This is a genomic window from Gemmatimonadota bacterium (genome assembly GCA_040882465.1).
Classification (GTDB): Bacteria; Gemmatimonadota; Gemmatimonadetes; order Longimicrobiales; family Gaopeijiaceae; genus JBBEBG01.
The window spans coordinates 1-57,671 of the sequence record JBBEBG010000029.1; the positions used below are offsets into that span (position 1 = coordinate 1).

Here is a 57,671-nt window from a genome sequence, read left to right on the forward strand (position 1 = left end):
CGCTCTTCTTCCGCGTGCTTCGTTTCACCACCGTCGGGGGGTTATGTCAAAAAGCTGGACCACCGCTGCGCACGAAGCGTGCGGTAGAGCCTACAAATATAGCGACCGTTCCCGGTCCGTCAACGAATCCCCGAGTCCTACATGCCCCCGGCTTCGAGAAACCGGGAAACCTCGGAGGCATGCACGCGGAACTCGCCCAGCGGCCCCCCCTCGGGACCGTGCCAATCGGAGCCGCCCGTGACCAGGAGGCCCGCGCTCCGGGCCGCGGCTTCGATCCGGAGCATCCGGTCGCGCCCGAGGAAGGGCCGGTAAACTTCGAGACCATCGAGCCCCCACTGCCGAAGCTCCGGCAGGAGGGTTTCGAGGCGGTGGGCCGGCGGGTGTGCCCAGACGGCGATCCCTCCGGCACCATGGATGAGCCGAATCGCCTCACCGGGATCGAGGAGGAGGGTCGGGATATAGGCGGGATGGTTGTTCCCGATGTACCGGTCGAAGGCCTCGGGAACAGAGGTCACGACGCCCGCCTCGACCATCGCCCGCGCCAGGTGGGGCCGGCCGGGAGCCCCTTCTCCGGCCGCCTCGGCCACCCTTTCGAAGGCGACGTCCACGCCCTGGTCCCTGAGACGGGAGACCATCTCGCGGAGCCGGGCCTCGCGGCGCCCCACGGCGCGTTCGCAGTGCTCCTGGATCCGCGGATCCATGGGGTCCACGAAATAGCCGAGGATGTGGAGATCGGCGTCGTCCCAGGTCGTGCTGATCTCGAGCGCGGGGATCACGGCGAGCGCCTGCCCCCGTGCGGCCTCGACGGCCGCGAAGACTCCGGCGAGGGTGTCGTGATCGGTGAGCGCGATTACGTCGAGGCGCGCGGCGATCGCGGCAGAGACAACCTCAGCGGACGGGAGCGTGCCGTCCGAAGCGGCGGAATGGAGGTGTAAGTCGAGGTCCATGAGAACTCGACGAACCCCGCGGGGCCAGCGAGGATCCCCGGGTCGGCCTCTACCGCACGGATTTTCCGCGGAAGGGGGGGAGGATATGGACCGGGAAAGAGTCTCCCGGCGAGGCCCGCGTGGGTTCGCCGGAGGCCCCAGGCTTCCTCGAGGCAGGAACCGAACGACCGGAGACTATACCGTCGGCTGCACGTTCGCGTTCAGGCGGAACAGATTCCGCGGGTCGTACTCGTTTTTCACCGCGACGAGCCGCTCGTGGTTCTGCCGGTAGTTTTCGCGAATGGTCGCGGCCGTCATGTCGGCATCGAGGTCATTCACGTAGAAGCCATGGGTGAAGGGCTCGAGACCGATCCAGAACTCCCGAATCCAGGCGACGTGGTCCGCGGGGTCCTCTCCGTTCGGCCAGTTCACGAAGCAGAGCAAGTTGGCCATGGCGTCCCGCTGCGCAAAGGCCGTGGCCCCCGGCGCCACTCGTGCGATGGCTCCGCCCCCCTGCTGGAAGGCGAGGATGGTATCACGCCGCGGGTCGCCTTCGAAGCGATCCGCGATCGCGGAGACGAGCCCCGCCGGGAGATTGGGGATGAATCCGCTCTTGATGTACTGCCCGACCGCGCGCGGGTCAGAAATGTCCCCCGACCGCTGGACCGCAACGTAGTCCATGGAGGCGAGCGTATCCGCGATCGGCGTGCCGAGCGCGCGAATCGGGGCGATGACACGCTCGAGGGAGTTCGGGTCACCCGACCAGCAAAGATTAAATCCCGCGAGCCCCGGAGCGCCGCCCGCCGGCTGCACGACCACGGCTCCAAGCGCCAGCTGATCCGGTGCGCCGGGACCGTATTCCCCATAAAGGCCCAAGACGTCGCGAGCGCGCGCGAGGGGGAAGAGGATGTCTCCAAAGACCACCTCGCGCTGCATCGAATGCAGGCGGAACTCGAAAGATGTAACCACCCCGAAATTGCCGCCCCCACCTCTCACGCCCCAGAAGAGGTCGGCGTTCTCGTCCTCGGTCGCGTGCCGGAGGCGGCCGTCGGCGCCCACGACGTCCACCGACAAGAGATTGTCCACCGAGAGGCCGAATCTCCGCCCCAGCCGACCGAATCCACCGCCCGTGACGAGCCCGCCGACCCCGGTGTGGGAGACCGTGCCCATCGTCGTTACCAAGCCGTGCGCCATCGCCTCGTGGTCGAGCGCACCCAACAGGGTTCCCCCAGTCACACGTGCCGTGCGCGCGAAGGGATCGACGCGAACACCCCGGAACGGGGAGAGGTCGATCATCATCCCGCCGTCGCATGAGGACTGCCCCGATGCGCTGTGGCCACCGCACTTCACCGCGAGGAGGAGGCCTCCGTTGTCCCTGGCGAAATCCACGGCGGTTGCAACGTCCGCGGCCCCCGTGACCTGGGCGATCAACGCAGGATATTTGTCGAAGGACGGATTTAGAATCCTGCGGGCGTCGTCGTACCCGTCTTCTCCCCGAAGTAGGACACGTCCGCGTAGCGCCTGTGCGAACTCCGCGACCACGTTGTTCGCCAGGGTGACGGTGCGCCCGTCGCCGGTGACGACGTCGAGGTCGCGTCGCACCCTTGATACAGGACGGAACAGGCCGGCGTGAAGAGGTCGGTACGGGAGCGCCAGCCCCGCTGCCGCGGCGAGGGCGGAGCGGCGGAGGAAGGAACGGCGGTTCATGAGGCCCTCGAAGTCACGATGGAATTCGTTGGGGGAACGAACCCATCCTATGCCGTTTCGGAGGGCGGGACAACAAAAAAATCGTCGCCTCGTGCCCCGGCCACAAGATCAGTGGCCCGGATTTCCCGTCGAGGTGTCCTCGAACTCCTGGGGGTCGAGCCATGCCTGGCGCGGGTCGTATCCCGCCGGGGGCTCGGTGCCCGCGTACTCCGAGAGGACGGTGACCCTGTCCCCCTCGACCTTCACCACGCCGCGGACAACGAAAAACTGCCGGCTCCCTCCGCCCGGGAGGTCCACTTCCAAGGTTCCGCCTCCGAGGAGGGCGAGGAAAGGGGCGTGACCGGGCAGGATCCCGACTTTGCCGTCCCAGGCGGGAAGGACGGCCGAAGTGATTTCTCCTTCGAAGACGGTCGCGACCGGGGAGACCAGGCGGAGCGTAAGAGTCTTGCCTTCCATCTCACCCGGCCTTGGCCAGCCGCTCGCCTTCGGCCAGCACGTCTTCGATTCCGCCCTGCATGTAGAAGGCCTGCTCCGGCAAGTGATCGAATTCGCCCGCCGCCACCCTCTCGAATGACTCGATCGTGTTGTCGAGCTTGACGTATTTCCCGGGACGCCCCGTGAACTGCTCCGCCACGAAGAAGGGCTGCGAGAGGAAGCGCTGGATCCGGCGCGCCCGGTTCACCACGATCTTGTCCTCCTCCGAAAGCTCGTCCATCCCGAGGATCGCGATGATGTCCTGGAGGTCCTTGTAGCGCTGGAGGATGCGCTGGACGTCGCGCACGACCCGGTAGTGGCGTTCCCCGAGGAATTGGGGATCGAGAATTCGCGAAGAGGAGTCGAGAGGGTCCACCGCCGGATAGATCCCGAGCTCCGAGATGCTCCGCGAGAGCACCGTCGTCGCGTCCAGGTGGGCAAAGGCGGTCGCGGGTGCCGGGTCGGTGAGGTCGTCCGCCGGGACGTAGATCGCCTGAACTGAGGTGATCGATCCGTTCCGCGTGGAGGTGATCCGCTCCTGGAGCTCGCCCATCTCGGTGCCGAGCGTCGGCTGGTATCCGACGGCGGAGGGCATCCGGCCGAGGAGAGCGGACACCTCCGATCCCGCCTGGGTGAATCGGAAGATGTTGTCAATGAAGAGGAGCACGTCCTGCTTCTCCACATCGCGGAAGTACTCGGCGATCGTGAGGCCGCTGAGTCCCACCCGCAAGCGCGCCCCCGGCGGTTCGTTCATCTGCCCGTAAACGAGCGCCGTGGAGCTCAAGACGCCTGCTTCCTTGAACTCGAGCCAGAGGTCGTTCCCCTCGCGGGTCCGCTCCCCCACTCCACAGAAGACGGAGCGTCCGCCGTGCTCCATCGCGATGTTGTTGATGAGCTCCTGGATGATGACCGTCTTCCCTACACCAGCGCCGCCGAAGAGCCCGGTCTTTCCCCCCTTCACGTAGGGGGCGAGGAGATCGATGACCTTGATCCCGGTTTCGAAGATCTCGGTCTTGGGCTCGAGGTCGCGGAACTTGGGCGGCTCCCGGTGGATCGGCCACCGCTCCACCTCCGTTCCGTCGGCGCTTTCGACGGGGCCACCTTCGTCCACCGGCTCGCCGAGGACGTTGAGAATGCGCCCCAGGGCCGGCTCCCCGACCGGAACCGAGATGGCCGCGCCGGTATCCACGGCATCCATCCCGCGGACGAGTCCATCGGTGGAGGACATCGCCACCGTCCTGACCTGGCCGCGGCCGATATGCTGCTGAACCTCCACGACGAGTCCGATCACCTGGCCGCCTGGTGTCGTACCGTCGATTCTGAGGGCGTTGTGGATCCTCGGGAGGGATTCCGGGGAGAACTCGACGTCCACCACCGGCCCGATGACCTGCACCACCTTCCCGACATTCTTCTCAGCCATGTTCCCCCTGTCTCCCTGTCGCGATCCCGAGCCGGTGATCGCTCATTCGAAGGCTGCCGCGCCGCCCACGATCTCGGCGATCTCTTGCGTGATCTGGCCCTGGCGGGCCCGGTTGTATTTAGTGCGAAGCGCATCCAGCATATCGGAAGCGCTGTCCGTCGCGCTCTTCATCGCCGCCCTTCGGGCACCGTGTTCCGCCGCGGCGTTTTCCACCAGCGCCCGGTAGACGACGTTTCGGACGTAGAGGGGAAGGAGACGCCGGAGGATCTCGTCTCGCGAGGGGGAGAGGAGATACCGGTCGGGCGAAACCCCTCCCTCCTCCGCGCGAATCGGAAGGAGTCGCCGCGTCGTCGGTGGTGTGGAGAGCGCGGACCGGAATTCGGACGCAACGACCCAGACGCCGTCCAACTCCCCTGACTCGAAGCGCGCCTGCAGCTGCCCTACGAGCGTTTCGGCGTCTTCCGGGGTCGGGTTGTCCCCGATCCCCGTCCAGCTCTGGACGAGGGTCTCGCCCTGGAATCGGAAGAATCCGATCCCCTTTTTTCCCGAGACGTGCAGTTCCGCTTCGATCCCCTGGCCACGCAGCTCCCTGAGGAGGTCCCGTGCCCGCCGGATCAAATTCACGTTGTAGGCGCCCGCCAGCCCACGATTCGCCGTGAGAAGGAGGACGGCACCACGCCGGGGTTCGCTGGGATCCCGGAGGAGCGGAAAACGGTCCGCTAGGGAAGGATCGTAGAGACTCCGCACGACCTCTTCCAGCGACTCGCCATAGGGACGTGACGCATGAACACGATCGGTGGCCTTCTTCAGCTTGGAGGTCGCGACCATTTCCATGGTGCGCGTGATCTGCCGCGTGTTCTCGACGGAGCGGATCCGCCGCTTGACCTCGCTCGCTTGCGCCATGTCAGGCCGCCGGGCCGGCCCCGTGCTCTGCCTCGAAGCGGGCGTTGTAGTCGCCAAGCGCTTCTTTCAGCGTCGCCTCGAGCGCTTCGCTCAACACCTTCTCCGTCCGAATCCCGTCGAGCAGCTCGGAGCGCTGTGCTTCTAGAAACTGCATGAAGCCCCTCTCCCACGCCCCCACCCGCTCGACCGGTACCAGGTCCAGGTAGCCGTTGGTCACCGCGTAGATCGAGACGACCTGCTGCTCGACCGCCATGGGGGCGTACTGGGGTTGTTTGAGGAGCTCCACCGTCCGCTGGCCTCGAGCCAACTGGCGCTGTGTCGCCGCGTCCAGGTCGGAGCCGAACTGCGCGAAGGCCTCGAGCTCACGGAACTGCGCCAGGTCGAGGCGAAGCCGCCCGGCCACCTTCTTCATCGCCTTGATCTGCGCGGCGCCGCCGACGCGGGACACCGAAATCCCCACGTTCACCGCGGGGCGGACCCCGGCGTAGAAGAGATCGGGCTCGAGAAAGATCTGGCCGTCCGTGATCGAGATCACGTTCGTCGGGATGTACGCCGATACGTCGCCGGCCTGCGTCTCGATGATCGGTAGCGCGGTGAGCGATCCGCCGCCGTGGGCCTCGGAGAGCTTCGCGGCGCGCTCCAGGAGGCGGGAGTGCAGGTAGAAGACGTCCCCGGGGTAGGCCTCGCGCCCCGGAGGCCGCCGTAGGATCAGGGAGAGCTGGCGATACGCCTGGGCCTGCTTCGTGAGGTCGTCGTAAACGACGAGGGTGTGTTTCCCCTGCCACATGAAGTGCTCGGCGAGCGCCGTGGCGGTATACGGGGCGATGTACTGCATCGGCGCGGGATCGGAGGCGTTCGCCGCGACGACGATCGTGTAATCCATCGCGCCCGCTTCGCGGAGCGTTTCCACGACGGCCGCGACTTTTCCGGCGCGCTGCCCGATCGCGCAGTACACGCAGATGACGTCCTGCCCCTTCTGGTTGATGATCGTGTCCACGGTGATCGCCGTCTTCCCCGTGGAGCGGTCACCGATGATCAGCTCGCGCTGGCCGCGTCCGATCGGCGTCATGGCGTCGATGGCCTTGATCCCGGTTTGGAGCGGCTCCGCCACAGGCTTCCGCGACACGATCCCGGGAGCGACGATGTCGATCATCCGGGAGCCCTCGATGGGCTCGATGGCACCCTTCCCGTCCACCGGGTCGCCCAGCGCGTCCACCGTCCGACCGAGATACCCCTTTCCCACCGGCACTTCGAGCACACGCCCCGTACAGCGGACCTCGTTCCCCTCGTGGAGGCTCGTCCAATCGCCCAGGACGACGGCACCGATGTTGTCCTCTTCGAGGTTCAGCGCGAGCGCGGTGATCGGCGCCCCCCCGCCCGAGGGAGTGATCTCGAGCATCTCGCTGGCCATCGCGTTCTTGAGGCCGTAGATGCGGGCGATCCCGTCCTTGACTTCGAGGACCTCTCCCACCTCGTCCGCGTGGAGCTCCTCTTCGTAATGCTCGATCGCCTGAAGGAGGACGCCCTTGATTTCGCTCGCTCGGAGCCCTGATTCGCTCGCCACTGGCTAATCCCCTGAGTCGTTCATCGAGGCCGGACTACACCGGCCGATTCTTTCGATCATGCCCCGCCCTCCGGATGGAGGTGGGTCGTCAACAAGCTGCGGCGCATTCCGTCCAGCCGACGCCGCAAGGATCCGTCATAGATGGTGTTCCCCGCCCGAATGACGACGCCCCCCAGGATCGCCGGCTTGACCCTCACGCTCGGGATGGCCTCGCGACCCAGGAGCTCCGTGAGCCGCTGCTGGAGCTCTTCGATCGCAGCGCTGTCGAGCGGACGGGCCACAGCAACCTCCACCCGCTCGCGGTTCATCCGTACGTCGAGAAGGAGGTGATACTCCCTCGCGATCTCCCGGAGGAGCCGTTGCCGCCGGCGGTCGAGCGTCACGAGCAGGAAGTTGACCAGTGTCGGCGGGAGTGTTTCCCCGAAGGCCTTGCGAATGACCGCTTTTTTTTCGCCTAGCGCGATTCTCGGAGTCACGAGGAAGGTGCGAAAGTCCGGATTCTCGTCGAGCAGGCGCGCCACGACCTCGATACCCTCGCCGAACGCCTCGAGACCCTCCTGCCTTTCCGCCACCTCGAAGAGTGTCTTGGCGTAGTTTCTGGCGACGGTCTCGTCTCTCACGCCTGCGCACCTTCGTCGCGCCGGCCCAGCTCTTCGATGTATCCCATGACGAGCTCGCGGTCCTTCGGACCGTCGAGCTTCTCCTCCATCAGTCTCCCGGCAGCGGCGATAGCCAGGTCCACGGCCTCCCGGCGCAACGCCTCGATCGCGGACTCCTTCTCCTGCTCGATCGCTTCACGTGCCCGCTCGATGAGGGCCTGCCCCTCCACCCGTGCCTTGTCCTCGATGTCCTGACGGACCTTCTCTCCCCCCTCGCGCCCCTCTGCGATCAGCTGCTGGGCTTTCCTGCGGGCGTCGGCCATCTGCTCCCGATGTTCGGCCAGGAGCTTCGCGGCCTCTTCCCGCTCGGCGGCGGCCCGATCCAGGGCCGCCTGAATCTTCTGCTCGCGCGCATCCACGGCGGCGAGAACGGGACCCCAGGCGAACTTCCAGAGGATACCGAGCAGCGCGAGAAAAACGATGCTCGTCCAAACGAAGAGCCCGAAGTTTAGGTCGAACATCCGGCCTCCTTAACAGGTCGCTGGTGATGCCGCTGTCGGGGCGTCAGGCGAACACCAGAAAAACGAGACCCAGACCAAAGAGGGCGGCGCCTTCCACGAGGGCCGCGAAAATGATGGCCGCCGTCTGAATCTGAGCGGTGGCCTCCGGCTGGCGGGCGATTCCCGACGCGGCCGCGAATCCGATCGGGCCGATTCCAAGACCGGCACCGATCACGGCACCAGCGATACCGAGCCCCGCGCCGATGAGACCCGAGCCTCCTCCAGCCGCAACCTCTTGAAGTGCCGTTGGCAAGAGCATCTTTCTTCCCTTGTGAGAAGTGACTAGTGGGCGTGACGAATGAGACCGATGAATACGGACGTGAGCATGGCGAAGATATAAGCCTGCAGAAAGGCCACGAAGAGCTCCAGGATCATGAGAGTGCTTGCGATCACCACGGAGCCGACGCCCATGAGGTAGCTCTGGAGCACGAAGATCATCCCCAGGATGGCCAGGATCAACGTGTGCCCCGCTGTCATGTTGGCCAGGAGCCGGACCGCCAGCGCGAAGGGCTTGGTCAGCTTGCCCAGCAATTCGACCGGGGTAAGGATGACGAGCATCAGGGGCTTCATCAGGGTCGGAAGCCCCGGCGGGAGGAAGAAGATCGTCTTCGCGTACCCGGCCGGACCCAGCGCCCGGAATCCGGAGATCTCGGTCACGACGAAGCTGATCACCGCGAGCGCGGCCGTCACGGATAAATTCGCGGTCGGCGTGATCCCGAGCGGGGTCAGCCCGACCAGATTCATCCCCAGGATGAAGAAAAAAAGCGTCAGGATGAACGGGGTGTAACCATCCGCCCCATGACCGATGTTTGGCCGGACGACCTCGTCCCGGAAGTAGAGGATCATCGCCTCCATCGAGTTCGTAAAGCCTCGGGGCGCCTTCTCGATTCCCTTGGAGCGGATCGTGCGCGCCACGGGGATGAAGATCAGGATGAGGAGGATCGCCACCAGCAGCATCACGACGAGCTGCCTCGTCGGGGAGAAATCCACGGTGATGGGACCCAACTGGAATGGCTCGATCGCGAGGCCGTGCAGGTCGAGATGTAGCCCGGCGAACTCGATGACCTGATCGTCTCCGATGTGATGCGAGATCCAATCCGGGAGCCCCTCCATAAGGAGAGGTTCGCCGGCTTCCGGACCGTGTGCGGCTTCCTGGGCCGCGACCGCCGATTCCTCCTGTAAAGCCCCGATCGGATTCATGCCGTCGTCTTCACGCCCTTGTGTTCACCCTTGAGGAACAGCGGCTCCAGGAGCAGCAACACGAAAAAAAATCCTGCCAGCGACAGGACCAGGGACGTGCGACCAACCGGGGCGATTCCGGCCGACGCGATCCCCGTCACCGCGAACACGACGACCCGGAGGGCGATGCCCGCGCCCCACCAGGCGAAAAACCGCGTCACATCATCTCGGGCGCGGGCCAGCAGGCCAAAGGCCAGGACCTGCACCGGCAGAGCGATCCCCGCGGCAAGGAGCACTCCGCTTCGCGCGGCGGGCTCGAGCAAGGCGAGAAGGACCGCGGATCCCACTCCCACAACGAGAAAAGAGATCAGGGTATACCGAACGACGGCGCTCAATCCTCTTCGCTCCCCCCCGAATCCCGCTTTTTCTCTTCTCTGGGCCGCACCACGAGCTGCGCATACATGCTGTAGAAACCCGCCGCGCCCCCGAACAGGATGCCGAGGAGCGTGAGAATCGCCTCGGCTCCGAGCCACTCACCCACCTTCGAGCCGATCCATCCGAAAAGAGCGACGGACGCGGCCAACCCCATCCCATGACCCAGATACCGGGAAGAGGTTCGGATCAGCTCCTCACGCGAATCTGGTCCCGGATCCCGCGAGTCCGACATCGTCTGGAACACCTCCCGGCGCGCCCTCAGCCGAAAAAAATTAGGCGCTTGTGAAAAAATGCGCAAGCGTAACTCCCCCACCCTGAAGCGGTGTCCCGCACCCCCATGGCGGGGGGCCGGAGCGGGGCGTATCCTTCGTCCGGACGACGGCTCGGAATGGGCGCCGAATGACCCTCCGCGGGGGTGCCGCGGCCCCCTTCGGGACCCCGCTCCCCGGGGAGCGGGTAGCCCCGCTTGTTCCGGGACGGCCCCCCGCGAGGCTGGCCCGGATGTATCTTCGAATCATGGAGGGTCGAGCCTTGGCGGATGGGGTGGCGGTCCGGGACCGGGATCTGGAGCTTCTCGAGGAAGTGGCGCAGATGGCCGAGCGCCTTCGCGCCGAGGTCGCGAAGCGGATCATCGGTCAAAGGGATGTGGTGGAAGGGCTCCTACTCGCCCTCCTCGCGAACGGGCATGTCCTCCTTGTCGGGGTCCCGGGGCTGGCAAAGACTCTCCTCGTCTCGACGCTGGCCGACGCGCTCGACCTCGAGTTCCAGCGGATCCAGTTTACTCCCGACCTCATGCCCACGGACATCACGGGCACCGAGGTCATCGAGGAAGACCGGACCACGGGGCGGCGCGTCTTTCGCTTCGTACGGGGACCCGTTTTCGCGAACTTCGTGCTCGCCGACGAGATAAATCGCACCCCGCCCAAGACCCAGGCCGCGCTCCTCCAGGCCATGCAGGAGAAGGCGGTTACCATTGGCGGAGAGACCTTCCCTCTCCCCTCGCCCTTTTTCGTCCTCGCGACCCAAAATCCGATCGAACAGGAAGGAACGTACCCCCTTCCGGAAGCCCAGCTCGACCGCTTCATGCTCGAGCTCCGGATCACCTATCCGTCGCGTCAGGAGGAAGAGGACGTCGCCCTCCAGACGACCGGCGAGGAGCTCATCGAGGTCCACCGCGTCGTTTCCGCGGAGCGGCTGATCGAACTCCAACACCTGGTCCGCAGGGTTCCGGTGGCGCCCTCGGTCGTCGCCTACGCGGTCCATCTCGCACGTGCGACGCGGCCGGGCGCCGAAGAGGCACCCGCCGTGATCCGGAAATACGTGGGGTGGGGCGCCGGCCCCAGGGCGTCCCAATACCTCGTCCTCGGGGCCAAGGCGCGAGCCGCCCTTCGCGGGGATCCGGTGCCGAATCTCGAAGACGTGAGAGCCGTGGCCCGCGCGGTCCTCGCACACCGCATCGTCCCCAGCTTCGAGGCGGAAGCAGACGGAGTCTCGGCCCGAAAGATCATTGACGAGCTTCTCCGGGAAAGCCGTGCATGGACGTAGGCCTCGATGGACCTGGGACACGATGGACGTAGACCGAGGTAGTCCCCCCGGAGGGGACGATCCTCTTCCTCCGGCCGGCGCACACCTGTGACCGGAGTCCTCCTCCTCGGGACCGGTCTCCTCCTCGCATTTTCCGCGCTTCTCTCCGCGATGGAGTCGGCCGTCTTTGGAGTCGGCGCATCGCGACTCCGCACCCTCATCGCGGAGGGGTTCACCGGAGCGGACGGACTGGATCGCGTACGGGCGCGCGCACGACAGGTGCGCGCCACCGTCTTCGTCGTCAACACCCTGACGAACCTCATTGCCGCCGGCCTCTTGGTGGGATTGGCGGTGATGCGCCGGGGCGCTCCGGGGATGATCTGGGCGATCCCGGGTGCGGCCGTCGGCGTCCTGCTCGTCTCGGAGGGAGTGCCCCGTCTTGTGGCCTCCTTTCAGCCGATTCGGCTCGCCCTTCTCACCGCGCCGGCCCTCCTTTTCCTGGAGCGTGCCCTTCGACCCCTGCTCGCCCCGTTCGTCCTTCTCGATGGACTCTTCAAGCGGAGAACCGCGGAAGAGGTCGGGACTCCGGAGGCACGCGAGCTGCGGGAGCTCACCGAGCTCGGCCGAAAAGAAGGCGTGCTCGAGGAAGAAGAACACCTACTCGTCGAACGCGCGTTCAGGATGGACGAGCTGACCGCCTGGGACATCATGACACCGCGGGTGGACATCTTTTCCTGGCGCGACGCCCTCACGATCGAGGAGATCGTGCCGAAGCTGAAGACCGTCCCCTACTCCCGAGTCCCCGTTTTCGGCGCAAGCATCGACGACATCACGGGCATCCTTTACGTGCGCGAGGCCTACGAGGCTTATGCAGGCGGCCGCGGAGGGCTGAAGCTTTCGGAGCTCTCCCGCGAGCCCTTCTTCGTCCCGGGTTCTCTCTCCCTCCCGCGGCTCCTCCGTGACTTCCAGCTTCGCAGGATCCACATGGGAATCGTCGCCGACGAGTTTGGTGGAACGGACGGACTGGTGACATTGGAAGACGTGATCGAGGAGCTCGTGGGAGAGATCGAGGATGAGAGGGACGTGGCGGAGGAGTCCATTCACCGGATCTCGAAGAACGAGTTGGAGGCCGCGGGCACCGTGGAGCTGCGGGAGGTGAATTACGCCTTCAACGTGTCCCTGCCACAGCTCGAGTATCGCTCACTCAACGGCTTCATCCTCGAGGAGATGGGGCGGGTGCCGGAGGCGGGGGAGCGGATCGAGCTTCCAGGTCTCGAAATCGAGATTCTCGACGCCACGGACACCCAGGTGATGCGGGCCCGCATCCGAAAGCTGCACACGACGCCGGCGGACGAAGTCTGAGATGGCGCTGCTCCTTCCCTTCCGAGGGAAGTCCCCCCAGGTCGCGGAGGATGCCTTTCTCGCTCCGAATGCGGTTCTGATCGGCGATGTCCGGGTCGAATCTCGCGCGAGCATCTGGTTCGGGGCGGTCCTGCGCGGGGATGATCCCACGAACCCGATCGTCGTCGGGACCGATGCGAACGTGCAGGACGGCGCGATCGTACACGTCGGGATCTGGGGGCCCACGATCGTGGGTCCCCGGGTCACGGTGGGACACGGTGCCGTGTTCGAATGCTGCGAAATCGGCGAAGGAACTCTCGTGGGGATGAACGCAGTCATCCTCCAGGAGGCGGTGATCGGCCGCGAGTGCCTCATCGCGGCGGGGAGCGTCGTCCTCGAGAAGGCGGTGGTCCCGGACCGGAGCCTGGTCGCGGGAATCCCCGCCAAGATCCGCAAGTCGCTCGACGGCTCGTCGGCCGGGTGGGTCGCACGAAGCTGGCGTCATTATGTCGAGCTGTCGCGGAGTTACCTCGAGCAGGGGCTCGACGGGCCGCCCACCGAGGACCGAGAGTGACGGGGCGGGAACCACGCGCGAACGGAATGCGACGGGTTTTCACACGAGCGGGTGCCCGTCGTGACGTAAGGCGCTAACCGCCGAACGCCCACTCGGTATACCAGTCCACCAGTGCCTCGCCCCACCCGTAGGTCACCGCGGCCCCGACGGCGAGAAAAACTCCGAAGGGGACGAGTCTCTTGGTCTTCACGGAGATCGGCCCGAAGATCAGGGTGCCGAGGAGGGACCCGAGGAAGAGGGTGAGGAAAACGCCCTGGAGCCCGAGGAAGGCGCCGATCATCGCCATCATCTTGATGTCTCCTCCCCCCATCGCCTCCTTCTTGAAGACCTTCTCTCCTGCCCACGCGACGAACCAGAGGAGCGCGAATCCCGCCGCGGCACCGGTCAGCGCCGGCAGGATTCCCATTGTGGGCACGAGGGGGGCCAGCGCCAGCCCGATGACGAGACCGCCCAAGCTGAATTGGTCCGGGATGATGTAGAAGCGGGCGTCGCTCACGGCGATTCCCAGCAGGATCGTGAGGAAAATCGCGCCCCGGACGGCCTCCGGCTCGAGCCCGTGAAGGAGGACCATCCCACCCCAAATCGCTCCCGTCGCGAGCTCGACCGCGGGATACTGGATCGAGATCCCTTTCCCGCAGTCGCGGCAGCGTCCGCCGAGGAAGAGCCAGCTCAGCACGGGGAAGTTGTCGAACCACCGGATCGCCTTCCCACACCCCGGGCACCGAGAGCTGGGCCGGACGACAGATTCGTTCTCCGGCCATCGAAGGGTGCAAACGTTCAGGAAGGAACCCAGGGCCAGCCCGAAAAGCGTGGCGGCGAGAGCGGCGAAGTGAGTGTCGCTCATGCGCCCTTCCCGCCCGACGAGGGCGCGGATTCACGTCCCGGCCCGAGCGCCCAGAGGAGGATCGCCCCCGCGATGGAGACGTTCAGGGAATCCACGCTGGCCGCCAGGGGAATCGCGATTTGCGCGGCCGCCCGCGCCCTGGCCGCGGCACGCGGACCCTGCCCCTCGTTTCCGAGGAGGAGCGCCCACCCGAGACCCCCTTCGCCCCGGCCCATGGAGCCCGACGCCGACAGACCGGAGATCCGCGGCCCCGCTCTCGAAGCGAGCCAGGAACGGATGTCCTCGCCCCCACGTTCGGCGACGAGGAGGGGAAGTCCCGCCGACTCACGCCAGGCGTCGGCCTCCTCCCACGGGAACGCCAGGACCGGGAGGGCGAAGCAGAGTCCCGCGGAGGCCCGCACCGCTTTGGCGCTCCAGGGGTCGGCGGTCCCGTCCAGGGCGAGAACGCGCGTGATTCCCAGGGCGGCGGCCGTGCGGATCAGCGTCCCGACGTTTCCCGGATCCTGGACTCCGTCGAGCAGGAGGCACCGCTCGGCGCCGGCGGACTTCGGATCGGGGAGGGTCGCTCGCGGCTCGGCGGCGATCCCGAGAATCCCCTGCGGCGAGTCCGTCTGCGCGAGCTCCGCGAAGGCGGTCGCCGGTACTTCGACGACCTCGGCGCCGGCGCGCGCAAGATTCTCCGTCAGGACGTCCAGGTCGTGTGAGCTCTCCCGCCCCCCCCGCACCAGAAAGGACGGGACCACGCCGTGCGCCAACGCCGCTTCGAGGACCCTCGGACCCTCGAGGAGGACGACCCCCTCGGCCTCGCGCCCCCGCCGCGAGGCGATCCTTCGAAGGAGCCGTTCCCGACTCCGGCTCAGCTCCACCGCGAGTGCCTCCGGGGAGGCGATTCCCGTATCTTCCCGGGCGTCCAAACCTTTCCACTCTTCGAGCCCACGCCACTCATGACTTCATCGAAGCGGCGGATCGCGCTGACGATCGCGGGGAGCGACAGCGGCGGCGGTGCCGGAATCCAGGCGGACATCAAGACCTTCCAGGCGTTCGGAGTGTTCGGGACGACCGCGGTGACCGCGATCACGGCGCAAAATACCACCGGCGTCTTCGCGGTGCATCCGGTCCCGCTCGACATCGTGCGGGCCCAGATCGCGCGGGTGGCGGAGGACCTCCCACCTTCGGCCACAAAGACCGGGATGCTCGCCACAGCCCCCCTCGTGGCATCGGTCGCGGAAGCCATCGAAGCGCACGGGCTCACGCCCTACGTGCTCGATCCCGTCATGGCATCCACCTCGGGAGATTCACTTCTCGACCCGGACGCGGTGGAGGCGGTGACCCTTCGCCTCCTCCCCCTCGCGACCCTGGTGACCCCGAATCTGGACGAAGCCCGCATCCTGACAGGGCTTCCGGTCGAGGACGCGGAGGGAGCGCGCGCGGCCGCGCGTGCCCTCGTGGAGTTGGGCGCCCGGGCCGCGCTGATCAAAGGAGGGCACGGCGAAGGGGACGAAGTCTTGGACCTCCTCTGGGACGGAGAACGCGAAAGGGAATGGAGGCACCCGCGCATCCGAACGCGCAGCACGCATGGGACGGGATGCACCCTCTCCGCCGGGATTGCGGCCGGACTCGCGCTAGGCGATCCGCTGGAGCTCGCCGTGGACCGCGCGCTCGCCTTCGTGGCGGCGGCGATCCGCGAAGCGCCCGGGCTCGGTTCGGGACACGGACCGCTCAATCACTTCGTCGAAGTTCCCCCGGGAGCCCGCTGGGTTGACGGCACCATGAGCGATCCTTGACCCCGCAAATGCCCGCATCCACCTTCTTTTTCCCTTTCACCGCGAGCCCATGGCCCCCCGTCCCCGCACACCCTCCGGCCGGTCCCGAACAGCCCCACTACTCCTTGGGATAGCCCTGGCCTGCGCACCCGCGAGCCTGATCGCACAAGGCGTCCCCGCGGAGGGAGGAGCGGCGGCGCCCACTCAACATGCCGGGGCGGGCTACGATCACACCTTCGCGCCGGGAGCGCGGGCAGCTCGACTGACGGGCTCGATTTCGGTGGACGGGATCCTGGACGAGCCGGTCTGGGACACCGTTCCTCCCATCACCGACCTTCGCCAGACGGTCCCCGTCGAAGGGGCGCCCGTGAGCGAGCGCACCGAGGTGCGGGTCGCCTACGACGACGATGCTCTCTACGTGGCGGCCCGGCTCGACGATCGGAGTCCCGTGGTCACGCGCCTCGCTCGCCGCGACGCCGGCCTCGGGGACTCCGACTCCTTCGCCATCCTCTTCGACAGCTACCACGACCACGAGACCGCTCACCGGTTTTGGACCAATCCGTCGGGGGTGAAGGGGGACGCCATCGTCACAGGGAACAGCACGGGGGGCGGAGACTCCTCCTGGGATCCGGTCTGGGAGCTCGCGACCGGGATCGGCGCGCACGGATGGACCCTGGAGATGCGCATTCCCTTCAGCCAGCTCCGCTTCTCGCGACAGGAAGTGCAGCGCTGGGGGATCCAGGTCGAACGCCGCATCAACCGAAATCAGGAGGACGCGACCTTCCCCTTCACTCCGACGCTCGAGCGGGGTGGCGTCTCCCGGTTCGCACATCTCGAGGGGCTCGAAGGAATCGAGCCGGGAAGGCGCCTCGAGCTCCTTCCTTACGTCGTGGCGCGCGGAGAATGCCTGCAACTCGAGACCCCGGCCGGGGTCGGCCTCGCCAACCCCTACCGGAGCGGATCGGACCACTTCGGCGACGCGGGATTGGACCTGAAGTACAGGCTCACTTCGAACATGACGCTCGACGCCACGGTGAATCCCGACTTCGGACAGGTCGAGCTCGATCCCAGCGTCATCAATCTCACGGCCTTCGAGACACAGTTCAGCGAACGGCGTCCTTTTTTCGTGGAAGGGGCCGACATCTTCGTTTTCGGCGAAGGAGGACCGACGGGGTCGGTGGGCCGTGGGCCGGAAATCGTTTACTCACGCCGGATCGGGGCGGCGCCCCGCGGATCGGTCCCCTCCGAGGCCGTGTTCTCCGACCTGCCCAACTGGACGACGATTCTGGGAGCGGCGAAGGTCACCGGACGCCTCGAAGGCGGCTGGTCGCTCGGCGTGCTCGAGGCGGTGACGGCGCGGGAGAGCGCACCCTGGGTCGGCGAGGGCGGAACGGAGGAGAAACTCGTGGTGGAGCCGGCCGCGAACTATTTCGTCGCGAGAGCCCGCCGGCAGATCAGCGGAGGACAGACGCGCTTCGGCGCGATCGCCTCGGCAGTGAATCGAAGCCCCGAGGGGACCCCGCTCGCGGGCCAGCTCCATGCCGCAGCCTACTCCGCCGGGCTCGACTTCGCGCACGAATCTCAGGACCGCGCCTGGCTCTTCAGCGGCCTCGTCTCGGCGAGCACCGTGCGCGGGGACTCACTCGCGATCGCCAGGACTGAACGCGCGTCTCGCCGCTACTTCCAGCGCCCCGACGCGCAGCATATCGATCTCGACACATCGGCGCGCTCGATGTCGGGTTTTTACGCGATGGGCTTCGTCGGGAAGCAGGCCGGAAACTTCACGATGCGAAACGCGGTGGCCGTGATCGGTCCCGGCTACGAGGTGAACGACCTCGGATTCCACACGAACGCCGACCGCATCCTCCTGGATACGCACTACCAGTGGACGGACCGGGAACCCGGCCGCTACTTCCGTACGTGGAACGTTTCCGGAAGCCCGGACGCGGTTTGGAACCTGGCCGGGAACCGCACTTTCGCGAACTTCAACACCCAACTCTCCGTCGAATTGCTGAATTACTGGCGGGGCTCCGTCCGGCTCCAGTGGGACCCGTGGACGGACGACGACCGTCTCACCCGCGGTGGACCGATGGCGCGCTCGCCGCGCCGCTCCGACGCGCGCTTCACGGTGAATTCGGACGGACGCCGCGCGGCGGTGTTCGGCGCAAACGGGGGGTAGAACAACGACGTGGCCGGGGCGCGGGGGCGAAGCGCTTCCGCGAACCTCAGCGTCCGCTTCGCCGAGACACTCCAGTTCCGGGTGGCCCCATCCTACTCGAAGTCCTTCTCGACCGCGCAGTACGTCACGCGGATCTCGGACCCGCTCGCGACCGCGACATGCGGTGCCCGCTACGTCTTCGCGGAGCTGAACCGCACGACCGTTTCCCTCGAAACCACGCTCAACGTCACGTTGTCGCCGGCCTTTTCCCTCCAGCTCTACCTGGAGCCCTTCATCTCGACGGGGGACTACGGGGCGGTGAAGGAGTTCGTGGCGCCAGGCGCGTACGATTTCTCCGTCTACGGGGAAGATGCGGGAACGATCTCTCAGGACGTCGAGGGGCGGTACCTGGTCGACCCGGACGGGGAGGGGCCGGCGGAGGGATTCAGCGTGTCCAACCGCGACTTCAGCTTCCGCAGTCTCTTGGGGAACGCCGTGCTTCGATGGGAGTGGCGCCCCGGCTCCACCGTCTTTCTGGTCTGGCAACAGGAGCGCGTGAACTCGGTCACCGGAGGCGGCGTTTCGGACGATGCAGGCTGGGTCGGAAGCTTCGACTTGGGGCGAGATGCGGGTGACATGTTCTCCGCCGCCCCGAACAACATCTTCATGATCAAGGTGAGTTACTGGCTGAACCCCTGACGCGGTCGCCCGTCACCCCCGAAGTCGAGGTCGGGTGCGCCGAGCTCCTTCTCGGGCAGTCCCCGCACGATCCGGCGCACCAGCTCGAAGAGCGGCCCCGCGGACCGCGCCCCGACCGCCAGCACCTCCTCGTGTGAGAGGGGTCTCGCGGTGAGTCCCGCCGCCGGATTCATCACGACCGAAATCGCCAGGACCGCGAGACCGAGCGCCCGCGCCACGATGGCTTCCGGGACGGTGGACATCCCTACCACGTCGGCGCCGAGGAGTCGGAGCATCCGGATCTCGGCGGGCGTCTCGAAGTTGGGCCCGAGCACCCCGCCATACGTGCCGCGAGCCAGCGCGATACCGAGGTCCGCGGCAGCCCGCTCCGCGAGAAGACCGAGCTGGGGATCGTAAGGGGCGCTCATGTCCGGGAAGCGCTCCTCGCCGGACGCGACGGGTCCGGCGAGTGGAGCCCGCCCCTGAAGATCAATATGGTCCTCGACGAGAACGAAGGAGCCCGGGATCAGATCGGGGCGGATTCCGCCCGAAGCGTTGGTGAGAAGCACACGAGGGATTCCGAGGGCTGCCGCCACGCGGATCGGCGCGCCGACCACCGCGCGGGAGTGTCCCTCGTAGAAGTGGTACCGGCCGCGTTGAAACAGGACGAGCCGTCCCTCCAGGCGCCCCGCGAGGTAACGCCCGGGGTGTCCCATGACTCCCGCCGGGGGAAACCCGGGGAGCGCTTCGAACGGAAGCTCCACCGGATCCTCGACCGCGGCCGCCGGAAGGGCGAGCCCCGATCCGAGAACGACGAGGAGCTCCGGTGCCTCTCTCAGCCGGGTGGCGAGCAGCTCGGCGGCCTTCGCCGGATCGGGGAGGGGTGGGAACGGGGACACCTTTTCACCTCCGCGAGCTGGGGCCGGGGCCACGTGCAAGAGACCAACGGAGCGGTCCCCGAGTCGCGGCGGCGCAGCCGGGATCATCGCTTCCCCGGCAGATTCCTGCCACTCCGGCGGACCGTGGAGCCCAAACCCGCCGATATGGCGGAAGATCACCGCTTTCGGGCGGCACGGAGGTTGCGACTACCGGATGTCCAGGGCAGTCCACGCTGATTTCCGAAAAAAAGGGGAACCACTCATCATGGGGAAGGTCATCGGAATCGATCTGGGAACCACCAACTCCGTCGTCGCGGTGATGGAGGGGGGCGAGCCGGTCGTGATCCCGAACGCGGAAGGCGGGCGAACGACGCCTTCGGTCGTCGGCTTCACCAAGGATCAGGAGCGGCTCGTCGGACAGGTGGCTCGCCGACAGGCGATCACCAATCCCAACAACACGATCTTCTCCATCAAGCGGTTCATGGGGCGGAAGTTCTCCGAGGTCGAAGGCGAGCGAAGGCTCGTCCCTTACGAGGTTGTGCGGGGCTCCGACGACCGCGTGCAGGTCCGCGTTCCGAACGTGGACAAACCTTTCGATCCTCCCGAGATCTCGGCGATCATCCTCCAGAAGATGAAGCAGACGGCCGAGGACTACCTGGGCCAGAAGGTGGACCAGGCGGTGATCACCGTGCCCGCCTACTTCAACGACTCCCAACGCCAAGCGACGAAAGACGCCGGGAAGATCGCGGGACTCGAGGTCCTCCGGATCATCAACGAGCCGACCGCGGCGGCCCTCGCCTACGGTCTCGACAAGAAGAAGGACGAAAAAATCGCGGTCTTCGACCTGGGTGGCGGGACGTACGACATCTCGGTCCTCGAGCTGGGCGACGGCGTCTTCGAAGTGAAGGCGACGAACGGGGACACCCACCTCGGCGGTGACGACTTCGACCAGCGAATCATCGACTGGCTGGTCGAGGAGTTCCGCCGCGACCAGGGGATCGACCTCGCGAAGGACGCCATGGCCCTCCAGCGCCTGAAAGAGGCGGCGGAAAAGGCCAAGATGGAGCTCTCCTCCACGATGCAGACGGACATCAACCTCCCCTTCATCACGGCGACCCAGGAAGGTCCGAAGCACCTGAATATGACGCTCTCGCGGGCGCGCTTCGAGCAGCTCGTAGAGGACCTCATCCAGCGAACGATCCCCCCGATGAAGGCCGCGCTCGAGGATGCGGGGCTCGACCCCTCCGCCATTGACGAGGTGATCCTCGTCGGGGGTTCGACCCGGATCCCGAAGATCCAGGAGATCGTGAAGGGCTTCTTCGGAAAGGAGCCGCACCGCGGCGTGAATCCGGATGAGGTCGTGGCCGTGGGAGCCGCGATCCAGGGCGGCGTCCTCTCCGGCGACGTGAAGGACGTCCTCCTCCTCGACGTGATCCCGCTTTCGCTGGGGATCGAAACGCTCGGCGGGGTCATGACGCCCCTCATCGAGCGGAACACGACGATCCCCACCAAAAAGACCGAGGTCTTCTCGACTGCGGAGGACAACCAGACGACCGTCGAGATCCATGTGCTCCAGGGCGAACGAAAGATGGCCATGGACAACAAGACCATCGGGAAATTCCAGCTCACCGGGCTTCCGCCGGCGCCTCGCGGGATCCCCCAGGTCGAGGTCACCTTCGACATCGACGCGAACGGGATCCTGAACGTGTCGGCGAAGGACCGCGCGACCGGGAAGGAGCAAAAGATTCGGATCGAAGCCTCTTCGGGGCTCTCCGACTCCGAGATCGACCGGATGGTGAAGGACGCCGAGGCGAATGCTTCGGAAGACGAGGAGCGACGTAAGAAGGTCGAGGCGCGCAATACCCTCGATTCACTCGTCTATCAGGTGGAGAAGGACTCCCAGGAGTGGGGCGACAAGGTCGCCGCCGCCGAGAAGAGTCGCCTCGAGACGGCGGTCGAGGCCGCCAAGACCGCGCTCAAGTCGGACGATGCCGAAGCCATGAACAGCGCCCGAGACGCGCTGATGCAGGCCTTCAGTGCGGCCGGGCAGCAGGTCTATCAAGCCCAGGCGGAGCAGGCGAAGTCCTCCTCGGAGGGAACGGGGCCTCAGGCCGGGGAAGAGCCGACGGGCGCGGACGCCGGGGAAGACGTGGTCGAGGCCGACTTCGAGATCGTGGAGGACGAAAAGAACTGACACGGCGGGTGGACGGGGGGTGGGGGGGACCCCGCCCCCCCCGTCCGTGTAAGAAGGTGCAGGGTTCGAAGAAACGCACGACGGGACCAACGGGAAGGAACCGCACTCATGTTCGATCCACTTCAGTCGAAAGCTCGGGTTCTCCTTTACACGCTCATCGCCGTCGCCCTCGGAGTCGGAGGGGCATCCGCCCTCGGCTGGAACAGCCTGACGGCGAGCCCCACGATCACCCTCAGCCCCCAGGTTGCGGACGCGCAGGTGCAACCTGCACTGGACCTGAGCGACGCGTTCGTGAACCTGGCGAAGGTCGTGACCCCCGCCGTGATTCGAATCGAGGCGGAACGGCCGGGGAACGGGCAGGTCATCACCCAGATGCCGGACCAGATTCCCGAGCAGTTCCGCGACTTTTTCGGGCCCTTCGGGTCGCCGCAGGACCCGAACGCCGAGCCGCTCCCGAACATGGCCGGGGGAAGCGGCTTCATCGTGTCGCCCGACGGATACATCCTGACGAACGATCACGTCGTGGCCGACGCGACCCGGATTCGCGTCTTCCTCTCGGATCGCCGGGAATACATCGCCGAGGTCGTCGGAACCGATCCGCTCACCGATGTCGCGGTGATCAAGATCAATGGCGGGGACCTCCCGACGCTCAGCATCGGGAGCTCCGCATCCCTCCGGGTCGGGGAATGGGTTCTGGCGATCGGGAATCCGGGGCTGGGCGGGCCGGGATCTCAGCTCGACTACACGGTGACGGCCGGGATCGTGAGCGCGATGGGACGTCGCCTCCCCGTGATCAGCGACGGGCTCCGCCGCAACGGCGAAGAGGAGGAGACCTTCAGGTTCGCGATCGAGGACTTCATCCAGACGGACGCGGTGATCAATCCCGGCAACTCGGGCGGTCCTCTCGTGAACGTCCGAGGTGAGGTCATCGGGATTAACTCCGCGATCGCGTCGCAGACCGGATACTACCAGGGGTACGGCTTCGCGATTCCCATCGATCTCGCCCAGCGCGTGATGGAGGACCTGATCGAGTTCGGTGAAGTGCACCGCGCCTACCTCGGCGTGCAAATGCGTCCCGCCGACGCGGTGGACGCGGAATATTATGGGCTCCCGCGGACGACCGGCGTTCTGGTCCAGGAAGTCCCAGCGAATGGCCCCGCCTCCGCGGCCGGACTCCAGCCCGAGGACGTGATCGTCGCGGTGGACGGAGAGGATATCGAGCGCTCCGCTCAGCTCCAGTCGCTCATCGCACAAAAGCGGCCGGGCGACGAGGTCAGGGTTCGCTTTTACCGGGGCGGACGCGTACAGGAACTCGATATCCGCCTCGGCGAGGCACCACTCCAGCCGCGCGTGGCGCAGGTTCCGGCCGCGACACCGACTGTGCCGGCCTTGCTCGGTTTGGAATTTCGGCCGCTCGACGCCGCGGCGGCGCAGGAGCTCGGGTACTCCGGCCCGGGAGGCGTCGTCATCGGCTCGGTGAGCCCGGCGGGTCCCGCCGTTCGCCAGGGAATCACGGGCGGGGAGAAGGTCCTCCAGATCGGGCGCGCGCGCGCCGGCGATCGAGAGCCGGTAAACTCGCTGGAAGACGTGAACCGGATCCTCGGAGACCTCGGCCGCGGCGAGATCGTGTCGCTCCAGCTCCAGCGCCCGGACGTCAACCCCTTTGTGGTCAACTTGCGCGTCCCGGAGTAGTCCGGATCGGCAGGCAGTCCCGGAACGTTCTCCCCGCCGGCGCCCGGGGGGGGGGGGCCCCCCCCCCCCCCCCCGCCCCCGCGCCTTTATTCCCCCCCCGGCGCACGGTTATCTTTTTCCCTGGCGCGGCCTTGGCGCTGACCGAAACGCGAAAGTGGCGGAACTGGCAGACGCGCGAGACTTAGGATCTCGTGGCCTTGGGCCGTGGGGGTTCGAGTCCCCCCTTTCGCACTCTTCCGTTCGGCGGCCGTTCACCCCTGATCCGGACCGTGATGGCGATCGACGTGTCGAGGCTTCGGGTGTCTGTGGAGGAAGGGGAGCGCTGGCGGCGCACCCTCCGCATCACCGTGCCCTCGGAGATCGTTCAGGCGGAGCGTCGGGCCGCGATGAAGAAGCTCTCGTCGGGTCTCAAGCTCCCTGGCTTCCGGGCGGGCAAGGTCCCTGAGGCCGTATTGGAGAAACGCTTCGGCCCGGCCGTCGAGCAGGAGCTCCTCGACCGGGTAATCGGCGAAGCGTATCGAAGCGCCCTGCGCGAGCAGGCTCTCCGTCCCATCAGCGACGGCGAAGTCGGCGAGGTGGAATACCAGCCCCAGGCCGACCTCACCTTCCGGATCTCCTTCGACGTGGCCCCGGTGGTGAAGCTCGCGCGACTGGGCGGGTTCAAGGTCGAACGCCCTTCCCTCCCCGTTCCCGACGAAGACGTGGACAAGGTGCTCGAGCGGATCCGAGAGCAGAAGGGAACCTGGGTCCCGGTCGAAGAGGAAGGGACCCCGAGCACGGGCGAGCGTGTGAGCGTCCGGATCGAGAGGCTCGACGCGGAAGGGGAAGAGCCCCGGCGTTACGAATTCGTCCTGGGCCAGGGAGAGGCGATCCCCGAGGTCGAGGGCGCGATCGGCTCTCTCGCCGTGGGGAGTTCGGGTGAGTTTATGATTCACATCCCCGCCGACTCGGGCCCAGAGGCCGCTTCGGCGGAGGAACGCCGCCTCCGGATTAACCTGGACGGACGCCAGCGCCTCGAGCTTCCTCCCCTGGACGACGCCCTCGCGAAGGCCGCGGGCGAGTTTCAAACCCTGGAAGAGCTCCGCTCCCGCGTTCGGGAAGACCTCCTCTCGGAGGCGAAGAGAGAAGAAGAGGCGCGGCTGAGGGCCCTCCTCGTGGAGCAGATCGTCGCCGCGAATCCCTTCGAGGTTCCGGAATCCATGGTGGACCAATTCGTTCGCTCGGCCCTCGGAGATCCCAAGGAGGTCCCGGAAGAGCGCTTCGCCGAGGTGAAGGAACAGCTTCGCCCACGGGCGATCCAGGCGGTGAAGCGCTTCCTCGTCGTGAACGAGGTCTCGGAGAGCCGTGGCCTCCGGGCCACGGAGGAAGAGGTGGACGCGCGAATCGAGGAGCTCGCGAACAAGGGCCGCACAAACCCGTCCGACCTTTACGCCCGCCTCCAGAAAGCCGGGCATCTCGAGCAACTCGAGCGGGAGATCACCGAACGCAAAGTCTTCGACTTCCTCAAGGGGGAGTCCAACCTCGTCGAGGCCGCCTGAGCGGAGGCCGCCGGCCTCCCGGGTTGCCTGAAGAAAACAACGGACACACCGGATGCCGATTTATCCCCCCTATGTGATCGAGCGGACGAGCCGCGGCGAGAGAAGTTATGACATCTTCTCGCGGCTCCTCATGGACCGGATTGTTTTCCTCGGAAGCCCCGTGGACGACACCGTCGCGAATATCATCATCGCCCAGCTCCTTTTCCTCGATGCGGATGATCCCGAGCGCGACATCTACCTATACGTCAACTCCCCCGGGGGGAGCGTCTACGCGGGACTCGCGATTTACGACACGATGCAGCACCTACGCGCCCCCGTCGCCACGTTCTGTGTCGGAATGGCGGCATCCATGGGCGCGGTTCTCCTCGCCGGGGGCGCGGACGGAAAACGAAGCGCCCTCCCGAATTCCCGAATCCTCATTCACCAGCCTTCGTCGGGCTACCAGGGGACCGCCGCGGACATCGAGATCGCCGCGAAAGAGGTCCTCAGCATCCGCGAGCGGCTGAACCAGATCCTCGCGCACCACACCGGCCAGACCACGGCGAAGATCGCCGACGATGTGGACCGCGACTATTTCATGAGCCCGGAGGACGCCAAGGCCTACGGCCTGATCGATCGAGTCCTGGCACACCGGGACGAAGTCGGAAAACCTCGTGACACGGAGGAAGGTGCCGCCGGAGGTTCGTGATCCGGAGCATCCCCAACCGCGCGACCGGAGAACGGAAGGGAGCCCATGTCCACTGACAAGCACCTGCGCTGCAGCTTCTGCGGGAAGTCCAAGGACTCGGTCCGGAAGTTCATCTCGGGCCCCAGCGTCTACATCTGCAACGAGTGCGTCGCGCTCTGCAACGAGATCCTGGCAGAGGAAGAGGAGCGGATCGCGCCCGAAGCGGCAGTCCGGACGCTGACCCCGCGCGAAATCAAGGATACGTTGGACGAGTACGTGATCGGACAGGACGACGCGAAGAAGGCTCTCTCCGTCGCCGTTTACAATCACTACAAGCGGGTGAACCACCAGGGGATGCTGGACGATGTGGAGGTCGAGAAGGCGAATATCCTCCTCCTCGGCGCCACCGGTGTCGGCAAGACCCTCCTCGCTCAGACGCTCGCGCGCACCCTGAATGTCCCCTTCACGATCGCGGACGCAACGACGCTCACCGAAGCCGGATACGTCGGCGAAGATGTGGAAAACATCCTCGTGCGGCTCCTCCAGGCGGCGGACTACAACGTCACCGAGTGCCAGCGAGGGATCATCTACATCGACGAGATCGACAAGATCTCGCGGAAGTCGGAGAACCCCTCGATCACACGGGACGTCTCGGGCGAAGGTGTGCAGCAGGCCCTCCTCAAGATCCTCGAAGGGACCGTCGCTTCCGTTCCCCCGCAGGGCGGACGGAAACATCCCCAGCAGGAATACATCCAGATTGACACGCGGAACATTCTCTTCATCTGCGGCGGCGCCTTCGACGGGCTCGAGAAGATCGTGGAGGGGAGAATTGGACAGCGCCGGATCGGCTTCGGAAAAGTGGTATCGGAGGGCGAGGAAGAGATGCCCGAGGTGGACCGCGAGTTCCTCCTCGCCCACACCGAGCCCGAGGATCTCCAGCGTTTCGGTCTCATTCCCGAGCTCGTAGGCAGGCTCCCGGTGACCGTGGCGCTGGAGGAGCTGGACGAAGAGGCGCTCGTGCGGATCCTTCAGGAGCCTAAGAACGCCCTCATCAAGCAATACACGAAGATGCTCGCGCTCGAGGGAATCGGCCTCACCTTCGACCCCGAGGCCATACGCGCCGTGGCCCGCAAGGCGCTGAAGCGCGGAACGGGGGCACGAGGGCTCCGCGCCGTGATCGAGTCCATCATGCGGGAGGTGATGTTCGACGCCCCCTCGCGCGAGGACATTCGGGAGGTCGTGGTGACACCCGAAGCCGTCGAAAAGGGGATCACTCCCCTCCTCGTCTTCCACAATGAACCGAAAAAGAAGAAGGAGGCGTGACCTCGGCGCCAGGACTGGACAGACGTAGCAAGGAACTCTTCATGAGGCACCGATGGACGACGTGACGTCCACGTCACCCCCTCCGGCGCTCCCCGAGCGCCTTCCCACTCTCGCGCTCCGCGATCTCGTCTTCTTCCCCTCGATGGTCCTCCCCCTCCTCGTGGGGCGCGCTCCGTCCGTGGCGGCTCTGGAAGAGGCGACGAAGGGCGACGGAGACGGTCTACTCTTGCTGCTGGCCCAGCGAGATCCGGGTGCGGAGGATCCGACTCCGTCCGAGCTCTATCGGGTCGGAACGGTGGCGCGCGTCGTGCAATCCACTCCCCTTGCCGACGGGACCTGCCGCGTCGTGTTCGAGGGGCTCCTGCGCGCGCGTGTTCGGGAATTCCAAGCCGGGCCGGGACCACTCCACGCGGAGGTTATACCCCTCACCTATCCGGACGCCGCGGGGTCGGGCGGGCCACAAGGTCAGGCCATCGTCCGCCGGGTCGAACGCATCTTTCGCGAATACGTCCACCTCCACCCCGACCTCCCCTCCGATCTCGCGAGCTTCCTCGCCGACATCGGGGCGCCGCCGCGGGCTGCCCACATGGTCGCGGGACACTTGCTCGTAGGGGCGCCCGAGAAGCAGGCCCTTCTCGAAGAGGAGACGCTCGAAGGACTCTTCGCCCTCCTTCTCCAACTCCTCGAGCGCGAAGTCGAGATCCTCCAGATCGAGAATCAACTCGACCAGGAGATGCGGCGGAAGATGGACGACGACCGTCGCCAGCACTACCTCACGGAACAGCTCAGGGCGATTCAGAAGGAGTTGGGGTCGGGGAGCCCCGAATGGGAGGACCTGGAAGCGACGCTCGCCGCCGCTTCTTTGCCCGAAGCCGCGCGGGAGCGCGCGGAGCGGGAATTCGAGCGGCTCCAGCGGATGAACCCAGTCGCCCCCGAGGCCACCGTGATTCGCTCCTACCTCGAATGGATTCTCTCCCTCCCGTGGAACGAGCGCACCCGCGACAACCCCGACGTGGCCCATGCGCGCGCGGTCCTCGAGGAGGCCCATTTCGGCCTCGACGAAGTCAAGGACCGGATCCTCGATCACATCGCGGTCCTCTCCCTCGTCGGTGAGCTCCAGGGTCCGATCCTCTGCCTCGTCGGACCCCCGGGCGTCGGAAAGACCTCCCTCGGGCGAAGTATCGCCCGGGCGCTGGACCGCCGCTTCGTCCGAGTCGCGTTGGGGGGCGTGCGCGACGAGGCCGAAATCCGTGGGCACCGGCGGACCTATGTGGGAAGCCTTCCCGGGCGGATCCTGCAGGGAATCCGTCGCGCCAAGAGCCGGAATCCGGTTTTCCTCCTCGACGAGGTGGATAAGTTGACCAAAGACGGGCACGGCGACCCGTCCGCCGCTCTCCTCGAAGTCCTCGATCCCGAGCAGAACCGCACCTTCCAAGACCATTATCTGGAGCTCGAGTTCGACCTCTCCGAGGTCTTATTCGTAGCGACCGCGAATACGTTGGTCGGCATCCCGGATCCCCTTCGGGATCGGATGGAGGTCATTCGCATTCCAGGCTACCTGGACACCGAGAAGCGCAGCATCGCGGCCCAGTTCCTGATTCCCGAGCAGCTTCGGCGGCATGGGCTGGAGCCGGAGAGGATCACGATCCCCGGCGACGTGGTGGGTCGCATCGTCGAAGATTACACGCGAGAGGCAGGTGTGAGGGAACTCGACCGCCTTCTCGCGCGGATCGCGCGAAAACAGGCGAGGCGGCTCGCCGAGGGCCACATCTCTCCGGGAGAGGCGGTGCGCATCGAGTCGTCGCACCTCGGCGATCTCCTCGGGCCCCCCAAGCACCTCAAGACCGGCCTGGACGGCGGCATCGAACGGATAGGGATCGCGACGGGGCTCGCCTGGACGACCGCCGGCGGCGAAATCCTGGAAGTCGAAGTCTCGGTCGTCCCCGGGTCGGGCCAGATCCAGCTCACGGGTACCCTCGGAGACGTGATGAAGGAGTCCGCGGTCGCGGCGGTCACCTACGCCCGGTCGCGCGCCCGGGAGCTCGGACTCCGAGCCCAATTCCACCGCGAGGTGGATCTTCACATCCACATCCCGGAGGGAGCGACTCCGAAAGACGGGCCCTCGGCGGGGATCACGATCGCATCCGCCCTCGTGTCGGCTCTCACCGGGACTCCCACCCGCCCGGACGTCGCGATGACCGGAGAGATCACGCTCCGCGGCCGCGTTCTCCCGATCGGGGGCCTCAAGGAAAAGGCAGTGGCGGCACTCAGGAACGGGATGCACACCGTGATCATTCCGGCGGGAAACGCCCCGGAGCTCGAGACCCTCCCCGCGGAAGTCCGGGAGCGCATCACCTTCCACGCCGTTGACCGGATGGACCAGGTCCTCGAACGGATCTTGGAAATCGTGCCCGGAACAGGCTTCGCCACCGGGTCCCTCATGAGCGAGCTGGTCGGCGGCTCGGCGGATCCCGGCGCGCGGCTTTCGCAGTGAAAATCCGGAGTGTCGAGTTTTCGGGGACCGTCATGGATCCCCGGGCAGCCTTTCCCGGCGATCTCCCTCAGGTGGCGTTTTCGGGGCGGTCGAATGTCGGAAAGTCCTCGCTCATCAACGTTCTTCTCGAACGAACGCAGAAGAAGATCGCACACGTCTCGGCCACGCCGGGAAAGACTCAGGGACTCAATTTCTACCGGGTGAACGCCCGGTTTTTCCTGGTGGACCTTCCCGGATTCGGTTTTGCCAAGGCCCCTTTCGCCGTGCGCGAGAGCTGGAAGAAGCTCGTGGAAGGGTACCTCGCACGGCCGGATGGCCCGAAGGCCGTGGTCCATCTGGTTGATATCCGGCGCGATCCGACCGAACATGATCTGGTGATGCTGGACTATCTCGCGGGGGTGGGGATCCCCGCTCTCGTCGTCCTCACCAAGATGGACAAGCTCACCAAGTCCCAGGGGAAGAAGCAGGTGACCGAGCTGACCGAAAAGCTGGGGCTGGATCCCGAGCAGATCGTCCCCTTTTCTTCGGTGACGCGCGAGGGGCGGGAGCCTCTCCTCGACGCGATCGCCTCCCTTCTCGGGCCGGGGAACGAGGCCGAGTGATTCCGGCCCCGCGGCTCCGTTTCCTTCACCGGTGCGCCGCGATGCTGGCGGCCGCCGCGGGAGCGGGGTGTGGACTCCTTTTCCCGGGCAACCCGGACCCCGCGCCCGCTCGATCACCCTCGGCGGCCCTTCCCGCCGACCTGCCCCCCGACGCGGAAATTCCCGTGGGAATGGGGACGCTGCTTCAGGAGGAGATCTCCCTCGCTCTGCGCAGAGGAGAGCTCCAGATCCTCGTGACTCCCCTCGAAGAATCCATCGTCCGGCTTACGGCCCCCGACACCTACGAGCGACTTTCGGCACTCGGGCGGGGTTATCAGGACATCTTCGTCGAACGGACCGGCTCAGCCGTACCCTTCGAGCTCTTCCTGGTCTCGCTATTCTCCGAGGCCGTGGAAGTCGCGTTTGAACCGGAAGCGCTGAACCTTGTCAACCGCGCGCTTCGTTACCGCCCCGTGGACATCCGACCCCTGACCCCGGACTGGGACTCGCGGCGCGTCCTCCCCCGCCAGACCTCGATGGCCGTGTACGCCTTCCCGGGCGACCTCGACTTCCAGCGGCCGACGGAGGTGGAATACCAGGAAGTTAGAAGCCGCGAGTGGGAACGTGTCCTTCCGCTCCTCGAGCGGGAGCGGTCCCGACTGCGGTCGAGGACGCCAGCGCCGAACTGACGGCAAGGCGATCGGGGCACCCTGGAACGACTGAGGGAAGCCCAATCCCCACATCCCCTGCATGTTGCCGTGGCACGGAATTCGCGTGACAAGACGGGGCCGAAGCCCTGGTTACGCAGGAAATTCCGTCCCCATCGCATCCGTGCGACGGAACAGATTCCCTGCTCGGGGTCAGGTCTTTCCGATGTTCACCGGGGGGGTCGGGGGATCATCGGTTGCGGGAGGCTTCCATGCCCGGTCGGCGCCCGTTCTTCTCCTCGTTCGTGGTCCTCGCGACCGCGCTCCTCGCCCTCTCTTGCGACAGCGAGGGCGGGAGTCTTACGGACACGGGCAACGACGTGGCGACGGTGAGCGGCACCGGACTCGTCCTGGCCCTCAACGCTGGTCCTGCCACCATCCGCGCGACGAGCGAGGGAAAATCCGTGACGGCCGATATCACCGTCGTGGACGGCGGCTTCGTCGGACCGAGCGGCGGAACCATCATCGCCGCCGCCGGCACCGTCACTCTCGTCCTTCCTCCGGGCGCATTGGCGCAGGGAGCCGCGCTCACCGTGGCCCCGCTCGCCAATCCTCCGGTGCCCGCGAGCTTGATCCCGGGAACGGCCTTCAGCCTGGGACCGGGCGGAACGAACTTCGCCCAGCCGGTGACGGTGGGAATTCGGTACGAGCCCGGCAATCTTCCGGGGGGCGCGAATCCGGCTCTCTTCGTCGTGCATCGGTGGAATGGGACGACCTGGGCGCCCCTCGGCGGAACAAACGTAGATCAGGGGACACGCCTGGTCTCCGGGCAGACCACCGCCTTCAGCCCCTTCGCCCTGATCCAGGTGGCGGTGCAGAATCCGGTCCCCACGCTCACGGCGCTCAACCCGACCAGCAAGATCGCGGGCGAGGCTGAATTCGTGCTGACGGTGACGGGATCGAACTTCGTGAATGGTGCCGAGATCCATTGGAACGGAGTGGAAAAAGTCACACAATTCGGGTCGGGATCGCAGTTGACGGCAACGATTCCCGCCTCGGGCATCGCCCAGGCCGGGCAGGCGAATGTGACTATCTTCAACCCGGGTCCGGGAGGCGGGACCTCGGCGGCCCTTGATTTCACGATCCTCTCCGGCATGGGCGCGACGGTCACGGTGACGACTTCCTCGGACTCACAGGGTGGAGGCTGTTCCCTGCGCTCGGCGATCGAGGCGGCAAACACGAACGGTCCCGTTGACAGCTGTTCGGGGGGAAGCGGCGCCTTCGAACGATGATCGGCGACGGAGCGGCGACCATGGGTGGCGGAATTCTGAATCGGGGAACGCTCACGCTGACCGACGTGACGATGACGGGACATGGAGCTACGGCCGGATCGGGCGGAGCGATCTTCACGGACGCCGGCTCGACCTTGCACGTCAGCGGCTCGCGCTTCGAGTCGAGTCAGGCCTCGGACAGGGGCGGCGCGATCTGGGTGGATTTGGGAGCGACCCTCACGATGACGAACTCGGTCCTGCTCTCGAACACAGCGACGCAGGGAGGAGGGATCTTCAGCTTTCATGGCATCCTCGGCCTCGAGTACGTCTCGATCCGCAACAACTCCGCGCAGAACGGCAATGGAGGTGGAGTGAACAACTCCGGTGGTTCTCTGGTGCTCAGCGGGTCCGCCATCGCGACGAACGTGGCGCAGGCGCGTGGGGGCGGACTCTACAGCGCGGGTCCCGCCGGGAGCACGATCGTCTCGATCGTGAACAGCACGATTACAGGGAACATCGCTCAGGGGACGGGCGGGGCTCCTCACTTCGGAGGCGGCGTGGCGGGAGAGAGTGGCACGATCTCTTTCTACAACGCGACGATCGTGGACAACACGAGCGCCTCGGGGGGCGGGAGCGGGGTCCACAGGGTGGTGACGGGTCAATGGACCGGAGCCACCTTCGACTTCCGAAACACGATCGTCGTGGGCCACCGGATTCTCGGGCATTCAGCCTGTTCCGGCGGACCGGCGGGATTCGTCTCCAATGGTCATAATCTAGATGAGGACAACACATGTAATTTTATCGTCAACAGCGATTTACCAGGCGGGAACGCTAACCTGTCGCTCGCGGCGACCCTGAACGGCGGAACGACGGAGAGCCACTCCCTCCAGATCCCGGGCGACGCGATCGACGCGGGGGATCAGTCGGCCTGCCAGGCCAATCCCGTGAACGGGGGGGACCAGCGGGGGTTCGGCCGGTCGGACGGAATGTGCGACATCGGCGCCTTCGAGTTCCAGGCGCTGGCGGGATGAAGTCCGCCGCCTGAGGGAGGCCCGGCGTCGCGAGAACCGGCCCTCTCCTTACCCCTCGATCCCATACTTCCGAATCTTCCGGTAGAGGGTTCGCTCGCCGATTCCGAGGCTCTCGGCCGCCTTTCTGCGGTTGCCGCCGACTTCGAGGAGGACGTGGCGAATCGCCTCCGCCTCCATCTCCTCGATGGTCATTCCCGCCTGGTACAGGACGCGGCCGTCGCCGGCCCCGTCGCTCCCCGCCTTCGCACCGATCGGAAGTTCTTCGGACGACGGCACAACACTGGCGTCGCCCACTCGCCCCTCCCAGACTCCGACCTCGATCCCACCATCCGTGCCAGGGAGGGCGAAGCGCGAGCTCTCGGGCGCGACCAGGCGCTCGTCCAGGTCGTCCCGGTAGAGGTCGAACTCGCGGCGGAGCTGGTCCACGTCCATCCGGAGATCCACGAGAGTCCGGAATACAAACTCGAGCTCGGGACGAAAGCGGGGGCGGTCTCCGCCCTCGCCTCCCTCCCCCGCGCGCATCTCTTCCGCGGGGCGCGCCACCGGGACCGGGAGGAGTCGCGAATACTCGCCGGGGTGGCGGATCTCCTTCGGAATGTCCGCGGGGGCGATCTCCTTTCCCGGAGAGAGGACGACCATGCTCTCCACGAGGTTCCGGAGCTCGCGCACGTTTCCCGGCCAATCGTAGCGGACCAAGAGCTCCATCGCGTCGTCCGAAATGCCGGGAAAGGGGCGACCCATTCCCTCGGAGAGCTCGCGTACGAAGTGATGGACGAGCCGGGGGATGTCTTCGCGTCGGTTACGGAGAGGGGGAAGCTCGATCCCCAGGATGTTCAGGCGGTAATAAAGATCTCGCCGGAAGCGTCCAGTGTGCACCAGGTTTCGAAGCTCATGGTTCGTTGCGGCGATGATGCGCACGTCGATCTGGATCGCCTTTTCTCCGCCGACCCGGAGAAATTCCCTCTGCTCGAGCGCCCGGAGGAGCTTCGTCTGCGTGGAGGGGGGCATCTCCCCGATCTCGTCGAGGAAGAGGGTCCCCTTGTGGGCGAGCTCGAAGAAACCCTTTCGCGAGTCTATCGCTCCCGTGAACGCGCCCTTTTCATGGCCAAAGAGCTCGGACTCGAGGAGCGTCTCGGAGAGGGCGGCGACGTTCACGGCAAGAAAGGCGCGGTGCCTCCGCGGGGAGAGGCCATGGATCCCCCGCGCCACCAGCTCCTTCCCCGTCCCGGATTCCCCCGTGATGAGCACGGTCGAATCCACCGGCGCGATCTGCACCATCCGCTCGAGGACTTCGCGGATGGGGTCCGCCTCACCCACGATCCCGGTGACCCGTTGGAGCTCGCGCCGCTGAATCGTTCGATGCCCGAGGAGGACGACTTCGTCCGGGTCCGGGTCGGCGGAGAAGGACTCCTCGGCCCCGCCGCGACGCCCTCGGAGGTCTCCCCCGGCGCCCTGAAGCGCTGTGAACACCGGGATCGAGCGGCCCTCCCTCGCGGCGTGCAGCCAGGCGGCGAGATCCTCGGGACCCCGGTCTCCCGTCAACACCAGCAGGACCGGATCCTCCGCGAGCCCGAGGTGCGCCACGTCGGGGACGAGGTCCACGGCGTATCCCTCGGCCCGAAAGGCGTCGCGAAGTTTTCCCGCGAGGGGAAGACGGTGCGAGCTGATCAGGACGGTGCCGCTCATGATGCGGCGCCCTTGGGATGGGGATCTTCCCGCCCGCGCATGAGGGCCGTCCCGTGCGCGAGGAGAGGGTGGAGCGCCGCGAGCCCGTCGCGAACCCCACCGGGGCTTCCGGGGAGATTCACGATGAGGCATTCGGCGCGCGTCCCCGCCTCCCCTCGTGAAATGACCGCCATCGGCGTCGCTTCGGCCCCGGCGCGCCGAAGGGCTTCCGCGATCCCAGCCGCAGGGCGCTCGAGGACGGCCCGCGTCGCTTCGGGCGTGAGGTCGCGAGGCGTGAGCCCGGTGCCTCCCGTCGTCAGAAGGAGATCCACCTCCCCCGAGTCGCACCACTCCAGGAGGACGGGCACGACGGCCGCGGTTCCGTCGGGAACGATCTGGGCCCGCGCAACGGCGTAGCCGCACTCCACGCACCACTCCCGAATCAGGACGCCGCTCCGATCCTCTCCTTCTCCCTTGGAGAGGCGGTCGCTCACCGTGAGAATTCCGACCCGAAGTGGGGGTTTCGCCTGGCCGTTCACCGTTTCCGCGACCCTTCCGTATAAAAAGGTGGCTTCGTGACTACGCCGGGGACGTCGCGCTCGCGAATTTCAACCGCCACCTCGGTCCCCGGCTCCGCGAGCCCGGCGGGGAGATAGGCGAGCGCGATCCCCGCCCCGAGCGTTGGGCTCACCGTCCCCGAAGTCACGGCTCCGACCGGCTCCCCCTGGGACACGACCGGGTATCCATGGCGGGGAAATCCGGGGACGGTGAGCCGGATCCCGGTGAGGAGGCGCGAGACACCCGCTTCTTTTTGGCGCGCCAGGGCATCCCTTCCCAGGAAGTCGCCCTTGTCGAATCGGACGATCCATCCGAGGCCCGATTCGAGCACGGTGTGCCGTTCGTCGAGGTCGTTCCCGTACAGGGCGTATCCGACTTCCAGTCGAAGTGTGTCGCGAGCCCCAAGCCCGACCGGGGCGATGTCCCGGGAGCCCCCGCCCTCGAGGAGCGCGCGCCAAACGCGTACGGCCCCGTCGGCCGGGAGGTAGAGCTCGAAGCCGTCCTCTCCGGTGTAACCCGTCCGCGCCACGATCGCGGGAACACCCGCCACCGGCGCGCGGAGGAAGCGGTAATAACCGATCCCCCCGAGCCCGGCCTCGACCAACGGCTGGAGGATCGCCTCGGAGTGGGGGCCCTGAATGGCCAGGAGCGCGGAAGCCTCGGTGCGGTCCTCCACCCTCGCGTCGTGGCCGGAGTGATGCGCCTCGATCCACGCCGCATCCTTCGCACGATTCGCGCCATTCACGACGAGAAAGTAGGCCAACTCGTCCAACCGATAGACGAGGAGATCGTCCAGGACCCCACCGTCCGCCTGGCAGAATGCCGAATACTGGGCCTGGCCCACCGCGAGGCGGGCAGCGTCGTTCACCGTGAGGAGCTGCACGAGGCCGAGTGCGCCGGGACCGGCGATCTCGATCTGCCCCATGTGCGAGACGTCGAAGAGCCCCGCGGACTCACGCACCGAGCGGTGCTCCGCCTGGATCCCGGCAGGATACTGAATCGGGAGGGAGTAGCCGGCGAAAGAGACGAGCTTCCCGCCCAGCCGCCGGTGTTCTTCGTGAAGGGCCGTGGTCTTGAGCTCGTCCTGCATGCTCGCCGCCCTCCCTACCCCAAAAGGAATAGGAGAAGCGCCTTCTGCGCGTGAAGACGATTCTCCGCCTCGTCGAACACACGCGAGCGGGGACCGTCCATCACCTCCGCGGTGACCTCCTTCTCGCGGTAAGCCGGAAGACAGTGAAGGAAGATCCCCTCGGGGTGGGCCCGATCCATCAGCGCCTTTGTAACCTGATACGGGGCAAAGACTTTTGCACGGGCATCCGCCTCTTCCTCCTGGCCCATGGATGCCCAAGTATCGGTCGTCACGACATGCACGCCTACGACCGCCTCCGCGGGATCGCGAGTCAGAACGATGCGTCCCTCTCCACGGGCCTTCTCCAGGATACGGGGATGGGGGTCGTACCCTTCGGGAATGGCGAGCCGGAGCTCGAAGCCGAGAAGGGTGGCGGCATTGATCCAGGAGTTCGCCACGTTGTTCCCGTCGCCGACCCACGCCACCGTCAGTTCATCCAGGCCCGACCCGAATTCTTCCCTTACGGTGAGGAGGTCCGCCAGGAGTTGGCAGGGGTGGACGAGATCGGTGAGCCCGTTGATCACCGGGACCGACGCATGCCGTGCAAACTCCTCCACCTCGTCGTGACGAAAGGTTCGGATCATGATCCCGTCCACGTAGCGCGAGAGGACGCGCGCCGTGTCCGCGATCGTCTCCCCCCGCCCCATGTGGGTTTCACGGTCGGAGAGGAAGGTGCTGTGGCCGCCGAGCTGAAACATCCCCACGTCGAAAGAGACGCGGGTTCGCGTGGAGTGCTTCCGGAAGATCATCCCGAGCGTCTTCCCCCGAAGCGGGCGATCCGGGGCCTCAGCACCGCTTTTCAGCCGGTGCGCCGTCTCGAGGAGCCCTCGGAGCTCCTCAGCGGTGAGATCGCGGAGATGAAGGAAGTGCCTGTTCGCGTCGGTCAACCTCGGTCCTCCGAAGTGGCGACGCCGCCCCCGGGTGGCCTCGAATGGCGATCCCACGAGCGGCGCACTACAGGAATCAGAGAATGTATCGCCGGAGGTCTTCGTCTTCCACGATGGCGGCCAGGTTCTTCAAGACATAGGCCCGGTCCACCACGAGCTCCCCGTCGGGCGCCGTTCCGTCCGGAAGCTCGAAGAGGACGGCCTCGAGGAGCGTGGTCATCACCGTCTGGAGCCGGCGAGCGCCGATGTTTTCCATCCGTTCGTTGAGCTGGAAGGCGATCCGGGCGATCTCGTGGATCCCGTCCTCCTCGAACCGGATCTTCGCCGCCTCCGTTTCCACGAGCGCCGTGTACTGGCGGATCAGGGCGTTGCGAGGCTCGGTCAGGATCCGGACGAAGTCCGCCTCCTCGAGGGGGCGGAGCTCCACCCGGATCGGAAACCTTCCCTGAAGCTCGGGGATGAGATCGGAGGGCTTCGAGACGTGGAAGGCTCCGGCCGCGACGAAGAGGACGTGGTCGGTGCGGACCAGGCCGTACTTCGTCTGCACGTTGGATCCCTCGACGATCGGAAGAAGATCGCGCTGGACCCCCTCTCGGCTCACGTCCGGACCGACCCCACCGCGGTCCCCCGCGATCTTGTCGATCTCGTCGAGGAAGACGATCCCGTTCTCTTCTGTCCGGTCGAGGGCCTCGTTGACGACCTCGTCCATGTCCACGAGCCGGTCCAGCTCCTCCTGGAGGAGGATCCTCCGCGCCTCGGAGACCCTCACGGACCGCTTTTTCGTCCTCTTGGGGAGCATGTCCTGGAGCATTTCGGTGAAGTTGTGGTCCATTCCTTCGACGCCCATCGGGATCATCATCCCGTCGAGGTTGGGCGCCTGCTGGACCTCTACCTCGACCATCCGTTCCTCGAGTTTCCCGTCGCGGAGGAGCGCGCGGAGTTTTTCCCGTGTCCGCTGCCGCCGCTCCTCGAGCGCTGCCCCCTCCTCGTCGGTCGTCGGTGCCGCGGCGACGGAGAGGTCCTGGATCTCCCGGTCCACCTCGACGGCGACCGGCGCATGGATCCCGCCCGGACCCGCGACGAAGACAGGAGGGCTCGCCCCGGGGCGCGGTGCCGCCTCTTTCCCCCGGAGAGGGGGGAGAAGGAGGTCGAGAAGGCGTTCCTCGGCCGCTGCGACCGCCAGATCCTCCACGTCGTCCTCCCGTTCCGCCCGGACAAGGTTCACCGCCGTGTCCACGAGGTCGCGGATCATGGACTCGACGTCGCGCCCGACGTAGCCGACTTCGGTGAACTTCGAAGCCTCCACCTTTACGAAGGGAGCCCCCGCGAGGCGGGCGAGGCGCCGGGCGATCTCGGTTTTTCCGACCCCGGTCGGTCCGATGAGGATGAGGTTGTTCGGGAGAATCTCGTCCCGGAGCTCACCCTCCACGCGTTGGCGGCGCCAGCGGTTGCGAAGCGCGATCGCGACCGCCTTTTTCGCCGCGCGCTGCCCGATGATGTACCGATCGAGCTCGGCCACGATCTGGCGAGGCGTGAGCTGGTCGATCCAGACCCCTTCCTCCGGACGATCCTGCGCGGAGGGTTCCCGCTCGACGGGAGGTTTCCCCCCATCGGTGGTGCGGTTGACCGCGCCCCCACTCCCCTCCCGGTCGCTCGAGCTCATCTTTCCTTCTTCCCTTCCTCGGCTTCGGATCGAGGCTCGGACTCGGCGTCCGGATCCACGGTCGAAAGCTCCAGCACCGTGATGTGGTCGTTCGAGTAGATGCAGATGCTCGCGGCGATTTCGAGAGCGTCCTGGACGATCTCACGCGGAGTGAGTTCTGTGCGTAGTCGGAGGGCGCGCGCCGCCGCGAGGGCGTACGATCCGCCCGACCCGATCGCCGCCACCTCTTCATCCGGTTCGAGGACGTTGCCGTCGCCACTGACCATGAAGAGGTGACTTCGGTCCGCCACTAGGAGGAGGGCGTCCAGCCGACGGAGGTAGCGATCCACCCGCCAGTCCTTCGCCAGCTCGACGCAGGCCCGGGTGAGATTTCCCGGATAACGCTCCAGCTTCTCCTCCAGACGCTCGAAGAGAGTGAAGGCGTCCGCAACCCCTCCGGCAAATCCCGCGAGGATTCGTCCCCCTTTGAGGGTGCGGACCTTCACGGCCCGCCCCTTGGCGACGGTGTCGCCCATCGTGACCTGGCCGTCCGCGCCCATCGCGACGGCCCCGTCGCGGCGCACGGCCACCACGGTGGTGGATCGAATTCTTGGACGAGTCATCGCCCTCCTCGGTCTTTGTGGGCTGAACAAACCATTCTTGTCATCTCTATGCGCGCGGGTGCGTTTCCCGGTATACCCGCTGGAGCCGCTCCCGTGACGTGTGGGTGTAAATCTGCGTGGTGGAGAGGGACGCGTGCCCCAGGAGCTCCTTCACGGCCATCAGGTCGGCGCCCGCGTCCAGGAGATGAGTCGCAAACGAGTGCCGGAGTGAGTGAGCGGAAATCCCTTCGCGCTCCCCGGCGCGGTCCAGGAGCGCCCGGACGGCGCGCTGAATCGAGCGCCGGGAGAGCCGTTCGCCGCCCTGGTTCACGACGAGTGGCCCTCCGTCGGAAGGGGCCGCCGTTTCCCGGCGCCGCAACTCGTACTTTCGAAGGGCCCGGGTGGCGGAAGAGGTGAGGGGGACGATTCGTTCCTTCCCTCCCTTCCCCCGGACCTTCACCTGTTCCCCCACGGTGTCCAGCTCCTCCAAGTTCATCCCATGGAGTTCGGACAGGCGGAGCCCGCTCCCATAAAGCAGCTCCAGGATGGCGAGGGTGCGTGTCCCCTCGAGCGCATTTTTCGCCGCGTCCGCCTCCGCGAGCCCGAAGACCGCGTCCACTCCCTTCCGGGCCAGGTGCGGAGGCAATTCCCGTTCCGAACGGAGCGAACGGAGGCCCCGCGCCGGATTCGCCGTGAGCGTCCCCTCCCGGTGGAGAAAACGGAGAAGCGTGCGCACGGCGGAAACCTTTCGGGTGATCGAACGCTTCGCGAGTCCCCGCACCTGGCATGCCCCGAGGAAACTTCGGAGTGCGAGACGGTCCACCTCGGTCCAGCGCCACTCCGGCGTCCCCAGGTAGTCGCCGAGAAAGTCTTCGAGGTCCTGGAGGTCTCGCCGGTACCCGATCAGGGTGTTTTCCGAGAGTTGGCGTTCGTCGGCCAGGTGCCGGAGGAAGAGCTCCGATTCCCCCGTCATGGAGACACCCCGGCCACTTCGGCTGCCTCGGGGGGCCGCACGAATTCCAGCCCCTCGGCGAAGGGCACTCCCGAATCCTCCATCCACGCGAGGAAGTCCCGCTGGGCCCGCTCCGCGAGGAGCTCCCGCTTCCGTTTTTTGTCACGAACATGGACTCCCAGTGGATCCACGAGACCCCAGTTGGAATTCATCGGCTGGAAGTGCCCGGGATCGCTCTCGGCCAGATACCGGAGGAGCCCTCCCAACATCGTCGCCGGTGGAGGGATGGCCGGGTCGAGGCCACGGAGGACGCGGTCGAGATTGACCGCCGCGAGGATCCCCGACGCGGCCGACTCGGTGTACCCTTCCACTCCCGTGATCTGTCCCGCGAAGAGGAGCTCGGGCCGGTCACGCAGCGCCCCATGCCGGCTGAGGGCGCCGGGAAAGTTGAGGTAGGAGTTTCGGTGGATCGAACCGAAGCGCAGGAATTCCGCGTCCTGGAGCCCCGGAATCGTGCGGAAGACCCGCTGTTGCTCCGCGATCCGGAGCCGCGTCTGGAACCCGACCAGGTTCCACATCTGGCCGGCCCGGTCTTCCCGACGCAGTTGTGCGACGGCATACGGGCGTTTTCCAGTGCGCGGATCCGTGAGGCCGAGCGGCTTCATCGGACCGAAGCGGAGTGTGTGCGGCCCGCGCGCCGCCATCACCTCGATGGGAAGACATCCCTCGAAGTAGGGCACCGCGTCCCAGTCGTGGCCGGGCTCATGCACGTCGGCCGCGGCGACCGCCGCGACGAAGGCTTCGTATTCGGATTGGGAGAATGGGGAGTTGAGGTAGTCGGGCGATTGTTCGAAGCGCCCCTGTGCGAAGACCACCGTATGATCCAGGGAATCGCCGTCCACGATCGGTGCGATCGCATCGAAGAAGGCGAGTCCCTCTTCCCCCAGCTCCGCGCGAATCGCCTGGGAGAGGGCGTCCGAGGTGAGGGGGCCGGTCGCAACGATCGCGGGGCCGGGAGGGACTTCCCGTACCTCCGCGCGCTCGACCTCGATCCCGGGGTGCGCCTCGATCGTGCGGGTCATCGCGCGGGCGAATGTTGTCCGGTCCACGGCCAGGGCGGCCCCCGCCGGCACTCGGGCTTCATCTGCCGCGCGGAGGAGGAGCGAGCCGAGCGCCGTCATCTCGCGCTTGAGCTGGCCGTGCGCGTTTGCCGGGTCCTCGCTCTTGAAGGAGTTTGTGCAAACAAGCTCCCCGAGCGCGTCCGTCTGGTGCGCGGGGGTCCGCTGGACCGGACGCATTTCGGCGAGGCGGACGTGGTAACCGCGTTCGGCCAGGTGGAGCGCGGCCTCACAACCAGCCAGCCCACCCCCGACCACCGTCACCTCCCGGTCACTCAACGGATTCGCCTCCCTCCTCTTTCGGAGCTGCCTTTCGGGCACCGCCTCGGGCGGCTCGCTTTTTCACTCCCCCACTCCGGGCCTTGCCGGTGCCGGAGCCCTTCTTCCCCTTCGAGGAGCCCTTCTCCAATCCGGCGCCCCTCTCCTTCGCCGGCGGCCCTCCGCGACCGCGGCGACCGCGGCCTCCCTTTCCCTTTCGAGCGGAAGCGGCAAGGAGCTCGACGGCTTCCTCGACCGTCACCACCTCGGGGTCCCCGCCCTTCGGGATACTCGCGTTCACCGACCCATCCGTGACGTACGGGCCGTAACGCCCATCCAAGATTCTGAGCTGAGCACCAGACTCCGGGTGAGTTCCGAGCTCCTTCAAAACCCGCGCGCCGGACTTGTTCGCGAGAAGCTCGAGCGCTGCTTCCAAGGTCACCGAGAAGATCTCGTCGGCGTTTCGGAGGTTTCTGTAGGTCCCTCCCCGTTCGACATAGGGACCGTAGCGTCCCAGCCCGGCGGTGATGGCCGTACCGCTCTCCGGATCGGTCCCCACGGTCCTCGGGAGGGAGAGGAGCCGCAGAGCGAAGTCGAGTCCGACGGTGGAGGGGTCCGACCCACGAGGGAGGCTCACGCGGCGCGGCTTTTCTCCTTCAGGCGCGGTCTCGCCGAGTTGAACGTACGGACCGTAGGGTCCCTCCTTGAGGAGGACCTGGAGCCCCGTCGCCGAATCGCGCCCGAGGTCGGTCCCCGCCGCGCCGTCTCCCCCGCCGTCGAGAGACCGGGTGTTCCGGCATTCCGGATAGGCGGAGCACCCGAGAAATCGTCCATAGCGGTTCCACCGGACGAGCATCGGGCTCCCGCACTTGTCGCAGACCTCTCCCTCCGCGGCGAGAATCTCCTTCACGATCTGCTCGGAGGAAGCCTTCCCTTCCTCGAGCCGCTTCTTGAAGGACGGATAGAAAGCCTCGAGGACCCCCTTCCAGGGCACTTCCCCCTCTTCGACCCGGTCGAGGTCACCCTCCATGCGAGAGGTGAACTCGGGGTCGAAAAGATCGGGAAAGACACGGACGAGGAGCTTCGCGACGGTGTCGCCGAGCGGGGTCGGGACGAAGCGCCGCTCCTCCATCTCCACGTACCCCCGGTCGCGGATCGTGGAGAGGATCTGCGCGTAGGTGGAAGGGCGCCCGATCCCCTGCCTCTCCAGCTCCTTCACGAGACTGGCCTCGGAGAATCGCGCTGGAGGCTGAGTGAAGTGCTGTTTTGGCTCGAGCCGCTTCAGCGTCCCGTGGTCCCCCTGGGCGAGGGAGGGAAGAGGGGCCAAATCGTCGAGCCGGCGGTGCTCCCCGGCTTCGGTCGCCTCCTGGTAGAGGCGGGCGAATCCGTCGAATCGCACGATGGAACCCGTGGCGCGGAAGAGATAGGTGCGTCCGCTCAGCCCCGCGAGGTTGAAATCCGCGGTGGTGGTGTCGAAGATCGTCGCGTTCATCTGACCCGCCACGAAGCGGAGCCAGATCAATTCGTAGAGGCGGGCCTCGTCCTCGTCGAGGAAGTTACGGGCCTCATCGGGGTGCAGGGACGGATCGGTCGGGCGGATCGCCTCGTGGGCCTCCTGGGCGCCCTTTTGCTGCTTTCCCGACCAGAGCTGGGGGGCCGACGGGAGGTAAACGTCTCCGAACTCTCCCGCGACCCAGCGGCGCGCACCTTCCGCCGCCTCGGCGGAGACACGCGTGGAGTCCGTGCGCATATAGGTGATGAGCCCCGCGGCCCCGCGGGCCCCGATCTCCACACCTTCGTAGAGGCGTTGGGCGGAAGACATCGTGCGGCGCGCCGAAAAGCGGAGCCGCTTCGCCGCTTCCTGTTGAAGGGTCGACGTCGTAAACGGAGCGGGCGGATTTTTCCGCCGCTCCCGCCTCTTCACCTCGGTGACGACAAAAGGAAGCCCGGCAACGTCCGTGAGCACCTCTGTGGCCGACGCTTCGTCGCCCAGAGTGAAGGCCTTCCCGTCCAACTGGTGGAGCTTAGCCTCGAACGGTTGATCGTCTTTTTCGAGATGCGCCGTGATGGACCAGTATTCCTGGGCCACGAACGCCTTGATCTCGTCTTCCCGCTCGCAGATGAGGCGGAGCGCCACCGTCTGCACACGCCCGGCGGAGAGCCCGGGGCGGATCGGTTTCCAGAGGAAGGGAGAGACCTCGTATCCCACGAGCCGGTCGAGGATGCGCCGTGCCTGCTGGGCCTCGACCTTTTTCATGTCGAGCGTCCCGGGCGCGCGGAGCGCCTTCTCGACGGCGACCTTCGTGATCTCTCGGAACTCTACCCGGCGGAAGCGGTCGGGGTTGTCGCCGAAACCGAGGTGATCGGCGACGTGGAAGGCGATAGCCTCGCCCTCTCGATCCGGGTCGGTCGCGAGGATCACCATGTCCACGTCCTTCGCTTTGCGCTTCAGCTCCTGGAGAACCTTCGCCTTGCCGCGAATGGTCACGTAGTGCGGCTCGAAGCCGTTCTCCACGTCCACTCCGAGCTCTTTCGGCGGGAGGTCACGGACGTGCCCGACAGAGGCGGCGACGTCGAATCCGCGGCCGAGGTAGCGACCGATCGTCCGCGCCTTCGCGGGCGACTCGACGATCACGAGATGTCGGGTGGTGTGGCCGTTCCCCTTCGCCATTCCCGTCGTGGAATCCCTGGTTGAAAAAATGGAACGCGGCCCCTCGCCCTCAGGCTCGAAGAGGCCGCTCCGGATCGGTCGCCAAATGGTCCATCACCAACCGAACGATTTCCTCGGGGCGGCGGTTCCCCGTCTCGACCCACCACGCCGCTTTTTTGTAATGGGGCTCCCGCGCCGCGAGGAGCTCCTCGATCCGCTCTCGCGGTCGCGAAACCCGGAGGAGGGGACGCGACCCCGGTTCTCGGCTCACGCGCTCCCATACCTCCGCACCCGGAACCCGAAGCCAGACGGAAAGGGTCCCTTCTCCGACCGACTCCATTCGTCCCTCGTGGCACGGCCACCCGCCCCCCGAGGCGAGGACGACTGCCGTCTCCTCGAGGAATTCGCCGGCCACGCGCGCCTCGGTTTCCCGGAAGGCCGCCTCCCCTTCCTCGCGAAAGATCTCCGGGATCGTGCGCCCGGCCCTCTCCTCGAGGACGGAATCGAGATCCACGAAACTCCACCCGAGCTCCCGCGCGAGGAGAGCACCCACCGTGCTCTTCCCGCTCCCCATGAATCCCACGAGGAGGATGCGCCGAAAGGGAAGCTCGGCGGGGTGTCCCGGCAGGTGCGCATCCGGGGCCGGCGCCACCGTCAGCGTTCGCCCCAACCGCGCTCGGACAGGTACGCGAGGTATCCCTCGAAGTTCCGGCGTGTCTCCTGGATGGAGTCCCCCGCGAATTTTTCCATGAACGCGTCCGCAACGACGAGCGCGACCATCGCCTCGCCCACCACTGCGGCAGCGGGGACCGCGCAGACGTCGCTCCGCTCCGTGGCGGCCTCCTGGGCGCTCCCATCGCGGAGGTCCACCGAAGGGAGGCGCTGCTTCATGAGCGTCGAGATCGGCTTCATCGCGCCGCGAACCACGATCGGCTCGCCCGTAGTGACGCCCCCTTCGAGCCCCCCGGCTCCATTGGAGGAGCGCGCGAATCCCCCCGCGCGGTCGGCCGCGCTGCTCCGTACGATCGGGTCGTGAACGCGGGAGCCCGGACGCCGGGCCCCCTCGAAACCGAGCCCGATCTCGACTCCCTTGATCGCCTGGATGGACATCATCGCACCCGCGAGGCGGCCGTCCAGCTTTCGGTCCCAGCTGACGTGGCTTCCCAGCCCGACGGGAACCCCGGTCGCGACGACCTCGAAGACCCCACCGAGGGTGTCGCCTGCGTCCCTGGCCCGGTCGATCGCCTCCACCATCCGCGCGCTCGCCTCGGGATCGAGAGTGCGAACCGGTGAAATATCTGCCGCCCCATTCAGGTCGTCGGGAAGCGCCTCGGGAGGGCGCGCCTCGACGTCCCCGATGGAGCGAACGTGACTCCCGATCTCGATCCCGAACTCGGAAAGGAGGCGGCGCGCCACGGCGGCACAGGCCACGCGGGCCGCGGTCTCCCGGGCGCTGGCCCGCTCCAGGATGTCGCGAGTGTCCCGTCGGTTGTATTTCAGCACGCCGACCAGGTCGGCATGACCTGGGCGGGGGAGGTACATGGCGCGTAACGCTTTCGGGTTCTCGTCGGCGGGGGGAGGCAGGGGGCTCATCGCCGTGGTCCAGTTTTCCCAGTCCCGATTCCAGATGAGCATGGAGATCGGAGACCCGAGCGTCTCGCCGAGGCGGACCCCGGAGATGATCTCGGCCCGGTCCGACTCGATCTCCATCCGGCGCCCGCGGCCATGTCCGCCCTGGCGCCTCGCCAGATGAGGGTCCACGTCCCGCGCCATTTCCAGAGAAAGACCGGCGGGGATCCCTTCGAGGAAGGCCACGAGTCCCCTCCCGTGGGATTCCCCGGCGGTCCCAAAAGAAATGCTGCGAAGGAGCGTCATCGAGGTAAGCTCACGCCCGGTCTGGAACGTGTCCAGACCGGGCGTGGCGAATACCGGTCAGGAATGACGCGCTCTCCTCAGGAGGGTCCGGCCTGATGGCCGTCACCCCGGAAGCGCGCATCAGGGCCCACGGAGGATGTCCGCCTTGGTGACGTTGATGACGACCACGCCGCCCTGGCTCCCGACCCCGTAAAGCTTCACGGCGACGCATGCGTCGTCGGACCCTGCCAAAATGACAGCCCCAGAACCGTCTGTCCCGCAGGTCAGTCCCGCATTGTCGCCCGGGAACGGAAGGGTCGAGCGCACCGGTCCGACGATGGTGTCTCGGATATGCACATGGCCACTCCGGAAGTAGTTACGGGTGTCGTAGATCTCGACCCGGTTGTTCCCTACCGGAACGAATGCGTACGCCCGATTCGCCGGTGTTGCGAGCCCTTCTCCGGTGTGCGTCGGGTGCAACGCCACGCCGCCGCCTCCGGCGGAAATCGCCGGGCTCCCGATGAGGCGGAGATCCCTGTCGAAGAAGTATACGCCGAACAACCCGCGTCCAACGCCCATCGTCCCGTCCTGATTCATCGCCACGCCCAAGACCCGCTCGGCCGCGTTCCCGACGAGGTCCACTACGGTGATCGCGTCCGTGATGGACTCGTCCGCGGCCCGCCAGAGGAAGATCCGGCCCGTCGTCGCCGTGGCGCCTTCGCCGATCGCCACGACGCTTCCGTCACCCGACCTCGCGATAAAGGTGGTGTCGGTGAGCCCCACGGACTCGATGTCCCACCGGCCCTGGAATCCGACGGGCCAGAAGAGGGGGTCGGCAGGGACGGCGGTGGAGACGTCGCCGAGCAGTTCGGCGAAAGCGCCGCAGGTTCCGTCCGTGGGGCACACGCCCGTGTAGACTGCCGTGGTGAATTCAGTCGCCGGGGTTCCCGGCTGGTGCGTGCGCAAGAAGATGCCGCCGGGCTCGGTGAAGGCCCGATCCACATTCCCCAACGCCCGCCAGCCGTCCGAGGGCGTCGTCCGACCATGCCCCGTGAAGAGCAGAACCTCGGGCGTCGGTCCGACTCCGAAGTCCACGAGCCGAATCGTTCCGTCCGGCGCGGCTCCCGTGGGCCGTGTCGAATACACGAGCCGACCCGCAACGTCTTCGGCCACGAACTGGGGCCGGTCGGAGAAGTCGAAGGGAATCGCCGTGAAGTTCACCTGACCCTGGTTCACCGACTCCTGCACGTCCCAGAGGAGCGTATTCGGCGTGGAGATTCGATTCAGCTCCATGCGCCCGCCCACATCGACCCTCGAGATGTTCGTCCCCCCCGAATTCGCCACGAAGAGGAGGTTTTCGTCAATCAGTCCCGGGGCGAGCCCCCACGGGTCGGACCCAACGAGAATCGGACTCTCATACGTCCGCGTCGCGAGGTCGAAAACCTCGAGATGCCCGAGCGAGATATTCGAGAGAATGAGGAGGCCCTCGGGGGCATGGATCGCCGCGTCGGCGATGGATCCGCCGGCCGGGAGGCGAACCGTTTCGCCTGAGACCAGGGCCAGGACCACGTGCTGTCCAGTCTCTCCCGTCGCGACTGTGAAGTCGTCGCCGCCGTCCGTTACGGTGGCGCAACCGAGTCGCTGGAAGAGGGTGGACGACACCGCCGCCGCGCAGTTCCCCATCGCGTCCATGGACCACCCGAAGAAGTCGAGATCGAGTGTGTCCGGGCGATTGACCGGGTCATAGAACGGGTCACCGAGGGAGTCCACGAAGTCTTCGAGCGCGCGGAGCCTGAAGACCCGCGTGACGGTGCCGCCCACGCCACCGCCCGTCGAGATCGTATCGGCAAGCCAGAGCGTGTCCGCCTGGTTGTCTCGCCGGACCACCCGCACGGTGTATCCGGTCCGCTGGACCCCCGAGCCACCGGCGTTGTCGCGCGCGGTGACGCTCACCCGGATCGAGTCGGTCACCTCGATCCGATTCGGGTCGCCGACCGCTCCCTGGGGCTCGATGAGGATCCGCACTTCGGGGGCGATTCCGTCTACCCCGCCGCCCCCACTGATGACGTTCAGGGTCACGAGCGGCGCGGTTCCGAAGATACCGTTCGTGTTGCGCGCGGTGGCCCGAATCGTCAGCGGACCCGATGCGAGCGCGGGAATCGTGTAGTCGAAAGTCAGGTCTATGGCATTCGGATTCTGGCCGGCCAGCACGAAGTCTTCGAGGGTGGCCGTGTCCGCGCCGCTGATCTCGACACGTACCAGGTTCACCCCGGCCGGGTCCGTGGCCGTCACCCGGATCGGGAGCGCCTGGCCGGCCGAAATGGATTGCCCGTCCACGAGGTCGGGGAGTTGGACCGAGGGTCCACCCATCGTGATCAGGACCGAATCGCGGCCGACGACTCCGAACGCATCCTCCGCCACGACCCGGATATACACGGACTCCGAAACGGTACCGAGCGGCTGGAGGAAACGGGCAATGATCGTGTCCATGGGAAGCGGACTACTGAAGTCCACGACCTTGGGCGCGTAGCGGAGAACCTCCTGGTGTGTTCCCAGGTCACGATCTCCCCGGTGGGCAACCCCCGAAAAGATGACGCGGGCCACCCCGATGGGATGCTGGATCCGGGCCCGCACGAAGATGGAATCCGTGAGAGATGAGCCGGAGTCCACCGTGGGATTCAGGATCTGGATCGAGGGGGCGAGCTCCTCCGTTGCCGTCAGTGTCACCGTGATCGTATCGGCGGCGACGTTCCCACGGGCGTCGGTGGCCGTCACGATGAAGTGGACGGCCTCCTCCGTCGTATCTGGCACCGGGATCATCAGGCGGAGGATCTGCTGCGGGAGGATGCGCGGCGGATCGAGCTGGACCTCCCGCGGCTGGAACCGGACGATCTCCTCCTCCGCGAGGAGATCGGGGTCGCCGCGGAGAGAGATCCCCTGGAATCGCACCGAAACGACGCCGCTCTTCACGAAACCGTTGGGATCGGAGACCGTCGCCAGGAGCGAGATCGAATCCCCGATGTTGAAGATGGCGCCGGTCCCGGGGGCATTGATGACGACCACGGGGGGACTCTCGTCCGCCAGGATCTGGATCGAGACGGTGTCGGCGGAGACATTGTCTTGCCTGTCGGTCGCGGTGACGATCACCTGGACCATTTCCGCGCCGATGAGTGCGTTCGCTTTGAGGAAGCGGGTGAGCGTGGTGTCCGCTGAAGCCTGGACGAGGTTGATGTTCCAAGGATTGTAGCGGTCGATGACCTCGAAGGTCCCGAGATCCGGGTCGCCTCGGAAGGCGACGCCTTCGATCCTCACCAGCGACACCTTGTCGTTGTCGGTGACCCGCACGCGCACCAGAACCGAGTCGGCCTCGGCCACCTGGAGGCCCGGCGCCGGAAGCTGGATGTCCACGACCGGGTCCTCTTCGTCAATGAAGATGACCTCGATCGAGTCGGCTTCCATCCCCATCCCGAAATTCCCCTCGAGGTCCCACGCAAAGGGATTCAGCGCATAGTCGCCAAGGGGGAAATCAATGGGGACATCGAAGGTGAATTGGGCCACGTTCACGAGGCCGCCGATCAGGACGGAGTCCCGCGCCACCTGCTGCTGCGCCGGCGAGAGCATCTGATAGCCGATCGCCCGCAACCCGATGTTATCCTCCCCCTGCACTTCGATGTCGAAGCTCTTTCCCTGTCCGACGACCCCCTGTCCGACCGCGAGTGTCGTGGTCGGCGGCGTCGTATCAATGGCCCGGACCGTGTCCACGCTCGGAAGGCTTCGGTTTCCCTGGGCGTCGTACGCGATCGCGGTGACCACGACGAGGGTGTCCGTAATCGGTTTTGGAATCTCGAAGTCCGTCCCGGCCGAGAAGTCCGTTTCGTTGTTCTGCGACATCTGGACGCGCCGGAAAGCGAACTCGCCTCCGGTCGCGGTCAGGACGATCGAGTCCACCCGCACGAGTGCCACGGCTCGGGTTTCAACGGACAGGAGCCCGCCCGACATCACGGAGGGCGGGAGGAGGAAGTTGATGATCTGCGGACCGATGCCGACGCCCGGCCCGAAGAGGTTCTGGCCTTCGCACCCCCATGCGGCAAGCGCGACAAGAGCGCCCGTTACGGGGGCTCTCCAGCGTCTCCGCCGCCGAGCGGCGCGTGCCAAGGGGCCAATCATCGGAGTCGTCACGTCAGCGACTGATCTCGGGAGTGACCAGGATCAGGAGGTCCCGCTGGATCGTCTGTTCCCGGGACAGTCGGAAAAATCGCCCGATGAGGGGAAGGTCCTGAAGAAGGGGGATCCCTGCCCGCGACTGCGTCAGCTCGGTGACAGTGAGGCCGCCGATGACCACGGTTTCGCCGTCCGGGACCAGAACCTGCGTGTCCACGGACTGTGTGTTGAAGATGAAGCCGATGTCGGCGTTCGGAGAGATCTCTAGGCCCGACCTTTCCGCGCGGACATCCATCCAGATGAGATCTCCGGCCGTCACGTGCGGCGTCACCTCGAGGATGATCCCGGTCTCCTCGATCTGGACCGTGGCCTGCGGGAACTGCGCGCCCGCCTGTTGGCCGCCACCAGCCGCTCCCGCGTCCACGACGCGGATCGGGGTGCGTTCGCCAACCACGATTCGTCCGAGACGATTGTCGAGAACGCGCGTGGACTGCGCGGACTGGACGTCGCTCAGATTGACCGACTGCAGTGCTTCCACGAAGGAGATCAGGGTATGGCGCCCCATGATCAGCGAGGTGAGGAGTTGGAGCGCCGGCCCGGTGACCCGCTGGTTCGCGTTCCCGAGCGCCGCGATCGAATTCCCTCCGAGGGCGACGACGTTCGTCCCGACCCCGACTACCTCTCCATCCTCGGGATCAACGCTGATCTGACCATCTCCGTTTACGTCGATCCCTCCCGGCGTGAGTTGATTGAGCTGGTTCCCCTGCGAGTCCTTGAGATCGTAGGTGATGCCGAACTCCTGCAGGTCCGTCCGGTTCACGAAGAAAATCTTCGCCGAGATCATCACTTCGGGAGTCCGCAGATCGAGCCCGTTCACAAGCTGTTCGACGGAGGCCATGACCCGCGGGATGTCGGTCACCACCAGCTGATTGGTGGATGTGCTGACGGCGACGCTGCCACGCTCGCTCAGGAGAGTCTCGATCGAAGTCTGGAGCTCGGATGCAGTCGCGTAGTTGACGCGGAACGTGCGGGTCACAACCTGCTCGACCTCTTCGCGACTCTGAAGCGCGGAGAGTTGATCCACCAAAATGATCCCCGACGCCAGCTCTTCGGCCGCGAGCCCCTGGGACTCGAGGATCGCCTGGAGCGCGATGTCCCAGGGCTGGCCGCGAATATCCAGGTTGACGGTCCCCGTGACCCCCGCGCCCGGCACGATCGAACGATTCGAGAATTCCGCGAAGTCGAAGAGGACTTCGAGGATGGGAGTGTTCACGTAAGTGACCGAAATCGGGTCCACGAACTGCTGCGGCGCCAGGCCGCTCCAGCGCGGGCGGCTGGCCGTCGCCGCGGCCGCCGCGGGCGTGAGCAATGCAGAGGCGACACCGGTCGAGGCAGGGGACGAAACCGAGGTCGCGGAAGCCCAAGGCTCAAAGTCTCCCCAGGGGTTTTCGAGGGAGATACGGACGTAGCCGTCCCCCGACGAGAGCGAGTACCCGACCGGTCCCAGGACTTCGAGTACGATCCGGACGATGTCGTCCGAATACTGGCTTGCGCGAATCGTCTGCACGCCGCCCCGCCCGAGATTCTCGAAGCTCTCTCGGGGAAGGAGAAAGCGCGCGTTGATGAGGTCCACCACGATTCGATGGGGGCCCTCCATCATGAAGTCGCGCGTCTCCACGCCTCCGGCGACCGCGATGACCACCTCGGTCTTCTGGGCCGACGGAAGGATCTGTAATCCGGTCACGTCTCCGGCGGCGGTGCCGTCCGCTCTGACGCCAGTCGCCATCAGGAGTGCGACGGTCCAAGTTGCCCATACCGAAGTCATGACCACCCTCCGTTACCGTTCAAGGCGGTGTGCGCGTGCGCCCCATCGGGAGCGGCGTTCTCCACGGAGCCACCCGCCGGGGCTTGCTCGGGGGCAGGTCGGTCCTGGGCATCCTGCACGGCCGCGATGGCCGGATCGGGCGTGCTAAAGTTCCGCCTGAGCTCCAACATGCGCGTTTCCCTCAACCCGAACTCCACGACTTCCAGGAGAACCATTTGGTCGCGGATCTCCAGAAGCCTGATGTCGCCGAGGATGTCACCGACCCTGAGGCGATAGGTTCGCTCCGGGGCACCGCCCTGCTGAGTGCCTGGTTGCCGCGCTCCCACGAGGGCGATGGATGAAGCCGGATTCGAAGAGATGATCCGGCCCATGAGCACCAGATCCTCGAAGCGCGGACCCACCGAAGCCGCCCCGGTGAGAGGACGAAATGGATTCCTCCGGTCGTAACCCGGATAGCTGAAGACTTCACGGTCGTACACGAGCTCGATCGTATCCGCGGGGACGTCTAGCGGAGTTCCTCCCGGAGACGTTTGCTGCTGCGCGAAGATCGGGTCCCCGTTCAGGGTCCCGCCTGCCAGGAGCGCCGCGGTTGCCATGGCTTTCAGTCCCCCACTCATTCGTTGACCCTCCCGACGTCCGCGGGGACGGCAGCCACGCCGGCGGCGCCAGGGAGGACGTACGTGAGGACGCGGAAGCGCGCGGTGACGGGAGCCACCATCGTTTCTTGGGGAGGTGTACCGGTGTAAGGCTCCACGTCCAGCCCAATCGGCGTGATGATTCGTGAAAGGGAGGCGATGGAAGCCAGAAACCGGCCGACGGGATGGAAGTCCCCCACCACGGCGACCTCGTAGCTCTGCTCCGTATAGAACTCGCCCGCTTCGCTGGGACCTGGATTCAGCGCCCCCATCTCTACTCCCACGCGCCGCGCCTCGAGCACGATGCTGTTCAGGAGCGCGGGCACTTCGTCATTTTGGGGGATGAGTTCCTCGAGCCGCCGGACGTGCCGCTCGTAGATCACGAGATCGTCTTCGAGATCGGCGCTTCGGGCCTCCACCACACGCGCCTGCCGATTGCGGTTCTCGAGGCCGTCCAGCCGGGCCTGAAGCGAGTCTATCCCGTCGAGCTGGGGCGTGTACCAATACTCGTAGAATCCATAACCGACGGAGATCGCCGCGATGATGATGATCAGCGCGATCTGATGGTTCCTCTCCTTGGGGAGGAGTGACATCGCTCAGTCCCCCTGCACGCCGGGCGGAACCACCGATGGCCCGAAGAGGGGAATGAGCTCGATCACTTCCGGGGGAGGTTCGCGGCTGAACCCTTCGAGAGTAAACGAGTAGACGAACTGGCTGGTCCCGGGTCCGGTCGGAACGGAGACCTGCTCGGAGGAGATGAGCGACACGCGTTCGATGAAGGGCGACGCCTCGAGGTTCTCCATCAGCGTCGTGAGCCCGAAGTAGGTTCCCGACTGTCCTTCCAGTCGGAAGAGGACTTCCGCTCCCCCCCCGGTCACCTCCGTCATGCGGGTAAGCCAGGTGTAGTCCGGGAGCGCTCGCCCGACCTCGTCCATCAGGTGAGGCCAAAGATATCGCGCGTCGTCGATGTCCTGAATCACGGCAACCCGCCGCGCGATCGTGTCGCGGCGAGCTTGAAGCACTCCAGTCCGGCGAATGATCTCGGAAAATCGCGCGGAATCCGCCTGCTGGAGCTCAATCTGAACTTGGAGCTCTTCGGCGACGCCGATGACCCCCAGGAAGAGCCAGGCGGCGCCCCCGAGGACTCCGATCACGGCGATTCCCGCCGCCATGGACCAGCGGCCCATCCTGGGCGCCTTCCCCCCACCCCCGAACTTGGGAAGCGAGAAAGAAAACTTGGGCCCGCGAGAGGATTTCCTCCGGGCGCCGGGCCTGAGGTCTACCTCGATCACCCGATCCTCCGCATCTCGGTCATGGAGCGCGGAGCGCCAGACCCAGGGGGAGAAGGAGCATCGGACCCACCTCGTCGAGGACCAGGTTGGTCGGCGTCCCAGCGCGGACGGGGATCCTCTCGAATGGATTGACGAGGATCGTCTCGACGGCGAGGCGCCCCCCAATCGCTTCGGCGAGCCCGGAGATCCGCGCTCCGCCGCCCGAGAGGTAGATGCGGCCGAGCCCGGCTCCCGAGTCCCGCGTGGTCAAGAAGGCGGCAGCCCGTTCGACACCCACGGCAACTTCGTCGGCGCTGCCGCGGACAAAAGCCATGATGTCCTGTGGGCGCACCTTAGCCTGGAGGAGCTCGTCGGCCGCTTCGGCTGTGAGGCCCCGCTCTCTCTGCAGATCCTCACGCATTTTCCGGGAGCCGAAGGGAATGTCGCGCGTGAGGATCGGACTCCCGTCCTCGAGAATGTTCACGTTCGTCATCTCGTGTCCGACATTCACGAGCGCAACGATCCCCTGCATCCCCTCGGGATAATTTCGCTCGAACGCGTTATGAAGCGCGAAAGCGTCCACGTCGATGAGACGAGGCGACAGCCCCGCCTCGGCGAGGAGCGCGACCTTGTTTTCCACGAGCTCCCTTTTCGCCGCGACCAGCAGAACCTGCATCTGAAGGCCGTCCGAATCCGGATCCAGAATCTCGAAGTCGAGCTCCACGCTGTTGATGTCGAAGGGCACATGCTGCTCGGCTTCCCAACGGATCACCTCGCGTGCGTCCGACTCCTTCATCCGGTCCATCTCGATCTTCTTGATGATCACGTCGTGGCCGCCGACCGCGGTCACGACCTCCTTCTTCTTGAGGCCGGACTCGGCGACGAGCTCCCTTACGGTTTCGGATACCAGTCCAGGATCCATGATTTCCCCCTCCACGATGGCGTCGGGGAGGAGGGGTCTCATTGCGATCCGAACCACTTCCGGATAGTCCCCGGAGTGGTCCACCTCGACGAGCTTCACGAAACCGCTCCCTATGTCGAGGCCGATCGAGGTCTTTTTTTGTCCGAATAGGCCCATCGAAGTCTATGCCGCCTTAGAGTAAACAGATTTTTCCCTTAGGCGATAACAGGTTACCACCCGTCATCGAATGTTGTCAAGCAAGTAATTCCGCAAGCCCTCGGGGTTCCTGTACCTCCGTGAACTGTTTTTGCTCAGAACGATGCCCCCGTGATGTCGACCCACCCGCGTTCCGCGAGCGGGGCCAGCCGATTGAGTGCCGAGTTGTTCATGACCGCCCGCTGGACCGCGCATCGGGAATTGCGAACGATGGAGGACCCGACGAAGGACTGCTCCCCGCCCGCGAGCGTGTCCCCAAGAATGGCCAGGTTGGCGGACATGACACCGCCCGACACGCGCGGGGCGTCCTGCCCCGAGCCCTGGACGCCGAACTCCCCCTGCACGATGATGATTCCGTAGTAGTGGAACGAACCTCTGAGGTCCAAGTCGCCATCGACGAGCAGGATTCCTTGCCCCCGCCCGTTGGACTGGAGATTTGCGTTCCCGTTGATGTAGACGATCGGGAAGTAGCTCCCACAGGCTCCGGACGGGTCGTTGGGATCCCCCCAGTTCATGGGGTCCGCGTAGTTGCATGCCCCTGAACCCGTGAGAGACGGGGTCATCCCGTTGTGGCTTCCGCCCGGAAGGGTGATGGTCGCCATCGCCGCGAGGTCTTCCCAAGTCGTGTCGCCGAACTGCTGGAAGCTCTCCGCGTTCAGATTCGGATCCTCGACGTGTGCCTCCGGGGACCCGCTCACTACCGCGTTTCCCTGGGTCGTCACGGTCCGCGGGGGTGTGGCGACGTCGGTGACCACCGCGGGGAGATCCTCCAGGGGACTCGGGCACAGATCCGCGCCCCAGCCCGCGGGATTTTGATCCTCTCCGCGGATCTGCGCGGATCCGCGAACGGTCACGTCGCCCCGCGTCACGAGCGCCGCCGGGGGCGCGAGATCCACCGAGAGGACTCGCGCGAGAATGCCGAGCGTACGGCTGGCCTCAGCGCCCATGGGAGCCGGAACGGTGCCCGTCGTAATCACGAAGAAGAGCCGATCGTCCACCTTTCGGACCTCCGCCTCCCAAGCACCCTGCGGAGAGGATCCATTGATCGTCTCGGTATTTCCCCAAACGGTAAGCGTGCTCGCTCCAGGGTTGTACGTACCGAGAACGGTGTTCATGCCGTTCTCCGCGACGTAGAAGGCCTGAGAGCCGCGTTCCGTCGCCTGCCCGATGCGTGATTCCTGGGTCGCGAGAACGATCCCCCCGGTCACCAACACACCAACCACGACGAGGGCGAACACGGCCGCGGGCAGTGCGAAGCCCCGCGATGTAGCGCATGGCCGCGCGACACCTGCCACTCCCCTGGACACAAATTCACACCTCAGTGACTCGCTCATCTTGAAGACCTCTTCTCTTGTAAGTTCTTTCACTGTTGTCGTTTTCGTCAGTTTCTGAGCTGCACGGAGGTGGTCAGGCTGTCCCCGATCGCCCCGCCGCTCTCCGTCGTGGCGAGCGAGGCTGTCCTGAGTTCGAGAGTGACGATTCGAACCTGCGCCGGGGTCGCGGCTGGATCTCCGTCCTCATCGAAGTAGTCGAAGCGGAGTCCGTCTTCATCGCGGAGCGGCCCCACCAGCCGTGCGACCGAGCCCCCTGCGACCCGTACGAGGTACAGTTCCCCCGAGAATTCCTCCACCGTGTACTCGATTTCTTCCCAGGATCTCAGCGGCGCCCCCTGACGGATCCAAGTCCAGTCCGTGGCGTCGAAGCCAGTCACGGTGAGGTTCTGGGCCGGATGGTTGTCGGCCCCGCACGTCTGTTCATCCTCGGCATCCTGAATCGTCGTCTCGAGCCAGGCGTCGTCCGCCGCCGTTTCGGGATCGAGATCGGCGAAGACGTAGAGCGATTCGCCCTCCAGGAAGGGACGGGTCATGACCGCCGCTCTCAGGACTGGCGTGGTCACGGATCCGACCACACAGACGAGGCCGTGGGCGCGGAGGGCGCGAAAGGACACCCGGTCTTCCTCGATGACGAGAAGATCTCCACCGGCCGCACTCACTTCCCTCAGCTCCTGCGTGAGCAGGTCGATTCCGGCACGCACCGTCTGGTGTCCCGCGACCTGTTCACTCTGGACGACCGACACCCGCTGGTTCGTCACCAGGACCCGATAAACGGCGCCCATGAGCACGCTTGCGATGAGGGCCGAAACGATGAGTTCCACGATCGTGAACCCAGCCGTCCCGCCCGGTCTTGCCGAGCGACCAGCATTACGGCTGGCTCTGCGAGCCCACAGGCGAGCTAACCCAGCCGTCCCACCCGGTATCGAAGAGCGACCAGAAATGCGGGTGGCTCCGCGAGACGACAGGCGAGCTAATCCAGGCGTCTCATCCGTTCGGAGGGCGGGCACCGCTTCCCGGAACTGACCGCTCGTTACGCTCATGGCCGATT

At 66.2% G+C, this 57,671-nt stretch carries 49 protein-coding genes, 1 tRNA gene and 1 pseudogene (1 of these 51 running past the window's edge); 16 read left to right on the forward strand and 35 right to left on the reverse strand.

What is annotated here, in order from left to right; translation table 11 throughout:
• Positions 1-137 precede the first annotated feature (137 nt).
• The 12 genes from WEG36_10565 to WEG36_10620 all read right to left on the reverse strand — a co-directional run bounded on the left by WEG36_10565 (position 138) and on the right by WEG36_10620 (position 9,999).
• Entirely contained in the window at positions 138-947 is an 810-nt protein-coding gene (locus WEG36_10565; GenBank protein MEX1258048.1) for a PHP domain-containing protein, read from the reverse strand.
• Positions 948-1,121: 174 nt separating this feature from the next.
• Complete coding sequence (locus WEG36_10570; protein ID MEX1258049.1) at positions 1,122-2,633, reverse strand: FAD-binding protein; 1,512 nt, start codon at positions 2,631-2,633, stop codon at positions 1,122-1,124.
• A gap of 108 nt (positions 2,634-2,741) precedes the next feature.
• Positions 2,742-3,089, reverse strand: a complete 348-nt coding sequence (locus WEG36_10575; GenBank protein ID MEX1258050.1) for a F0F1 ATP synthase subunit epsilon — start codon at positions 3,087-3,089, stop codon at positions 2,742-2,744.
• Position 3,090: 1 nt separating this feature from the next.
• On the reverse strand, positions 3,091-4,527 hold the full coding sequence (gene atpD / locus WEG36_10580) for a F0F1 ATP synthase subunit beta (protein MEX1258051.1): 1,437 nt from the start codon (positions 4,525-4,527) through the stop codon (positions 3,091-3,093).
• A 42-nt stretch (positions 4,528-4,569) separates the two neighbouring features.
• Positions 4,570-5,430, reverse strand: coding sequence for an ATP synthase F1 subunit gamma (atpG, locus tag WEG36_10585; protein MEX1258052.1), 861 nt, complete (start codon positions 5,428-5,430; stop codon positions 4,570-4,572).
• Between the two features lies 1 nt (position 5,431).
• Positions 5,432-6,994, reverse strand: a complete 1,563-nt coding sequence (atpA, locus tag WEG36_10590) for a F0F1 ATP synthase subunit alpha (GenBank protein ID MEX1258053.1) — start codon at positions 6,992-6,994, stop codon at positions 5,432-5,434.
• A gap of 56 nt (positions 6,995-7,050) precedes the next feature.
• Entirely contained in the window at positions 7,051-7,614 is a 564-nt protein-coding gene (atpH, locus tag WEG36_10595) for an ATP synthase F1 subunit delta (protein ID MEX1258054.1), read from the reverse strand.
• A complete protein-coding gene (atpF, locus tag WEG36_10600; protein MEX1258055.1) occupies positions 7,611-8,114 on the reverse strand; it encodes a F0F1 ATP synthase subunit B in 504 nt (167 codons plus the stop codon). The genes atpH and atpF overlap by 4 nt, the downstream gene beginning before the upstream one ends.
• A 43-nt stretch (positions 8,115-8,157) precedes the next feature.
• Positions 8,158-8,412: a F0F1 ATP synthase subunit C gene (locus tag WEG36_10605; protein MEX1258056.1), complete on the reverse strand. Its 255-nt coding sequence runs from the start codon at positions 8,410-8,412 to the stop codon at positions 8,158-8,160.
• Between the two features lie 23 nt (positions 8,413-8,435).
• Positions 8,436-9,353, reverse strand: coding sequence for a F0F1 ATP synthase subunit A (gene atpB / locus WEG36_10610; GenBank protein ID MEX1258057.1), 918 nt, complete (start codon positions 9,351-9,353; stop codon positions 8,436-8,438).
• A complete protein-coding gene (locus WEG36_10615) occupies positions 9,350-9,727 on the reverse strand; it encodes a hypothetical protein (protein ID MEX1258058.1) in 378 nt (125 codons plus the stop codon). The genes atpB and WEG36_10615 overlap by 4 nt, the downstream gene beginning before the upstream one ends.
• The gene (locus WEG36_10620) at positions 9,724-9,999 is read right to left on the reverse strand and encodes an AtpZ/AtpI family protein (GenBank protein ID MEX1258059.1); all 276 of its coding nucleotides are present in this window, start codon (positions 9,997-9,999) and stop codon (positions 9,724-9,726) included. Before WEG36_10620 ends, WEG36_10615 begins: the two co-directional genes overlap by 4 nt.
• Before the next feature lie 269 nt (positions 10,000-10,268).
• Between WEG36_10620 and WEG36_10625 the strand changes: the two genes are divergently transcribed.
• The 3 genes from WEG36_10625 to WEG36_10635 all read left to right on the forward strand — a co-directional run bounded on the left by WEG36_10625 (position 10,269) and on the right by WEG36_10635 (position 13,206).
• Positions 10,269-11,312 carry an AAA family ATPase gene (locus WEG36_10625; protein ID MEX1258060.1) on the forward strand — a complete coding sequence of 348 codons (1,044 nt, stop codon included), beginning with the start codon at positions 10,269-10,271 and terminating at the stop codon, positions 11,310-11,312.
• A gap of 87 nt (positions 11,313-11,399) precedes the next feature.
• Entirely contained in the window at positions 11,400-12,653 is a 1,254-nt protein-coding gene (locus WEG36_10630; GenBank protein MEX1258061.1) for a hemolysin family protein, read from the forward strand.
• 1 nt (position 12,654) lies between these two features.
• Complete coding sequence (locus WEG36_10635; GenBank protein MEX1258062.1) at positions 12,655-13,206, forward strand: gamma carbonic anhydrase family protein; 552 nt, start codon at positions 12,655-12,657, stop codon at positions 13,204-13,206.
• 73 nt (positions 13,207-13,279) lie between these two features.
• On the opposite strand, the gene WEG36_10640 is transcribed toward WEG36_10635, so the two are convergent.
• A complete protein-coding gene (locus WEG36_10640; GenBank protein MEX1258063.1) occupies positions 13,280-14,050 on the reverse strand; it encodes a prepilin peptidase in 771 nt (256 codons plus the stop codon).
• Positions 14,047-14,964, reverse strand: coding sequence for an RNA methyltransferase (locus WEG36_10645; GenBank protein MEX1258064.1), 918 nt, complete (start codon positions 14,962-14,964; stop codon positions 14,047-14,049). The genes WEG36_10640 and WEG36_10645 overlap by 4 nt, the downstream gene beginning before the upstream one ends.
• 30 nt (positions 14,965-14,994) lie before the next feature.
• Between WEG36_10645 and thiD the strand changes: the two genes are divergently transcribed.
• Together thiD and WEG36_10655 are read left to right on the forward strand one after the other, a co-directional pair.
• Complete coding sequence (thiD, locus tag WEG36_10650) at positions 14,995-15,834, forward strand: bifunctional hydroxymethylpyrimidine kinase/phosphomethylpyrimidine kinase (protein ID MEX1258065.1); 840 nt, start codon at positions 14,995-14,997, stop codon at positions 15,832-15,834.
• 49 nt (positions 15,835-15,883) lie between these two features.
• Positions 15,884-18,670: pseudogene (locus tag WEG36_10655) on the forward strand (DUF5916 domain-containing protein).
• Here the strand turns inward: WEG36_10655 and WEG36_10660 are convergent.
• Positions 18,652-19,548, reverse strand: coding sequence for a purine-nucleoside phosphorylase (locus WEG36_10660; protein MEX1258066.1), 897 nt, complete (start codon positions 19,546-19,548; stop codon positions 18,652-18,654). The pseudogene WEG36_10655 and the gene WEG36_10660 sit on opposite strands and share 19 nt — an antisense overlap.
• A gap of 244 nt (positions 19,549-19,792) precedes the next feature.
• Between WEG36_10660 and dnaK the strand changes: the two genes are divergently transcribed.
• The 11 genes from dnaK to WEG36_10715 all read left to right on the forward strand — a co-directional run bounded on the left by dnaK (position 19,793) and on the right by WEG36_10715 (position 32,965).
• Complete coding sequence (gene dnaK / locus WEG36_10665; GenBank protein ID MEX1258067.1) at positions 19,793-21,721, forward strand: molecular chaperone DnaK; 1,929 nt, start codon at positions 19,793-19,795, stop codon at positions 21,719-21,721.
• Positions 21,722-21,829: 108 nt separating this feature from the next.
• Positions 21,830-23,413: a trypsin-like peptidase domain-containing protein gene (locus tag WEG36_10670; GenBank protein ID MEX1258068.1), complete on the forward strand. Its 1,584-nt coding sequence runs from the start codon at positions 21,830-21,832 to the stop codon at positions 23,411-23,413.
• A 148-nt stretch (positions 23,414-23,561) separates the two neighbouring features.
• Positions 23,562-23,644: transfer RNA gene (locus WEG36_10675), tRNA-Leu, on the forward strand.
• Positions 23,645-23,685: 41 nt separating this feature from the next.
• Positions 23,686-24,951, forward strand: a complete 1,266-nt coding sequence (tig, locus tag WEG36_10680) for a trigger factor (GenBank protein ID MEX1258069.1) — start codon at positions 23,686-23,688, stop codon at positions 24,949-24,951.
• Positions 24,952-25,003: 52 nt separating this feature from the next.
• Entirely contained in the window at positions 25,004-25,639 is a 636-nt protein-coding gene (locus WEG36_10685; protein MEX1258070.1) for an ATP-dependent Clp protease proteolytic subunit, read from the forward strand.
• A 45-nt stretch (positions 25,640-25,684) separates the two neighbouring features.
• Positions 25,685-26,941, forward strand: a complete 1,257-nt coding sequence (gene clpX, locus WEG36_10690; protein MEX1258071.1) for an ATP-dependent Clp protease ATP-binding subunit ClpX — start codon at positions 25,685-25,687, stop codon at positions 26,939-26,941.
• 52 nt (positions 26,942-26,993) lie between these two features.
• Positions 26,994-29,435 carry an endopeptidase La gene (gene lon, locus WEG36_10695; protein ID MEX1258072.1) on the forward strand — a complete coding sequence of 814 codons (2,442 nt, stop codon included), beginning with the start codon at positions 26,994-26,996 and terminating at the stop codon, positions 29,433-29,435.
• Positions 29,432-30,037, forward strand: a complete 606-nt coding sequence (gene yihA / locus WEG36_10700; GenBank protein MEX1258073.1) for a ribosome biogenesis GTP-binding protein YihA/YsxC — start codon at positions 29,432-29,434, stop codon at positions 30,035-30,037. Before lon ends, yihA begins: the two co-directional genes overlap by 4 nt.
• Positions 30,034-30,705, forward strand: a complete 672-nt coding sequence (locus WEG36_10705; protein MEX1258074.1) for a hypothetical protein — start codon at positions 30,034-30,036, stop codon at positions 30,703-30,705. Before yihA ends, WEG36_10705 begins: the two co-directional genes overlap by 4 nt.
• Before the next feature lie 230 nt (positions 30,706-30,935).
• Complete coding sequence (locus tag WEG36_10710) at positions 30,936-31,955, forward strand: IPT/TIG domain-containing protein (GenBank protein ID MEX1258075.1); 1,020 nt, start codon at positions 30,936-30,938, stop codon at positions 31,953-31,955.
• Positions 31,952-32,965, forward strand: coding sequence for a choice-of-anchor Q domain-containing protein (locus WEG36_10715; GenBank protein ID MEX1258076.1), 1,014 nt, complete (start codon positions 31,952-31,954; stop codon positions 32,963-32,965). Before WEG36_10710 ends, WEG36_10715 begins: the two co-directional genes overlap by 4 nt.
• A 48-nt stretch (positions 32,966-33,013) precedes the next feature.
• Here WEG36_10715 and WEG36_10720 read toward each other — a convergent pair whose 3' ends face one another.
• The 20 genes from WEG36_10720 to WEG36_10815 all read right to left on the reverse strand — a co-directional run.
• Positions 33,014-34,651, reverse strand: coding sequence for a sigma-54 dependent transcriptional regulator (locus tag WEG36_10720; protein MEX1258077.1), 1,638 nt, complete (start codon positions 34,649-34,651; stop codon positions 33,014-33,016).
• Positions 34,648-35,169, reverse strand: a complete 522-nt coding sequence (locus tag WEG36_10725) for a MogA/MoaB family molybdenum cofactor biosynthesis protein (GenBank protein ID MEX1258078.1) — start codon at positions 35,167-35,169, stop codon at positions 34,648-34,650. The genes WEG36_10720 and WEG36_10725 overlap by 4 nt, the downstream gene beginning before the upstream one ends.
• Positions 35,166-36,278 carry a glycine cleavage system aminomethyltransferase GcvT gene (gene gcvT / locus WEG36_10730; protein ID MEX1258079.1) on the reverse strand — a complete coding sequence of 371 codons (1,113 nt, stop codon included), beginning with the start codon at positions 36,276-36,278 and terminating at the stop codon, positions 35,166-35,168. The genes WEG36_10725 and gcvT overlap by 4 nt, the downstream gene beginning before the upstream one ends.
• Positions 36,279-36,292: 14 nt before the next feature.
• Entirely contained in the window at positions 36,293-37,204 is a 912-nt protein-coding gene (gene argF, locus WEG36_10735; GenBank protein MEX1258080.1) for an ornithine carbamoyltransferase, read from the reverse strand.
• A gap of 76 nt (positions 37,205-37,280) precedes the next feature.
• The gene (gene hslU / locus WEG36_10740; protein MEX1258081.1) at positions 37,281-38,867 is read right to left on the reverse strand and encodes an ATP-dependent protease ATPase subunit HslU; all 1,587 of its coding nucleotides are present in this window, start codon (positions 38,865-38,867) and stop codon (positions 37,281-37,283) included.
• Complete coding sequence (hslV, locus tag WEG36_10745; GenBank protein ID MEX1258082.1) at positions 38,864-39,469, reverse strand: ATP-dependent protease subunit HslV; 606 nt, start codon at positions 39,467-39,469, stop codon at positions 38,864-38,866. The genes hslU and hslV overlap by 4 nt, the downstream gene beginning before the upstream one ends.
• A 46-nt stretch (positions 39,470-39,515) precedes the next feature.
• Positions 39,516-40,421 carry a tyrosine-type recombinase/integrase gene (locus tag WEG36_10750; GenBank protein ID MEX1258083.1) on the reverse strand — a complete coding sequence of 302 codons (906 nt, stop codon included), beginning with the start codon at positions 40,419-40,421 and terminating at the stop codon, positions 39,516-39,518.
• The gene (trmFO, locus tag WEG36_10755) at positions 40,418-41,797 is read right to left on the reverse strand and encodes a methylenetetrahydrofolate--tRNA-(uracil(54)-C(5))-methyltransferase (FADH(2)-oxidizing) TrmFO (protein MEX1258084.1); all 1,380 of its coding nucleotides are present in this window, start codon (positions 41,795-41,797) and stop codon (positions 40,418-40,420) included. Before trmFO ends, WEG36_10750 begins: the two co-directional genes overlap by 4 nt.
• Positions 41,790-44,447: a type I DNA topoisomerase gene (topA, locus tag WEG36_10760; GenBank protein MEX1258085.1), complete on the reverse strand. Its 2,658-nt coding sequence runs from the start codon at positions 44,445-44,447 to the stop codon at positions 41,790-41,792. The genes trmFO and topA overlap by 8 nt, the downstream gene beginning before the upstream one ends.
• A gap of 49 nt (positions 44,448-44,496) precedes the next feature.
• Entirely contained in the window at positions 44,497-45,096 is a 600-nt protein-coding gene (locus tag WEG36_10765) for a shikimate kinase (protein MEX1258086.1), read from the reverse strand.
• Positions 45,081-46,301, reverse strand: coding sequence for a chorismate synthase (gene aroC, locus WEG36_10770; protein ID MEX1258087.1), 1,221 nt, complete (start codon positions 46,299-46,301; stop codon positions 45,081-45,083). Before aroC ends, WEG36_10765 begins: the two co-directional genes overlap by 16 nt.
• Positions 46,302-46,421: 120 nt before the next feature.
• Entirely contained in the window at positions 46,422-50,435 is a 4,014-nt protein-coding gene (locus WEG36_10775) for a hypothetical protein (GenBank protein ID MEX1258088.1), read from the reverse strand.
• 25 nt (positions 50,436-50,460) lie between these two features.
• Positions 50,461-52,266, reverse strand: a complete 1,806-nt coding sequence (locus WEG36_10780) for an AMIN domain-containing protein (protein MEX1258089.1) — start codon at positions 52,264-52,266, stop codon at positions 50,461-50,463.
• Positions 52,263-52,883, reverse strand: coding sequence for a hypothetical protein (locus WEG36_10785; GenBank protein ID MEX1258090.1), 621 nt, complete (start codon positions 52,881-52,883; stop codon positions 52,263-52,265). Before WEG36_10785 ends, WEG36_10780 begins: the two co-directional genes overlap by 4 nt.
• Positions 52,880-53,494 (reverse strand): type 4a pilus biogenesis protein PilO, encoded by a 615-nt coding sequence (gene pilO / locus WEG36_10790; protein ID MEX1258091.1) that lies wholly within the window; start codon positions 53,492-53,494, stop codon positions 52,880-52,882. The genes WEG36_10785 and pilO overlap by 4 nt, the downstream gene beginning before the upstream one ends.
• A 3-nt stretch (positions 53,495-53,497) precedes the next feature.
• Complete coding sequence (locus WEG36_10795) at positions 53,498-54,088, reverse strand: PilN domain-containing protein (protein MEX1258092.1); 591 nt, start codon at positions 54,086-54,088, stop codon at positions 53,498-53,500.
• Positions 54,089-54,212: 124 nt separating this feature from the next.
• Positions 54,213-55,250: a type IV pilus assembly protein PilM gene (gene pilM, locus WEG36_10800; GenBank protein ID MEX1258093.1), complete on the reverse strand. Its 1,038-nt coding sequence runs from the start codon at positions 55,248-55,250 to the stop codon at positions 54,213-54,215.
• Between the two features lie 134 nt (positions 55,251-55,384).
• The gene (locus tag WEG36_10805) at positions 55,385-56,623 is read right to left on the reverse strand and encodes a hypothetical protein (GenBank protein MEX1258094.1); all 1,239 of its coding nucleotides are present in this window, start codon (positions 56,621-56,623) and stop codon (positions 55,385-55,387) included.
• Between the two features lie 47 nt (positions 56,624-56,670).
• The gene (locus WEG36_10810) at positions 56,671-57,444 is read right to left on the reverse strand and encodes a hypothetical protein (protein MEX1258095.1); all 774 of its coding nucleotides are present in this window, start codon (positions 57,442-57,444) and stop codon (positions 56,671-56,673) included.
• Positions 57,445-57,659: 215 nt separating this feature from the next.
• Positions 57,660-57,671, reverse strand: the 3' end of a protein-coding gene (locus WEG36_10815; protein MEX1258096.1) for a prepilin-type N-terminal cleavage/methylation domain-containing protein. It continues 366 nt past the right edge of the window; the window shows 12 of its 378 coding nt (coding positions 367-378); its start codon lies beyond the right edge, outside the window; its stop codon occupies positions 57,660-57,662.

What these genes read in the sequence shown, in the direction of transcription:
- pilM (MEX1258093.1), bottom strand. Translation starts at nt 55,250, where the DNA reads ATGGGCCTATTCGGACAAAAAAAGACCTCGATCGGCCTCGACATAGGG.
- WEG36_10565 (MEX1258048.1), bottom strand. Translation starts at nt 947, where the DNA reads ATGGACCTCGACTTACACCTCCATTCCGCCGCTTCGGACGGCACGCTC.
- aroC (MEX1258087.1), bottom strand. Translation starts at nt 46,301, where the DNA reads ATGACGCTCCTTCGCAGCATTTCTTTTGGGACCGCCGGGGAATCCCAC.
- WEG36_10715 (MEX1258076.1), top strand. Translation starts at nt 31,952, where the DNA reads ATGATCGGCGACGGAGCGGCGACCATGGGTGGCGGAATTCTGAATCGG.
- WEG36_10670 (MEX1258068.1), top strand. Translation starts at nt 21,830, where the DNA reads ATGTTCGATCCACTTCAGTCGAAAGCTCGGGTTCTCCTTTACACGCTC.
- atpD (MEX1258051.1), bottom strand. Translation starts at nt 4,527, where the DNA reads ATGGCTGAGAAGAATGTCGGGAAGGTGGTGCAGGTCATCGGGCCGGTG.
- atpB (MEX1258057.1), bottom strand. Translation starts at nt 9,353, where the DNA reads ATGAATCCGATCGGGGCTTTACAGGAGGAATCGGCGGTCGCGGCCCAG.
- WEG36_10720 (MEX1258077.1), bottom strand. Translation starts at nt 34,651, where the DNA reads ATGAGCGGCACCGTCCTGATCAGCTCGCACCGTCTTCCCCTCGCGGGA.
- WEG36_10785 (MEX1258090.1), bottom strand. Translation starts at nt 52,883, where the DNA reads ATGAGTGGGGGACTGAAAGCCATGGCAACCGCGGCGCTCCTGGCAGGC.
- WEG36_10795 (MEX1258092.1), bottom strand. Translation starts at nt 54,088, where the DNA reads ATGGGCCGCTGGTCCATGGCGGCGGGAATCGCCGTGATCGGAGTCCTC.
- clpX (MEX1258071.1), top strand. Translation starts at nt 25,685, where the DNA reads ATGTCCACTGACAAGCACCTGCGCTGCAGCTTCTGCGGGAAGTCCAAG.
- WEG36_10710 (MEX1258075.1), top strand. Translation starts at nt 30,936, where the DNA reads ATGCCCGGTCGGCGCCCGTTCTTCTCCTCGTTCGTGGTCCTCGCGACC.
- WEG36_10620 (MEX1258059.1), bottom strand. Translation starts at nt 9,999, where the DNA reads ATGTCGGACTCGCGGGATCCGGGACCAGATTCGCGTGAGGAGCTGATC.
- lon (MEX1258072.1), top strand. Translation starts at nt 26,994, where the DNA reads ATGGACGACGTGACGTCCACGTCACCCCCTCCGGCGCTCCCCGAGCGC.
- tig (MEX1258069.1), top strand. Translation starts at nt 23,686, where the DNA reads ATGGCGATCGACGTGTCGAGGCTTCGGGTGTCTGTGGAGGAAGGGGAG.
- WEG36_10805 (MEX1258094.1), bottom strand. Translation starts at nt 56,623, where the DNA reads ATGAGCGAGTCACTGAGGTGTGAATTTGTGTCCAGGGGAGTGGCAGGT.
- WEG36_10625 (MEX1258060.1), top strand. Translation starts at nt 10,269, where the DNA reads ATGTATCTTCGAATCATGGAGGGTCGAGCCTTGGCGGATGGGGTGGCG.
- dnaK (MEX1258067.1), top strand. Translation starts at nt 19,793, where the DNA reads ATGGGGAAGGTCATCGGAATCGATCTGGGAACCACCAACTCCGTCGTC.
- hslU (MEX1258081.1), bottom strand. Translation starts at nt 38,867, where the DNA reads ATGAGCTCGAGCGACCGGGAGGGGAGTGGGGGCGCGGTCAACCGCACC.
- pilO (MEX1258091.1), bottom strand. Translation starts at nt 53,494, where the DNA reads ATGTCACTCCTCCCCAAGGAGAGGAACCATCAGATCGCGCTGATCATC.
- thiD (MEX1258065.1), top strand. Translation starts at nt 14,995, where the DNA reads ATGACTTCATCGAAGCGGCGGATCGCGCTGACGATCGCGGGGAGCGAC.
- topA (MEX1258085.1), bottom strand. Translation starts at nt 44,447, where the DNA reads ATGGCGAAGGGGAACGGCCACACCACCCGACATCTCGTGATCGTCGAG.
- WEG36_10635 (MEX1258062.1), top strand. Translation starts at nt 12,655, where the DNA reads ATGGCGCTGCTCCTTCCCTTCCGAGGGAAGTCCCCCCAGGTCGCGGAG.
- WEG36_10640 (MEX1258063.1), bottom strand. Translation starts at nt 14,050, where the DNA reads ATGAGCGACACTCACTTCGCCGCTCTCGCCGCCACGCTTTTCGGGCTG.
- atpF (MEX1258055.1), bottom strand. Translation starts at nt 8,114, where the DNA reads ATGTTCGACCTAAACTTCGGGCTCTTCGTTTGGACGAGCATCGTTTTT.
- WEG36_10780 (MEX1258089.1), bottom strand. Translation starts at nt 52,266, where the DNA reads ATGACTTCGGTATGGGCAACTTGGACCGTCGCACTCCTGATGGCGACT.
- WEG36_10750 (MEX1258083.1), bottom strand. Translation starts at nt 40,421, where the DNA reads ATGACGGGGGAATCGGAGCTCTTCCTCCGGCACCTGGCCGACGAACGC.
- hslV (MEX1258082.1), bottom strand. Translation starts at nt 39,469, where the DNA reads ATGACTCGTCCAAGAATTCGATCCACCACCGTGGTGGCCGTGCGCCGC.
- WEG36_10570 (MEX1258049.1), bottom strand. Translation starts at nt 2,633, where the DNA reads ATGAACCGCCGTTCCTTCCTCCGCCGCTCCGCCCTCGCCGCGGCAGCG.
- WEG36_10575 (MEX1258050.1), bottom strand. Translation starts at nt 3,089, where the DNA reads ATGGAAGGCAAGACTCTTACGCTCCGCCTGGTCTCCCCGGTCGCGACC.
- WEG36_10605 (MEX1258056.1), bottom strand. Translation starts at nt 8,412, where the DNA reads ATGCTCTTGCCAACGGCACTTCAAGAGGTTGCGGCTGGAGGAGGCTCG.
- gcvT (MEX1258079.1), bottom strand. Translation starts at nt 36,278, where the DNA reads ATGCAGGACGAGCTCAAGACCACGGCCCTTCACGAAGAACACCGGCGG.
- WEG36_10685 (MEX1258070.1), top strand. Translation starts at nt 25,004, where the DNA reads ATGCCGATTTATCCCCCCTATGTGATCGAGCGGACGAGCCGCGGCGAG.
- atpG (MEX1258052.1), bottom strand. Translation starts at nt 5,430, where the DNA reads ATGGCGCAAGCGAGCGAGGTCAAGCGGCGGATCCGCTCCGTCGAGAAC.